The sequence below is a fragment of the Streptomyces sp. NPDC041968 genome, from assembly GCF_055589025.1.
This window is the reverse complement of sequence record NZ_JBVJCB010000007.1, coordinates 284,198-339,865: the sequence shown is the minus strand read 5'-3', so window position 1 is coordinate 339,865 and position 55,668 is coordinate 284,198. Positions and strand designations below refer to the sequence as shown.

Below are 55,668 nucleotides of genomic sequence, written 5' to 3'. Positions count from 1 at the left end.
CGGGAACGGCCGCCGCACCGGCGTAGGATCGCGGGGTTTGTCCCACCCGCCGCGACCACCCGCCGCCGGCACCGGCCGAGACCCCGGCGGCCGCGGCCGAAGAACGTACGGAGTTCCCCGCGATGCACAGCCCCCACGACCCGTACGTTCGGGTCCGCGACGCCCGTGAGCACAACCTCAAGGGCGTGGACGTGGACGTCCCCCGGGACGTGGTGGCCGTGTTCACCGGCGTGTCGGGCTCCGGGAAGTCGTCGCTGGCGTTCGGGACGGTCTACGCGGAGGCGCAGCGGCGCTACTTCGAGTCGGTCGCGCCGTACGCCCGCCGGCTGATCCAGCAGGTCGGTGCTCCGAAGGTCGGCGAGATCACCGGGCTGCCGCCCGCCGTGTCGCTGGAGCAGCGCCGCGCGGCGCCGACGTCCCGTTCCTCGGTCGGCACGGTCACCAACCTGTCCAACTCCCTGCGGATGCTGTTCTCCCGCGTCGGCGACCACCCGCCCGGCGCCGAGCGGCTCGACTCCGACGCCTTCTCGCCCAACACGGCGGCGGGGGCGTGCCCGGAGTGCCACGGACTCGGCCGGGTGCACCGGACCACCGAGGAGCTGCTGGTCCCGGACCCGTCGCTGTCGATCAGGGAGGGGGCGATCGCCGCGTGGCCGGGCGCCTGGCAGGGCAAGAACCTGCGGGACGTCCTGGAGGCGCTCGGTCACGACGTGGACCGGCCGTGGCGCGAGCTGCCCGCCGAAGAGCGCGAGTGGATCCTGTTCACCGACGAGCAGCCGGTGGTCACCGTGCACCCGGTTCGGGACGCGAACCGCATCCAGCGGCCGTACCAGGGCACGTACATGAGCGCCCGACGGTACGTGATGAAGACCTTCTCCGACTCCAGGAGCGCCACCCTGCGGGCGAAGGCGGAGCGCTTCCTGACCAGCGCGCCCTGTCCCCTCTGCGGCGGCGGCAGGCTGCGGCCCGAGGCCCTCGCGGTCACGGTCGCCGGGCGCTCCATCGCCGAGCTGGCCGCGCTGCCGCTCAAGGACCTCGCCGGGCTGCTGCCGACGGACGGCGAGACGGCGAAGGTGCTCACCGCGGACCTCACCGCGCGGATCGCGCCCGTCGTCGAGCTGGGTCTCGGGTATCTCAGCCTCGACCGCCCCACACCGACGCTGTCGGCGGGCGAGCTGCAGCGCCTGCGGCTGGCGACGCAGCTGCGCTCGGGGCTGTTCGGGGTGGTGTACGTGCTGGACGAGCCGTCCGCGGGGCTGCACCCGGCGGACACGGAGGCGCTGCTGACGGTGCTGGGGCGGCTGAAGGCGGCGGGCAACTCTGTCTTCGTGGTGGAGCACCACCTGGCCGTGATGCGGGGTGCCGACTGGATCGTGGACGTCGGCCCGCGGGCGGGCGAACACGGCGGACGGGTGCTGTACAGCGGTCCGGTCGACGGGCTGGCCGGCGCCGCGGAGTCCGCCACGGCCCGGTATCTCTTCGGCCGCTCGCCCGCACCCGTCCGCGAGCCGCGAATGCCGCGGGGCACGGTGACGGTCGGGCCGGTCACCCGGCACAACCTGCGCGGGGTGACCGCCGGGTTCCCGCTCGGCGCGCTGACCGCGGTCACGGGCGTCTCCGGCTCCGGCAAGTCGACGCTCATCGGCGAGATCTCGCAGGAACTGCCCGGCGTGGGCCGACTGGTCTCCGTCGACCAGCGCCCGATCGGCCGCACCCCGCGCTCCAACCTGGCCACGTACACGGGGCTGTTCGACGTCGTACGCAAGGTCTTCGCCGGCACCGACCAGGCGCGGGAGCGGGGCTACGGGGTGGGCCGGTTCTCCTTCAACGTGCCCGAGGGGCGCTGCGAGACCTGTCAGGGCGAGGGCTTCGTCAGCGTGGAGCTGCTGTTCCTGCCCAGCACGTACGCGCCGTGCCCCGACTGCGGCGGGGCGCGGTACAACCCGGGGACGCTCGAAGTGGCGTACCGGGGGCGGAACATCGCCGAGGTGCTCGACCTGACGGCGGAGGGCGCCGCGGAGTTCTTCGCGGACACGCCGGCGGCGGCACGCAGCCTGGCCGCGCTGCTCGACGTGGGACTGGGCTATCTGCGGCTGGGCCAGCCGGCCACCGAGCTGTCCGGCGGGGAGGCGCAGCGCATCAAGCTGGCGAGCGAGTTGCAGCGGGGACGGCGCGGGCACACCCTGTATCTCCTCGACGAGCCGACGACCGGTCTGCATCCGGCCGACGTCGAGGTGCTGATGCGGCAGTTGCACGGTCTCGTGGACGCCGGGCACACCGTGGTGGTCGTCGAACACGACATGACGGTGGTGGCGGGCGCGGACCACGTGATCGACCTGGGTCCGGGCGGCGGTGAGGAGGGGGGCCGGATCGTCGCCGCGGGGCGGCCGGCCGAGGTGGCGCGGGCGGGTGGCAGTGCGACGGCACCGTATCTGGCCCGGGTCCTGGAGGGGGTCGGGGAGCGCCGGTGAGGGCCGGTCACCGGCGCTCACGCCCGCGGCGTGGCCGGGGCGGTTACTCGCGGCCCCGACGGGGTTCGTCGTCGGGGAAGGACTCGGTCTCGGCCTCGATCCGCTCCTTGCGGACCTGCCCGCGTACCGTCTGGTCCTCGACGTGCTCCTCCGTGGTCATCCGGACGCGTTCCACCGGCACCGTCTCGGTCTCCACCACGGGCCGCTCCTCGTGCAGCGTGACCTCGTGCTCGGCCTCGCCGATCTCCGGCCCGGAGAGCGCCTCGTCACGGTTGGCGTCCGTGATGGGCTCGCGTTCCACCCGCACTTCCTCGTGGCTCACCGGAACGGTCTGCTGGACCTCCTCGGTGACCACGTACTTGCGCAGCCTGGCGCGGCCGGACTCGCGCCGTTCGACGCCGACGTGCATCCGCTCCTCGGAGCGGGTCATCGCGTCGTCGCGCATGCCCGCGCGGTCGGTGTCCTCCTCGTACTCGGTCGTGCCGCCCGCCGTGCCGGCCAGGCCGGCCGCTCCCATGCCGGTGCCGAGGTGGGTGCCGGCGGTGCCCATGTCCGTGCCGGTGCCGGTGCCGGTGCCCATGTCCGCGTTCTGGCCCGGGCCCGCGGCCCAGCGGCCGTCGTCGGTGCGCTCGGCCTCGGACAGGACGCTGTCCCAGTTGATGCCGTAGTAGTCGTAGAGCCGGTGCTCCTCGGTCTCCGACAGATGCCCGCCCGCGTCGACGTCGACATTGGGCGCGCCCTTGACCTGGTCCTTGGCGTACGGGACCTCGAGGTGGTCCTGCACCAGCGCGGCGTCGCGGATGGGCACGAAGGACTCGTTGGAGCCGAACATGCCCGTCTTGACGCTCACCCACTCGGGGCGGCCGGTCATGTCGTCGAAGAAGACGTGCTTGGCCTCGCCGATCTTGTTGCCGTCCCCGTCGTAGACCGGGTGGTCCAGGACGTTGGCGATCTCTTCACGGGTGATCATCTGGCATCACCCTCCTTCCGGAGTGCCTGTCTTCCGGATGTCCGGATCAGCCATACGAAAACGGTACACAGGTAACAAAGGGCGCATACTTTTCGAAGGTGCTTTCCGTGGGTGACCGTGCCGGCCCGTCGACGGCCGGCAGTACGGCGGCTGGGCGGCGTCGGCCAGGGCGCGGCGATCGTGGTGGCGGCCCGGTGGCACGACGGGACGGACCTCCACTTCGGCGGTGATGGCCCCGCGCGCCGACGCCACCCGCCACAGGGAGGCGAGCAGGGTGTCGTCGCCGACGAACGCGGGCGCCGTGCTCACCGCCCGCCCCCCGGTCCGGTACCGGATGCGGACCGGCTGGACCGGGACCCGGGCGTCCAGGGCGGCCTGGAAGACGGCCCGGCGGAAGCGGCCGTGCGCACGTCCGCACCAGGTGCTGCCCTCGGGGAAGGCGGCGACGGCCCCGCCCGTGCGCAGGGTCCGCGCGATCGCGGCGACCGTGTCGGGCAGGGCCCGCAACCGGTCCCGTTCGATGAAGAGCACGCCCGCACGGGCGGCGACCGCGCCCGCCACCGGCCAGCGCCGGACCTCGCTCTTGGCCAGCATCCTGGCCGGGCGTACCGCCGCGAGCAGGGGGATGTCGAGCCAGGAGACGTGGTTGGCGACGAGGAGCAGCCCGCCGGAGGGCACGGCGGCGCCCGAGACCCGCACCCGCACACCGGCGGCCCGTACGATCCCCCGGCACCAGCACCGCACCACGGCGGCGGGCACCAGCCTGCCGAGCGGCGTGAGCACGGTCGCGATCCCGGCGAGGAGCAGCACGGCGACCACGGTGAGCCGCAGCACGGCCCGCGGCACGGCGGTCGCGGGCCGGGACGGCTCCACGCACCCCGCGGGGGTGCAGGGCGCGGCGGGCAGCCAGGCGCTCATCAGGCGGGAACGAGCGAGAGGAAGTGCCGCAGGTAGCGGGGGTCGACCCGGCTCATCGGCAGCAGTACGTAGAGGTCGGCGACGCCGAAGTCCACGTCGTGCGCGGGCTCCCCGCAGACCCAGGCGCCGAGGCGGAGGTAGCCGCGCAGCAGGGCCGGCAGTTCGGTGCGGCCGGCGGGCGCGGGGGTGCGCGGGACCCACGGGAGCAGCGGCCGGACCCGGTACTCCTCCGGCGCCAGGTGCTTGGCCCGCACCCGGTTCCAGGTGCCGGCGGCGAGGGCTCCGCCGTCGGCGAGGGGGAGGGAGCAGCAGCCCGCCAGCCACGCGTGGCCCCGGTCGGTCATGTAGCGGGCTATGCCGGCCCAGATCAGCCCGATGACGGCGCCGTCACGGTGGTCGGGGTGCACACAGGAGCGGCCGACCTCGACCAGCCCGGGACGGATCGCGTCCAGGGCCGCGAGGTCGAACTCGCTCTCCGCGTACAGCCGTCCGGCGACCGCCGCGCGCTCCGGGGGCAGCAGCCGGTACGTCCCGACCACCTGCCCGGTCGTCTCCTCGCGCACCAGCAGGTGGTCGCAGTACGCGTCGAAGGGATCGATGTCGTGGCCCGGCTGGGGGCTCGCGAGCAGTGCGCCCATCTCGCCGGCGAAGACCTCGTGCCGCAGGCGTTGCGCGGCCCGCACGTCCGCCTCGTCGCGGGCGAGGGTCACGGTGTAGCGGTGGGGCGCGGCGGGCTTGGGCGGACGGTCTGCGGTCAGTACGCCGGTCATGGCACTCTCCTGGTCACGGGCCGGGGCGGCGACGGCGGACCGAGGGTGTGCGGTCCGCCGCACCTGTTCTTCCGCTCCCGGTTGGCCGGTGCGTGACCTGGGCCGGGAGAGTGGATGTGCGGCTGCTGAATGCCAGGAGCGCGTGGAGACGGGGCCGGGAGGAGCACCTCTCCCGGCCCCGTCCGTCCGCACCTGTCGGCGAACGTTCTCGGGGCTAGCGCCTCGCCGCCTTGCGCGTGGCGCGCAGCCACTCCTTGTTCATGCTGGTGATGGACATCAGCGGGATGCCCTTGGGGCACGCCGTCGCGCACTCGCCGGCGAGAGTGCAGCCACCGAAGCCCTCGTCGTCCATCTGCGCCACCATGTCCAGCACCCGGGTCTCCCGCTCGGGCGCGCCCTGCGGCAGGACGTTCAGATGGTTCACCTTCGCGGAGGTGAAGAGCATCGCCGCTCCGTTGGGGCAGGCCGCGACGCACGCCCCGCAGCCGATGCACTCGGCGTGCTCGAAGGCGAAGTCGGCGTCCGGCTTCGGGACCGGTGCGGCGTGGGCCTCCGGCGCGGCGCCGGTCGGAGCGGTGATGTAGCCGCCGGCCTGGATGATGCGGTCGAAGGCCGAGCGGTCGACGACCAGATCCTTCACGACCGGGAAGGCCGCGGCCCGCCAGGGCTCGATGTCGATGGTGTCGCCGTCCTGGAAGGACCGCATGTGCAGCTGGCAGGTCGTGGTGCGCTCGGGGCCGTGGGCGTCGCCGTTGATGACCAGCGAGCAGGCGCCGCAGATGCCCTCGCGGCAGTCGTGGTCGAAGGCGACGGGGTCCTCGCCCCTGAGGATGAGTTCCTCGTTGAGGGTGTCGAGCATCTCCAGGAAGGACATGTCCCGGCTGATGCCGTCCACCTCGTACGTGGACATCGCGCCGTCGGCGTCGGCGTTCTTCTGCCGCCAGACGCGCAGGGTGAGCTTCATGCGTAGCTCCGCTGGGTGGGGTGGACGTACTCGAAGACCAGGTCTTCCTTGTGCAGGGTGGGAGCCTCGCCGGTGCCGGTGAACTCCCAGGCGGCGGCGTAACCGAACTCGTCGTCCCTGCGGGCGGCCTCGCCGTCGGGGGTCTGGGACTCCTCGCGGAAGTGGCCGCCGCAGGACTCGGCGCGGTGCAGCGCGTCGAGGCACATCAGCTCGGCGAGTTCCAGGTAGTCGACGATGCGGTTGGCCTTCTCCAGCGACTGGTTGAACTCCTCGCCGGTGCCGGGGACCTTGATGCGCCGCCAGAACTCCTCGCGGATCTGCGGGATGCGCTCCAGGGCCTTGCGCAGGCCGGAGTCGGTGCGGGCCATGCCGCAGAACTCCCACATCAGCTCGCCGAGTTCGCGGTGGAAGGAGTCCGGGGTGCGGTCGCCGTCGACGGAGAGCAGCAGGTGCAGCCGGTCCTCGGTCTCGGCCAGCACCTCCTGGACCACGGGATGGGTGTCGTCGACCTCGTCCCGGTGCGGGTTGCGGGCGAGGTAGTCGTTGATGGTGGCCGGCAGGACGAAGTAGCCGTCGGCCAGGCCCTGCATCAGCGCGGAGGCGCCGAGCCGGTTGGCCCCGTGGTCGGAGAAGTTCGCCTCCCCGACGGCGAACAGGCCGGGGACGGTGGTCTGGAGGTCGTAGTCGACCCACAGTCCGCCCATCGTGTAGTGCACGGCGGGGTAGATCCGCATCGGCACCCGGTACGGGTCCTCGTCGGTGATCCGCTGGTACATGTCGAAGAGGTTGCCGTACTTGGCCTCGACCGCCTCACGGCCCATCCGCGCGATGGCGTCGGCGAAGTCCAGGTACACGCCCTGGCCGCCGGGCCCCACTCCCCTGCCCTCGTCGCAGACGTTCTTCGCGGCGCGGGAGGCGATGTCGCGGGGCACCAGGTTGCCGAAGGACGGGTAGATGCGCTCCAGGTAGTAGTCGCGCTCGTCCTCGGGGATCTCGTTCGGCGGCCGGTCGTCGCCCTTGGCCTGGGGTACCCAGATCCGGCCGTCGTTGCGCAGCGACTCGCTCATCAGGGTCAGCTTGGACTGGTGGTCGCCGGTGCGCGGGATGCAGGTCGGGTGGATCTGCGTGAAGCAGGGGTTGGCGAAGTACGCGCCGCGCCGGTGCGCCCGCCACACGGCGGTCGCGTTGGAGTTCATGGCGTTGGTGGAGAGGTAGAAGACGTTGCCGTAGCCGCCGCTCGCCAGGACCACCGCGTCCGCGTAGTACGTGTCGATCTTCCCGGTGATCAGGTCCCGGGCGACGATGCCGCGCGCCCGCCCGTCCACGACGATCAGGTCGAGCATCTCGGTGCGCGGGTGCATCTCGACGTTGCCGGCCGCGATCTGCCGGCTGAGCGCCTGGTAGGCGCCGAGCAGCAGCTGCTGGCCCGTCTGCCCGCGGGCGTAGAAGGTGCGGGAGACCTGGACGCCGCCGAAGGAGCGGGTGTCGAGGAGGCCGCCGTACTCGCGGGCGAAGGGCACGCCCTGCGCCACGCACTGGTCGATGATCTCCACGGAGATCTGCGCGAGGCGGTGCACGTTGGACTCGCGGGAGCGGAAGTCGCCGCCCTTGACGGTGTCGTAGAACAGCCGGTGGACCGAGTCGCCGTCGTTGCGGTAGTTCTTCGCGGCGTTGATGCCGCCCTGCGCGGCGATGGAGTGGGCGCGGCGCGGCGAGTCCTGGTAGCAGAACTGGACGACGCGGTAGCCCTGTTCGGCGAGGGTCGCGCCGGCCGAGCCGCCCGCAAGGCCGGTGCCGACGACGATGACCGTCTGCTTGCGCCGGTTGGCGGGGTTGACCAGCTTGGCCTCGAAGCGGCGGGTGTCCCAGCGCTCGTTGACGGGTCCGGCCGGGGCCTTGGTGTCGGCGACCGGCTCACCGGTCGTGTAGTCGGCGTAGGTCGTCATTTCAGCTCACCACTCCGGTCATGACGCCCACGGGGACGGCGACGAAGCCGACCGTGAGCAGCAGCGCGAGGACGTTCGCGGTCGTCTTCAGGACCCGGTCGCGGGTGCGGCTGCCGGCGCCGAGGGTCTGGGCGGCGCTCCAGAAGCCGTGCCGGACGTGCAGACCGACGGCGAGCACCGCGACGATGTAGATGAGGTTGCCGTACCAGGTGGAGAAGGTGTCCACGACGTTCTGGTAGGGCTTGCCGGTCTCGAAGCCGCCGGAGTGCACGGTGCCGGTGGTCAGGTCGAGGATGTGCCAGACGATGAACAGGGCGAGGATGATCCCGCCCCAGCGCATGGTGCGCGTGGCGTAGCTCGCCCGCTTCTTCCTGTGCACGTACTTGCTGGGCCGCGCCTTGATGTCGCGGCGGCTGAGCTGGTAGGCGGAGACGGCGTGGGCGACGACGGCGACGACCAGCACGACGCGGACCAGCCAGAGCGTCCACTCGTAGTGCATGAACGGCTCGCCGACCGTGCGCAGCCAGTGGGCGTAGTGGTTGAACTCCTCGGTCCCGAAGAAGATCTTCAGGTTTCCGATCATGTGGACGACCAGGTAGAGCAGCATGACGAGACCGCTGACCGCCATCACTGTCTTCTTGCCGACGGTCGAGTCCCACACGGTGCGCGCCATGGACGGCCGTCGGTCCGTCCGCGTTGCCAGAGCCATGTCACAGGACGCTACGGGGCCGAGGGCCCATCGGTCCAAGACATGGTCCGCCTCGTTTCCATAGGCTTTCTCTATGAGTGTCGTACGCTCGCGGTATGCAGCTGCACCAGCTCCGGTACTTCGTGGCGGTCGCCGAGACCCGGCACTTCACCCGGGCCGCGGAGGTCGTCCACGTGGCCCAGCCCTCACTGTCCCAGCAGATCAAGGCGCTGGAGCGGGAGCTGGGCGCCGACCTGTTCCTGCGGGCGCGGGGCAATATCACGCTGACCGACGCCGGGGAGGCGCTGCTGCCGCTGGCCCGGCGCATCCTGGCCGACGCGGACACCGCGCGGCACGAGGTCCTGGAACTCGTGCAGCTGCGGCGCGGCCGGGTGCGGCTGGGCGCCACCCCGAGCCTGTGCACCGGGCTGCTGCCGGACGTGCTGCGCGCTTTCCACGACCGGTACCCCGGCATCCAGCTGATGATCGAGGAGGGCGGCTCGCACGACCTGGTCCGGCAGCTCGCGCGCGGCGCGCTCGACCTGGCCCTGGTGGTGCTCCCGCTGCCCACCGCGTCGCCTTCGCTGACCACGGTGGAACTGCTCCGGGAGGACCTGGTGGTGGTGTCCTCGCCGGAGTCGCCCCGACCGGGCGGCGGGCGGCGGGCGGTGCGCGTCGCCGACCTGGAGGGCGAGCGCCTGGTGATGTTCCGGCACGGCTACGACCTGCGGGAGCTGACCGTGGCGGCGTGCCGCGCGGAGGGCTTCGAGCCGGACTTCGCGGTCGAGGGCGGGGAGATGGACGCGGTGCTGGGGTTCGTACGGGCGGGCCTCGGGATGGCGGTCGTCCCGCGGATGGTGGCGGCGCGGTCCGGGCGAGGGCTGCGGGTGACCCCGCTGGTCCGGCCCGGTCTGCACCGGACCATCGCCCTGGCCCACCGCAGCGACGTGGCTCCGCCGAGGGCGGCGCGGGAGCTGCAGCGGATGCTGCTGGAGCGGTGAGCCGCGTTCCGCGGACCGGCCGGGCGCGGCCGGCGGAGTCCCGCTCCGCGTCGACCGCGGCCCTGGTCCGCACGGCCGCGGCGGCCGGGGCGGCCGCCCGGGACGGAGCGGGGGCCGTCCCGGAGCCGGACTCCCGTCAGCCCGTGGCGTCCACCAGGGCCAGTTCGTGCAGGCGCTCCGGGGGGCCCGGACGGGCGTAGTACCAGCCCTGGGCCGTGTCGCAGCCGAGTATGCGCAGCTGCTCCGCCTGGGCGCCGGTCTCCACGCCCTCCACGGTGACCGCGAGGTCCAGGCTGTGGGCCAGGGCGACGATGCCCTCGACGATCTTGAGGTCGACGGGGTCGGCCGGGAAACGCTGCATGCTCTGGGTGAAGGAGCGGTCCAGCTTGAGCACGCTCACCGGCAGCCGGCGCAGGTTGGCGAGGTTGGAGTAGCCGGTACCGAAGTCGTCCAGGGCGATGTCCACGCCCATCTCGGCCAGTCGGCGCAGCGGCTTGAGCAGGTCGTCGTCCGCGCCGATCAGCGCCGACTCGGTCACCTCCAGGCAGAGCGCGTCGGGCGCGACCCCGGCCCGCTCCAGGATGTCCACGGTGTCCTGCACCAGCCGGGGGTGGGTGAGCTGGCAGGGCGAGAGGTTGACGTTGATGCGCAGCGGGCCGGCGGCGGTGCTCTCGCCGTACCGCTCCCGCCATACGCGGGCCTGCCGCACGGACTGCTCCAGCACCCAGCGGCCCAGCGGCACGATCAGCCCGGTGTGCTCGGCGAGCGGGATGAAGCGGTCCGGGCCGAGGACACCGTGCTGCGGGTGCAGCCACCGCACCAGCGCCTCGGCGCCGTGCACACTGCCGTCGCCGAGGTGCACCAGGGGCTGGTACTCGATGAAGAACTCGCTCCGCTCCAGGGCCGCCGGCAGGGCGGTCGTCAGGCCGTGCCGGGTGATGACGCGGGCGTCGGCCTCCGGGTCGGCCAGCTCGTAGCGGTTGCCGCCCGCCGACTTGGCCCGGTACATGGTGATGTCGGCGCTGCGCAGCACCTCGGCCGGACTGCGTTCCCCCGCCGGGCCCTCGACGATGCCGATGCTGCCGCGGACCGTGAGTTCGCGGCCGTCGACGCTGATCGGGGCGAGCAGCGCGTTCATGATCCGGCCGGCCAGTTCGTCGACCTCGCGCGGGGTGTCCGGGCCGGTGGTCAGCGCCACGAACTCGTCGCCGCCGAGCCGGGCGACCATCTCGCCGGGTGCGGTGGCACAGGACTGCAGGCGGTCGGCGACCTCCACGAGGAGCCGGTCGCCGGCCGCGTGGCCGAGACTGTCGTTGACCGTCTTGAAGCCGTCGAGGTCCAGGTAGCACAGACCGTACCGCTGGCCCGGTCCCGCGTTCAGGGCCTTCTCCAGGCGTTCGAAGAAGAAGCTGCGGTTGGGCAGGCCGGTGAGCGCGTCGTGGGTGGCCTCGTAGCGCAGCCGCAGATTGAGCAGCCGGCGCTCGGTGGTGTCCTCCATCAGCGCCAGCTGGTACTGCGGGCTGCCGTCGGCGTCACGCAGCAGCGAGACGGTGAGGTTGGTCCACAGGACGGTGCCGTCGGGCCGGTAGAAGGCCTTCTCCAGGTGGTAGGCCTCGCGTTCGCCGCGCACCAGCTCGTCGTAGAGCCGCCAGGTCTGGGGCGCGTCGTCGGGGTGCGACCACTCCCGGACGTTGCGGCCGCGCAGCGTCGGGCCGGCTACGCCGAACATGCGCATCAACGCCCCGTTGACCTGGAGGACGTTGCCGTCGAGGTCGGCGATGCAGATGCCTATGGCGGCACCTTCGAAGACCGCGCGGAAGCGGGCCTCGCTGGCGTGCAGCGCCTCCGCCACCACGCCCTGCGCCCTGAGGGCGGCCTGCGCGATGGCCTCCTGCTCGGCCAGGGTCCTGGCGCGCAGCGACCCGGCGAACCCGGCCGCCATGGCGTGCTGGAGCCGGGCCGAACGGGCCCGCAGGTGCTCGGGGTCGCCGTCCTCGCCGCAGTAGAGCACGAGGTAGGCGTCGATGCAGTCCAGCGTCCGGGCGAGCGCCTCCGGGTCGGTGCAGTGCGCGTCGACGAGCGCGGCGCCGACCGCTCTGGCGTCCTCCGCCTCGAAGCTCCGCGCCCGCAGCACCTCGCTCAGCCGGCGGGCCAGCGGCAGCAGTTGCTCCTCGAACTCGGGGCGGGTCGACGACGTCGAGGTCACCGGGAAGACGGCGCGGCTCCAGATCGTCGCGAACCGGCGCAGTCTGTCCTCCGCCCCGTCCGGCTCCGCGCTCACGCCGTACGTCCCACGCCGGCGAAACCGGAGAACGCGTACGGGTCCTCGTCCTCCGGCGCCCCCTCGGGCCGCCAGCGCGGCATCGGAACCAGTCCGGGTTCCACCATGTCGTACCCCTCGAAGAACCGCGCGATCTCCTCGCGCGAACGCATGATCAGCGGATTGCGGATGTCCTTGTACACGCCCACCGCACCCCCGGCCCGCTCGGCGGGCAGCGGGATCCCCTCGTACGAGGCGTGCGTGAGGACGAGCAGGCTGCCCGGCGCGAGCGCCCGGCTCAGTTCGGCCACCGCCGCACAGGGGTCGTCCGCGTCTTCCACGAAATGCAGTATGGCAAGCAGCAGCAGGGCCACCGGCCGATTCAGGTCGATCAGCCGCTCCACCCGGGGGTCGGTGAGGATGTCCCGGGGCTTGAGGAGGTCGCCGCCCACGACGTCCGCCCGGTCGTCGCCCGCCAGGACGGCCTCGCTGTGCGCGACCGCCACCGGGTCGTGGTCGACGTACACCACGCGCGCCCCGGGCCGGGCGGCCCGCGCCACCTCGTGGACGGTGCCGAAGGTGGGGATGCCGGAGCCGATGTCCAGGAACTGGTCGATGCCCTCGCCGGCGGCGAAGCGCACGGCCCGGCGCATGAACGCCCGGTTCGCCTGCGTGATCTTGGGCAGTCCCGGCATGAACTCCATGGCCTTGCGCGCCGCTTCCCGGTCGACCTCGAAGTTGTGCGAACCGCCCAGGTAGAAGTCGTGGATGCGGGACACGCTGGGCACCGTGATGTCGATGCTGCGAGGGGCCCAGGCGGGACGCTCCATCTAGCTCTCCAAGGCATTGGCGGTCCGGTGTTCGAGCAGAGGCTACTGATCGCCCGCCGACTGGGCGAGCCCAACCGGAAATTGACCATCCGTTACCGGTCACTGCCTGCGGCACGTGCCGTGCGCCGCCGGCGTCGCGGCGGGCGGCGCCGCGCCGGAGCGCACGAGCAGGACGGCGCACGACGGGACAGCGCACAAACGGGACGGCGCACGAACAGGACCGTCCCCTCCGCCTGGGTGCGGAGGGGACGGCCCGCTGTCGCGCGCCGGAGGCCGGCGGACGCGAGGTCGCTACTTCTTGGGCGCGCCGACCGGCTTTCCGTCGGGCGAGACGGCGTACCACGTTCCGCCGACGCCCTGACCGTTGGTGTCGCCGGCCTTCTTGTCGCCGGCGAACGTGTAGATGGGCCAGCAGTCGACCGTCTGCTGCTCGGCACCGTCGGGCCGGGTGAAGGTCATCAGGTCCTTCTTCACGACGCCCTCCGTGTCGTTGGGCTCCACGGGCGCCACGACCGGCCACTTCTCCAGGCAGGCGCCGGTGCACGCCGAGACCGGCTTCGGCCAGGCCTCGTCCTTCATGAAGCGGTAGACGGTCATGCCGTTCTTGTCGACGACGATCTCGCCGAGCTTCGGGTCCTCACGCGTCGACAGGGCCGCCGACTCGGCCGCCTGGGCCTTCTTGCCGTCGGCGGCGAGCGCGTACCACTTGCCGCCCACGCCCTGGCCCTTGACGTCGCCGGCGGCGGTGTCCTTGGCGTAGCGGTACGCCGGCCAGCCGCCGATGGTCAGCTGCTTGGTGCCGTCGGCCCGGGTGACCTCGCCGAGCAGCGCCTCGTCGATGCCCTCGCCGGCGAGGGCGTCGTCGGCGGCCACGGGCGGCCAGGCGGTGGCGCAGTCGTTCTCGCAGGTCGTCTTGGGCGGCTTCGCGGTGTCCGCGTCGAAGCGGTAGAGGGTGCGTCCCGCGCCGTCGGTCACCAGCTCGCCGATCTCGGCGTTGGTGGAGACGGACAGCTTGCCCGCGGGCTCCGCCGCGCTCGCCGACGCCTGCGCGCCGTTCGCGCCGGTGCCCAGTCCCTCGCCGGCGCCGGCCCCGATGTCGCCGACGTCGCCGGGCGCCGCGGTGGCGCCCACGTTCTGGCTGCCGGTGGTGGTGCCGCCGTCCTGGCCGCACGCCGTCGTCAGCGCCAGCACCGCCGCGGCGCTCACCACGAGTGAGGCGCTCCGCCAGGAGGTCTTCATCGTCAATCCCCGATCGTCACGAAGGTGTTGGGACGGCAGCCGCGCCGCCGCACGACACTGGGTACGCACGGGAGAGCCGGTTGTGTTCAACGCGGGCGCGCCTTTTTCTTCTCGGCGGTGGACGCTCCCGCGCTCCGGACCCCTGCCCGTACGCGAGTTCGAGTCCGGCCGCGGGCGGGTGTGCGCCGGTCAAACCCGCGACCGCTCCATGTCCCTCCTTCGGACCAATCATCCGGTGATCGGGTGTGGCGGGGCCCGCCAGGCTTCATGATCTGCGTCGTGTATGGACCCGAACCGTCCCGATCCGTCCCTTCCGGACGGGTGTTGGCCCTGGTGACGCTGACGTTCACACTCGTCGGCGCACCGATCGGCCCGGCGCAGGCGGACGCCTGCGCGTATGCGTCCACCGGACCGGGTGGCACGCACGCGGTGGCAGTCGCCGGGAACGACACCTGGCCCGACTTCCCGCCGTGCCCCGAGCCGACTCCGACACCCACACCCACGCCCACGCCCACGCCTACGCCCACGCCCACACCGACACCTCCGCCGCCGCCGAAGCCCCCTCCCCCACCGCCTCCCGCCCCGGAGCCTCCCAGGAAGCCGCCGGCCCCGAAGCCCGAGGCGCCTCCCGCACCCCCTCCGCGACCGGCACCGAAGCCGCCCGCGTCCACGCCCACGCCGACTCCGACACCCAGCCCCACACCGGCGCCGGCCCGTCCCGCGGCTCCCGCGCCCGCCCCGTCGGCGACGCCCGCGCCCCGACCGTCACTGAGCCCGGTGCACTACCCGCGCTACCGCGCCGCCCGGCCCCAGCAGCGGACCTCCCGCGGGACCACGTCACCGCTCGTCTTCGTCCTGCTCATCACGGTGCCCGCGGTGGTCGCCGTCGCCGCGCTCCGAGCGCGCTGATCCCTGGAGCCCCCTTTGCCGGAATGGCTTGTTCTCACCCTCGCGATGCTGGCCGCCTGTGTCGTGGTGGTCATCATCACCCTCGTACGGCACCGCCGGGCCTCCGACGACGAGGACATCACCGAGACCCCGGACGTCATCGAGTACATGACGATGTGGATCGGTGTGGTGTACGCCATCGTCCTGGGTCTGGCCATCGCGGGCGTCTGGGAGGCGCGCAGCGCGGCCCAGGACCACGTGCAGACGGAGGCGGTGGCGCTGCACGAGATCTCGGAACGCGTCCGGGTCTATCCGCCCGACGTCCGTGACCGCATCCGGGAGGATGTCAACGCCTATGTCGGACACGTCGTGTCCACCGAGTGGAAGGTCATGGCCGACCGCGGCGAGATGACCCAACGGGGCGCCGAACTGCTCGACCGCGTCCGCGCCGACGTCACGGACTACGAGCCGAAGTCGGACTTCGAGGCGCAGGCGTACCAGCCGCTCGTCGACCAGGTGACCGCCGCGGACCAGGCCCGCATCGCCCGGGCGGAGTCGATGGGGGCGACCATGCCGGGCGTGGTGTGGTTCGGGCTCATCACGGGCGGCGTCGTCACGGTCGGGATGGTCTTCGCCCTCCAGATCCGGCGTACGCCCCGCGAGTTGATCCTCGCCGGGCTGTTCTCGGCGCTGATCGCGTTCCTGCTCTTCCTGATCTGGGACTTCGACGCACCGTTCAGCCGCGGCGTCGCGGCGTCCACGGACCCCTTCGTCAATCTCTTCCCCGGGGCCGGGGACTGAGGGGCGCCCCCCTCGGCGTCCCCTCGGCGCCCGCACGCGTCCGCGCCCCTCGGCGGCCCCGGCACGGGGTTCCGCCGGGGGGCGTCCGACGCTCCGGCCCCGTCCCCCGACCGGCCCACACGCTTACCCCGTTCGCCCTACAGAGATCGCGCCGGGGTGTCCGCCTTCCTAGCGTTCCGACCATCGAGGTGCACTCCAGGCACGTGCGGAACAGGTCCGCCGCCGCTCCTCGGGGACCGGAGGATTCACCATGCGCGCGATACCCGTCGCCTCGGTCGCACTGCTGGGCGCCGCCGCCCTCTCGGGCTGCGTACCGGCCGGGGCGGCCGCGGGCGGCAGTTCGACGTTCGGCTTCACCGTCAGTCCCGCCACCGTGGCACCGGGCGGCGAGGTCACGGTGGGGGTGGGCCGGGGTGCCGGCGGGTGCCACGGACGCGTCACGGTCGAGTCGCCGGTGTTCGACACGGTCACCGTCCCGCGGCACGAGTCGTCGGCGACCGCACGGGTCGACCGGGACGCCCGACGCGGAGCGGTCTACCAGGTGACGTTCGCGTGTGACGGCAGGACCGGCACCGTGGACCTGACCATCGCGGGCGGCCACTCCCACCACCCCTCCGGAGAGTCCGGCCACCCCGACAAGGGCGTGCACGCCGGCGAGGGGGGCAGCGCCGCCGGGTTCGACGTGCGGGAGATCGGGCTCGGCCTCGCCCTCGTCGCCGGTTCGGCCGGCGCCGCGTACCACCTCTGGCGGCGCCGTGCCGGCGAGGACGGCGTCTGACCCTCGCCTCGCCTGTGCGCGGCGCACCCGCACGGCTTCGCCCCGGACCCGCGACGGTCCGGGGCGAAGCCGTGTGCGTGCGCCGCGCGAGCGTGCACCGCGCGATACGGAAGGCGGGACACCGGCGCGGTCCGCAGGGACCGGACGGGACCGCCCCCCGAAGGCGGAGCCCGTCCGTCACGGCCGGGACCCGGTCAGATCCGCCGCTCGGCCCTGCGACGCATCCAGAACAGGCCACCGCCGGCGACGGCCGCGGCCACCAGCCCGCCGCCGATCGCGATGTCGGTCGGCGTCGCCCCGCTGGAGCTGCTGCCGCCGATGCCACCGCGGACACCGCCGATGACGGTGAAGGCGGCCGGCCGTGTGAGCCGCCGCCCCGAGCAGTTGACGGTGATGTCGTACGAACCCGGCCGGGCGTCCTGCTTGATGGTGGCGGTGCCCCTGGACGTCTCGTTGGCACCCCGGACCGGCGTCAGGTGGGTCGTGCGGAACGCGTCCGAGGTCATGGTGCCGCCCTGCGGGCAGCCGTCGACCGTCACGGTCATCTGGCCGCCGCGGGCGATCACGCTGGGCAGGGCGACGATGTTGCTCGGCTGGTGGTGGTCGCCGCCGGCGGTGGCCGTGGGGGCGGCCAGCCCGAGGACAGCGACCGCGGCGCCGGCTGCCGCGAGGGCACGAGTGTTGCGCATGTGATCCTCCGCGGAAGACGCCCCGGGACCCGTCCCCGGTCGATCGGCGAGAAAGCGCCTCCCAGAAAGACCCTCAGTTGCCGTGCGCGGGGCCGCATTTCGGGAATGGTCCGTCCTGGTGAGGGACGTGCCGGGCCGGAGCCGCGCGACCGGATATCGCCGCAGGTCACGGACCGTCAGAAATTTCCTGCCGGACCGTCCCGGATGGCTCACGCGAGGGCGGGGCACCACCCGTTCGCCGCCGCCCCGTCGCCGGTCGGACGCGCTGCGCTTAGCGTGCTCGTATGCGCGGACGACCGGGCGACGGCCGGGTCGAGAGGGGATGGCCAATGGATGCGTCCGAGTGGGCCGAAGAGGAGGAGCGGCGGAGGAAACGCGCTCCCTGGGGCGTGATAGCGCTGGTCCTGCTGACCGGGCTCGCGCTCATCCGCAACGGTTCCGGGGAGTTCGACCAGGGCCCGCCGCAGCCGGCCTCGGCCGCGGCCTCGGACAGCCGCGTCGCGCCGGGTGAGGGCGCCGCCCCTGGCGTCGCCCCGCTGCCCTACGCGGTACCGGAACAGGTCACCATCGGCGCCATCCAGGTGGACGCGCCGATCATGCCGGTCGGTCTCGACGCGGACGGCTGGGTCGACGCGCCGCCGGCCGAGGACCCGAACCTGGCCGGCTGGTTCACCGGCGCGGTCTCCCCCGGCGAGAAGGGCACCGCGGTGGTGGTCGGCCATGTCGACAACCAGCAGGGGCCCGCCGTCTTCTACGGGCTCGGTGCGCTCAAGAAGGGCAACACGGTGGAGGTGCGCCGTCAGGACGGGAAGACGGCGGTCTTCGAGATCTACGGCATCGAGGTCTTCGAGAAGGACGACTTCCCCGGCGACCGGGTCTACGCCTCCAAGGGCGGCCCGGAACTGCGGGTCATCACCTGCGGCGGCGGTTTCTCGAAGCAGAACGGATACGAGGGGAACGTCGTCGCCTTCGCCCGCATGACCGGGGTCCGCTGAGCGGGCCCCGGCCGGGCGGGCGCGACGGGCGTCAGGCGTACCGGCGCCGGGGGACGGTGAGGCGGTAGCCGGAGTCCAGCAGCTCGGGCAGATAGGAGCGCAGGGCCCGGACGGTCTGCGAGCGGTCGCCCCCGGCGTCGTGCGAGAGCACCACGACGCCGGGGGCGGCGCCGTCCTCCACCCGTTCGACGATGGTGCCGGTGCCGGGGGTGGTCCAGTCGAGGGTGTCCACGGTCCAGGCGAGCGGTTCCATGCCGAGTTCGGCACCGAGCTGGAAGGCGGCGCGGTTCCACGCCCCGTACGGCGCCCGGAACCAACGGGGCGGCTCGCCGAAGGCCCGTTCGACGACCTCGCTCGTGCGTTCCATCTCGGAGCGGATGCGCCGCCGGGTGAGGCGGGTCAGCAGGGGGTGGGACCAGGTGTGGTTGCCGACGACGTGTCCCTCGTCGGCCATCCGGGAGAGCAGGCCCCGGTTGTGGTCCGCCATCTCCCCGCACACGAAGAACGTCGCGCGCACGTCGTACTTGGCCAGGGTGTCGAGGATGTCCGGGGTGAAGCGGGGGTCGGGCCCGTCGTCGAAGGTGAGCATCATGGTGCGGCCGAGGCCCGAGACCCGCAGGATCGGCTCGCTGCGCACCGGTGGCCGCCGCGGCGCGGCGCGGGGCGCGCCGTATCCGGTCAGGGGCTGCAGGCGGTAGGCGGAGGAGTGGAGCGGGCGGCGGACCGCGGGGCCCGGGGCGGGGGCGACCGGCCGGGCCGGTCCGCCCCCCGTGCCCACCGCGAGCGCGCCGGCGGTGCCGGCCGCCCCCACGGCCGCGGCGCCAGCGAGCAGTGCGCGGCGTCGTGTGAGCAAGTGATCCTTCTTCATGACTCATCAGTCGCCCGGCCGCGGACCGGCGCACCGGAGAAACACCGGCGTGGCGGCACGAGACCACCCGCACGGCCGAGGACCACGGGTGACTCCGATAGCCTCACCGCGTGACGGAACAGCACTCCCACCAGTTCGAACGAGGCACGGACGGGCCGAAGGTCATCGTCGCCGGCGTGGACGGCTCCGACTCCTCGCTCCGGGCCGCCGCCTACGCCGGCGGTATGGCCCGGCGGCAGCGCGCGCTGCTCGCCGTGGTGTACGTGCAGCCGGTGCTGGCGGCGGGCGCCTCGCTCGGGGCTCCGGTGGCGGAGACGACCGACGAGATCGCCGAGGACCTGGTGGCGCAGATCCGGGACGCGACCGAGCGGGTCAAGGGGATATTCGACCTCCGCTGGGAGTTCCACACCTTCCGGGGCGATCCCTACAACGGCCTGGTCAAGGCGGCCGACGAGCTGAAGGCCGACGCCGTCGTCGTGGGCGCCTCCGAGCAGGCGGGGCACCGGATCGTCGGTTCCGTCGCGGTACGGCTGGTGAAGGCGGGGCGCTGGCCCGTGACGGTGGTGCCGTAGCGTCCGTACGGGGCGGTGCGTGCGTCGCGGCTTCCGTCGCGGGCGGGTGTGGGTCATCATGATCCACCGTCAGCCGTTTGCCGTTCACAAAGAGGTGGGGCGCATGGCCGGTTTCCGTATGGGCGAGGGCGTTCTCCGCCGCAAACCCATCGAGCGCATCGAGCGCATCGAGGACACGGAGGGCGGGGAGGGCGGCGGCCTGCAGCGGACGCTGGGGCTGTGGCAGCTGACCGCGATCGGTGTGGGCGGCATCATCGGGGCGGGCATCTTCACCCTGGCCGGTACGGTCGCCAACGGCACGGCGGGGCCGGCGGTCCTCATCTCCTTCCTCATCGCGGGCGCCGCGAGCGCGGCGGCGGCACTGTCGTACGCCGAGTTCGCCGGACTGATCCCGAAGGCGGGCTCCGCCTACACCTACGGATACGCGGTCCTCGGTGAGCTGGTGGGCTGGTTCATCGGCTGGGACCTGCTGCTGGAGTACACGGCCATCGTGGCGGTGGTCGCGATCGGCATCTCCGGCTACTTCAGCTTCCTGGTCGGCGAACTGGGTGCCGACCTGCCGAACTGGATGCTGGGCGCGCCCGGCACCGGCGACGGCCACAAGGTCGACCTCTTCGCGGCGGTGCTCTGCCTGCTGATCGCGTACCTGCTGACGCTCGGCATCAAGAACGCGGCCCGCTTCGAGATGGTCGTGGTCGTCCTGAAGGTGCTGGTGGTGCTGCTGGTGATCGCGGTCGGCGTCTTCCACATCAGCACCGCGAACTACGAACCGTTCTTCCCCTTCGGGGTCGGCGGAGCCTTCACCGGGGCGGCGACGGTCTTCTTCGCGGTCTTCGGCTACGACGCCATGTCGACGGCGGCCGAGGAGTCCAAGGACGCCCAGCGGCACATGCCGAAGGCGATCATCTACTCGCTGGTCATCTCGATGGTGCTGTACGTGGCGGCCTGCCTGGTGCTCACCGGCATGCAGGACTACAAGGACATCGACCCGGAGAGCGGATTCTCCACGGCGTTCAAGTCGGTGGGGCTGAGCGGCCTGGCCGACGTCATCGCGGTGGGCGCCATCATCGGCATCCTCACGGTGATGTTCACCTTCATGCTCGGCGTGACCCGGGTGTGGTTCTCCATGTCCCGGGACGGGCTGCTGCCCAAGTGGTTCGCGAAGACGCACCCGACGCGGCACGTGCCGACCCGGGTCACCTGGATCGTCGGGGTGGCGTCGGCCGCGATCGCCGGGTTCCTGCCGATCGGCGAGGCGGCCGAGCTGACCAACATCGGCATCCTGCTGGCGTTCGTGGTGGTGTGCGCGGCGGTGATCGTGCTGCGCTACCGGCAGCCGGACCTGCCGCGCACGTTCCGGACGCCGTGGATGCCGGTGGTGCCGGCCCTGGGGATCGTCTTCTCGATCTGGCTGATCACCTTCCTGCAGTGGCAGACCTGGGCGCGGTTCGCGGTGTGGCTGCTGCTCGGACTGGTCATCTACTTCGGCTACTCGTACCGCAAGTCGGAGCTGGCGCGCCGTTAGCCACCGACGGGCGGCAGTCCGCCGAGGAAGTCGAGGAGGATCTCGTCGAAGGCCTCGGGCCGCTCCATGTTGGGGTAGTGCGCGGCGCCCTCGACGGTGGCGGAGCGGCCCTCCGGGACCGTGCGGGCGAGCCGTTCCGCCTCGGCGATCAGGTCGGCGGCGTCCAGGGAGCCGTTGACGGTGAGCACGGGGACGTCGATCTTCGGGACTCGGGCCCAGGTGCCGGTCAGGGGCACGTGGTGGTTCTCCTCGTCCGGGGTGTGTTTGGCGAGGGTGCCGGAGGCCATCTCCCGCAGCCGGCGCAGGACGGCCGGGTCCACGTCGTCGAGGTCGCGGTGCTCACCGGGGACGAAGCGCAGGAACGCCGTGAGCCAGCCCTCGACGTCACCCGCTGCCAGTGCGCGGGCCTGGTCGGCCTGAACCCGCCGCACCCACGGGTCGGTGTACTCGAACTCGCTGGTGGCCGCGCCGCATGCCACCACCGCGCGGACCAGCTCCGGGTACTCCAGCACCGTGTCGGTGGCGATGGCCCCGCCCATCGACACACCGACGAGCACCGCGGGGCCCGCGTCGAGGTGGCGCAGCAGGGCGGCGAGGTCGTCGGCCCAGCGGAACGGCCGGGTCGCGTTGGCCGAGGAGCCGTGACCGCGGACGTCGGGTGCGACGACCCGGTGGCCGGCCGCCAGGACCGGGATCTGGGCGTCGAAGACACGGTGGTCGGCGAAGCCGGAGTGGAGCAGGACGACGAGGTCGCCGGCCCCGGTGTCGCGGTAGGCCAGGTCACCGTCGGCGGAGGCGAGGAAGCGCAGGTCCGAAGCAGCCATCATGACAACCAAGGTGTCATGATGCCGCGAGATTGGCAACCCGGGTGTCATGATGGAGGCGTGAAGGACATCGACGCGCCCCTCTCTCCGGACGCCCTCGCCCGGCGCCTCACCGAGGTGTACGACCTGGTCGGCCCCCTCTACCGGCGCGCGCAGCGCAGCGTCGAGCAGGGCCTGGCGGCGGACGGCCTGTCGGTCGGCGTCCGCGCCGTCCTGACCCTGTTGCACCGGGGCGGGCCGATGACCGTGCCGCAGATGGCCCGGGCCCAGGCGATCAGCCGTCAGTTCGTGCAGCGGATGGTCAACGAGGCCGCGGCGCAGGACCTGGTGGAGAGCGTCCCCAACCCCGCGCACCGGCGGTCCTCACTGATCCGGCCCACCGACCGGGGGCGGCAGACCATCACCGCCGTCCTGGACCGGGAGCACCGGATACTGCGCCAGGTCGGCGGTGGTCTCACCGACGCGGACGTCGGAACGTGCCTGCGGGTGCTCGGGGCGATGGTGACCGCCCTGGACCATGTGGACGAGGACTGACCTACTCCCCCATCACCAGCCCGTCCTCCGCCGCGCCCCGGCTGAGCACGACGTCGCGGATGCGGTCGCGCACGGCCCGTACCTCGGCGCCCTTCTCCAGCGCGCGGTTGAGGTTCACCACCCGGCCGGCGTCGACGTCGAAGAGCTGCGGGACGAACTCGGCCTTGGTCACCCGCCAGCGTTCACCGGAGCGGGCGGGCGGGGCGAAGGTGAAGCGGCCGATGGTCGACTGGTTGCCGCGCGGGTCGCGCTCTCCGTCGCCGTTGATCATCTCGCCCGCGATCTGGTCGCCCATCCCGTAGATCACCCAGGTGCCGTTGACCTTCTCGTACGCCTGCGGGACATGGGCATGGGTGCCGAGGATCAGGTCGATGTCGGGGCGTTCGCCGCTGCGGGCGGCGGTCAGGTTCTCGGCCAGGGTCAGCTGGTCCTGGTCGGGCTCGTCCTGCCATTCGGTGCCCCAGTGCAGGGACACGGCGACGATGTCCGCGCCCGCCGCACGCGCGGCCCGGGCGTCCGCGACGATCTGCTCCTCGTCGATCATGCCGACCGCCCAGGGCTGTCCGTCGGGCACGGGGTGGCCGTTGGTGTGGAGGGTGTAGGCGAGGTGGGCGACCTCGGCCCGCCCCGCGCGCAGGACCGTCACGGTGCGCGCCTCGGCCTCGGTGCGCGCGGTCCCGGCGTGCCGCACGCCGGCGCGGTCCAGCGCGTCGAGGGTGCGGCGGATGCCGTCGGCGCCGTCGTCGACGCTGTGGTTCGAGGCGGTGGAGCAGCCGTCGTAGCCGGTGGCGGCGAGGGCCTCGGCCACCTCGGGCGGGGACTTGAAGAGGGGGTAGCCGCTGTAGTCGCCGTGCGCGCCGTACACGGTCTCCATGTGGCACAGGGCGAGGCCGGCGCGCGAGACGACGGGCTTGGCGCCCGCGAGCATGGGGCGGAAGTCGTAGCCGGTGCCGCCCGCGTCGAAGCGGGCCCGCTCGATGATCGAGTCGTGGGGCAGTACGTCGCCGGAGGCGACCAGGGTGAAGACGCCGGTGTCCGCCGCGGACGGGGCCGGGGCCGGTCGTCGCGGCGGCTCGTGGTCGCGGGCCTGGCAGGCCGCGCCCACGGTGAGGAGGGCGGTCAGGGCCAGGGCCACCTGCCGACTGCGTGTGATCATCCGTTCGCTCCGCTGGGGTCGCACACACCGATGATTAGTCACATTTACCTACGAACAGGAAATGAGGTGCGCGCCGCCCCGTGCGGCTCCGACACGCTCATTAGCCCGTCCGGTGTGCGCGAACGGGGTGCCCCGACCGTTCGTCGAACCGTTCGTCGACGCGATCGACCGTCCGTCGCACATCCGTGCGCGCGCCCTGTCCCCCGACGACGCCCTGCGATGCCATACGGCCATGACGGCCGGAATCACCCTGAGGGACAGGACGCACGGGACGACCGCCGAGCACGAGCTCGCCGCACTGCAGCGCGAGCACGGCCGGCCCCTGTTCGCGCTGCTGCTGCGGCTCAGTGACGGCGACCGGCAGCGCGCGGAGGACCTGGTGCAGGAGACCCTGGTCCGCGCCTGGCAGCACCCCGAGGCGCTGCGCGCCGACGACTTCGACTCCGTACGGCCCTGGCTGCTCACGGTGGCGCGGCGCCTGGCCATCGACGCGCGCCGGGCCCGGCAGGCGCGGCCCGCGGAGGTCGGCGACGCCGTGCTGGAGAACGCGCGGGTCTGCGCCGACCACGCCGAACGGGCCGCCGCGGCCCTGGACGTGCGCGAGGCTGTGAAGACACTCACTCCGGAGCACCGTGAAGTCCTGGTGCTGGTGTACTTCCAGGGGGCGAGTGTGGCGGAAGCCGCGGCAGCCCTCGGCATCCCGCCCGGTACCGTGAAGTCCCGCGCGTACTACGCGCTGCGCGCCCTGCGCAGGGTGCTACCGGGTTACGCCGCCGACCTGCGGTGAAACCGACCTTTTGGTCAAGCCTCCGTAAAGCGCCTTGCCGTGGACCCCGGTTGAGTAATCGGCTGTCCTCATCCGTGTTCCGGACGGGGGCCCATGACCCGGGTCGGGCGACGCGCACGCACCGGAGGAAGGCAGGAAGGGATGCCGCACAGAGGCAAAGAGAGCACGGACGGTCCCGCCGGAGGCGAACTGGCCGTCCCCATGGCGTGGTTGTACGCCGAGTACATCGCCGACGAGCTGCTGCGGACCGGCGACCTGATGCCGCCCACGTCCTTCGAGTTCCGCGCCGGGCGCGACGCGCTGGCGCTGACCGTCTTCCTGTCCGACACGGAGGACGAGCTCAGCGGCATCCGCGTCATCACCCGGCTGGAGACCTGGCTCTCGCTGACCGCCTACGACCAGCCCTGGCACGCGTGGGTGCGGGAGCGCCTGGCCGAGCTCACGGCCGACACGGCCGCCGCCGGCCGGCACTCCCCGGACCTGGAACTCGCCCGGGCCGCGTGGCGCTGGCTCCAGGACACCGAGCTGCTCGCCCCCGACCTGAACGCGGTGCCGGGCGGGGCGGCGGCCGGGGAGGACGACGGGCCGAAGGTGTGGACGCCGGCCTGGCAGCTGGGCCTGCCGCTCGGCCACCTCGCCATCCACCTCTTCTAGGCGTCGCGGCCGGTCCACCGATTTCTTTCGGGCGGCGACCAATCCACGGTCCGTTCCGCTCCGAACCCCTTGGTCGCGATTCTGTCCGGGCCTTGAATGAATCGGCGGTGCGGTGCGTACGGGTGGGAGCAAGGAGTAACCCCACCCGCACCCAACGGTACGAGGATTCGGCATGAGGTCCCTGGAGAGGCATCGCGACGTCGGCGCCTACGCGCTCGGCGTGCTGGACGAGGCGGAAGCGTTCCGCTTCGAGGACCACCTCATGGAGTGCCCCCGGTGCGCGACGCAGGTGACCGAGTTCGGCCCGGCCACCCGTCAGCTGATGCTGTACCGGCAGGCGACACCACGGCTCGTCACCCCGGTGACCCGGCCCGGACCGCGGCTGCTGGACCGCCTGCTGTCCGAGGTGGCCGCCCGCCGCCGGACCGTTCGCAGGCGGGTGCTGTACGCCGTGGCCGCGGCGCTGGTGTGCGCCGTGGCCGGTCCCGGGGTGGCGCTCTACGCGAGCCGGGCCGACGCGGCGGTACGGCTCACCGCGACCGACGAGCGGTCCGGGGTGTGGGCGCGGATCACCACCGAGGACGAGGCGTGGGGCACCGGGGTGCGGCTCGAGGTCATGGACGGGGCGGGTCCGCGCTCCTGCCGCCTGATCGCCGTCGGCCGCGACGGTACGGAGCAGACGGTCACCAGCTGGAACGCCACCGGGCACGGCGCCGGGCCGAGCGCCATGCACGGCGGAGCCGCGCTGCACCCGGACCAGATCGCCCGCTACGAGGTGCGCACCGCGGACGGGGAACGCCTCGTGACCCTCGCCGCCGGCTGAGCGGGGACACGACGGCCGCCCTACTTGAGCAGCCGGGACAGCCTCCGGTCCGCCAGCGGCTTGCCGCCGGTCTGGCAGGTCGGGCAGTACTGGAGCGAGGAGTCGCTGAAGGAGACCTCCCGGACGGTGTCGCCGCACACCGGACACGGCTCACCGGTGCGGCCGTGCACCCGCAGCCCGCTCCTCTTCTCGGCCTTCAGTCGGCCGGCCGCGACGCCCCGGGACCGCTCGACCGCCTCGGTGAGCGTGGTGCGCAGCGCCTCGTACAGCTGTGCGGTCTCCGCGTCGGTGAGGGAGGCGGCGAGCTTGAAGGGGGACATCTTCGCGGCGTGCAGGATCTCGTCGCTGTACGCGTTGCCCACCCCCGCGATCAGGCTCTGGTCGCGCAGGGCGCCCTTGAGCTGCCGGCGCTCACCGCCGAGGAGGGCGGCGAAGCGGGCCTCGTCGAAGTCGTCGGCGAGCGGGTCGGGGCCGAGTCGCGCCACCCCCGGCACCTGCTGGGGGTCGGCCACGACGTACACGGCGAGACGCTTCTGGGTGCCCGCCTCCGTCAGGTCGAACCCGGCGCCGGTGTCCAGGGCGACGCGCAGGGCCAGGGGGCCCTTGCCGGGGCGGGGCGGGCCGGTGGGGAGGCTGTCCTTCCACTGCAGCCACCCCGCGCGGGCCAGGTGGGTGACCAGATGCGGGCCGCCGCCGGTCTCGACGTCGAGGAACTTGCCGTACCGGTGCACGGCGGCCACCCGGTGACCCTCCAGAGCGGAGAGCGGAGGGTCGTACGTCTTCAGCACGCTGATCGCCACGGGCAGCACGCGGACGATCTCACGGTCGACGAGGTGCTCGTTCAGGAAGTCCCTGAGCGCCTCGACCTCGGGCAGTTCGGGCATACGTCAAGAGTGCCACCGGGGACCGACAGCGCCAGCGGGACTCAGCCCCGGCGGTGGGAGACGACGAACTCGGACCACACGCACTTGCCGCGCCCGCGGGCCTCCACGCCCCACTGGTCGGCGAGCGTCTCGACCAGGAGCAGCCCTCGTCCGGAGACCCCGGAGTCCCCGGCGTCGCGGCGGCGGGGCAGGGCGCTGGAGGAGTCCTCGACCTCGACCCGCAGCCGGCGGTCCGTCCCGGTGAGCAGCCGCAGGGTGACGATCGCGGAGCCCTCGGTGTGCATGAGGGCGTTGGTGACCAGTTCGTCGGCGACCAGTTCGATCTCGTCACTCTGCTGCCCGGCACCCCAGGCACGGACCGCGGCGCGGATCATGTGCCGGGCCTCGGTGAGGGCCTCGGGGTCGCCCGGAGACACGTGCTGCTGGAGCCGGCCGAAGGTCCGGGGCGTTCCCAGCCCGTGCCGGCGCAGCAGGAGCAGCGCCACGTCGTCGTCGCCGCGGCGCTCCTCGGCCACGTCGATGAGCCGGTCGGCCAGGTCCCCGACGTCCTGCGGACCGGAGGCCACCAGCGCCGTGAGCGCCTGTATCCCCTCGTCCACGTCGGCACCGGGCTCCTCGACCAGGCCGTCGGTGCACAGCAGCAGGGTGTACCCCGGGTCCAGCTCGACGGTGGAGACCGGGTAGGCGAGGCGCCCGAACTCGGCGGACAGGCCGAGCGGCAGGCCACCCTCGACGGGCACCCGGCGGCAGCTGCCGTCGCCCGCGCGCAGCAGCGGGTCGAGGTGCCCTGCGCGGACCACCTGGACCACGCCGGTGGCAAGGTCGGCCTCCGCGTACAGGCAGGTCGCGAAGCGGTCGGTGTCGAGTTCGTGGAGGAAGACCGAGGCCCGCGCCATCACGGTGGCCGGGGGGTGGCCCTCGGCGGCGTAGGCGCGCAGCACGATGCGCAGCTGGCCCATGACGGCGGCGGCGTGCGTGTCGTGGCCCTGGACGTCGCCGATGACGGCGCCCACGCGTCCGCCGGGCAGCGGGATCAGGTCGTACCAGTCGCCTCCGATGTCGCGGCCGAAGGCGCCGCCGATGGTGGCCGCGCGGTAGCGGACGGCGATGTCGCAGCCGGGCACGCTGGGGATGGTGCGCGGCAGCATGGCCTGCTGGAGTCCCTCGGCGAGGTCCATCTCCTGCTCGTAGAGCATGGCCCGCTGCAGGCTCTGCGCGATGCCGCTGCCGAGCGCGACCAGCACGTTGCGGTCCTCCGGGGAGAAGCCGCGCCGGTCGCTGTAGAGGAGCCCGATCGCGCCGATCGGCCGGGCCTGGGCGATCAGCGGCAGGTAGGCGGCCGCGGTGATGTCCAGGTGGGTGATGTGCTGCCACAGGAGGGGGTAGCGCTCCGCGAACTCCTCCGGCGACTCGATGAAGCGGGGGCTGAGGGTCCGTACGGCCTCGCTCATCGGGTACGGCTCGTCGATCCGGGTGACGCGGGTGCCGGGGACGAAGCTGTTGTCGGGGCCGTCGGCGACCAGCCGGATGCGGCCGGCCTCGACCAGGCCCATGACGAGGCTGGTGGCGCCGAGGCGGGTGAGGCCGTGGGTGTCGCGCAGGACCTCGATGACGTCGTCCACCGTGCGGGCGTGCGCGAGGGCGGCCGTGGCGAGCTGGACGACGTTGGTGAGGCGCCGGCGGGCCTCGTCCTGCGCGGCCTGCTCGCGGCGGGCCTCGATGTCGCCGACCTCCTGGGTGGCGTCGCGGACGATGCCGATGATGCGGCGGGGGCGGCCGGTCCCGTCCCGGCGGATGTACCCCTGGGTGCGGGTCCAGCGCAGGGTGCCGTCGCGCGTGCGCAGCCGGAAGTAGGTGCCGTAGTTCTCGCTGCCGTCCTTCATGGCCCGGGCGACGATGGCGTCCAGACGGCTGCCCTCGGCCGCGGGGACGCGGACCGCGAGGGACTCCGGCCGCCCGTCGTACTCGTCCGGGCGCAGATCGAACACCTCGTGGGCCTGGGCGTCCATGTGGAACAGTCCCGTGTCCAGGTCCCAGTCGAAGCTGCCCATGCGGTTGAGCGCCAGGATCGGGTCCGGGTGGGCGGGCCAGTCGTCCGGGAGTGACGAGGCACTCGCTCCCCGATCAACCATGGGCCCCACCTTGCCAGGGTTTGCCCGATTCTTCGACTCCTGTCCGCCGCCCGGGTCGTGGGAGGGGCCAACCGCCCACCGGGGTACACGGAGCGTGATCGTACGAGAGGAGCGCGGCCGTGGAGTGGTTCACCGCCCCCGACTACTGGCTGAGCAGGCTGGTCTTCCAGCGGGCCCTGGCCGTGATGTACCTGGTCGCCTTCCTGACCGCCGCCCTGCAGTTCCGTCCGCTGATCGGCGAGCGCGGCATGCTGCCCGTGCCCCGCTTCGTCGAGCGGGTGCCGTTCAGGCGGGCGCCCAGCCTGTTCCAGCTCCGCTACTCGGACCGCCTCTTCGCGTGCTGCGCCTGGGCGGGCTGCGCGGTGTCGGCGGCGCTGGTGGCGGGGCTGGACTCGCTGCTGCCGCTGTGGGGGGCGATGCTGCTGTGGCTGGTGCCGTGGGCGCTGTACCTGTCGGTCGTCAACGTCGGGCAGACCTGGTACTCCTTCGGCTGGGAGTCGCTGCTGCTGGAGACCGGCTTCCTCGCGGTGTTCCTCGGCAACGACGAGGTGGCGCCGCCGGTGCTGGTCCTGTTCCTGCTTAGCTGGCTGCTCTTCCGCGTGGAGTTCGGGGCGGGGCTGATCAAGATGCGCGGCGACGCGTGCTGGCGGAAGCTGACCTGCCTGGACCACCACCACGAGACCCAGCCTATGCCGGGGCCGCTGAGCTGGTTCTTCCACCGCCTCCCCCGGCCGCTGCACCGGGTGGAGGTGGCCGCGAACCACGTCACGCAGCTCGTGGTGCCCTTCCTGCTCTTCACGCCGCAGCCCGTCGCGACGGCCGCCGCGGCGCTGATGATCGTGACCCAGCTGTGGCTGGTGCTGTCGGGCAACTTCTCCTGGCTGAACTGGATCACCATCGTGCTGGCCCTCTCGGCGGTGCGGTTCCCGGCCGATCCGCCGTCCGTGTCCGCCGCGCCGCTCTGGTACGAGGTCGTGGTCCTCGCGGCCGCGGCCCTGCTGCTCTTCCTCAGCCACCGGCCCGTCCGCAACATGGTCTCCCGCCGCCAGGTGATGAACCGCTCCTTCGACCCGCTGCACCTGGTCAACACCTACGGCGCCTTCGGCACCGTCAGCCGGGTCCGCTACGAGGTGGTGATCGAGGGCACCTCCGACGAGGTGGCCCGGGAGGACGCGGACTGGCGGGAGTACGAGTTCAAGGGCAAGCCCGGGGATCCGCGGCGCTGGCCGCGCCAGTTCGCGCCGTACCATCTGCGGCTGGACTGGCTGATGTGGTTCGCCGCGCTGTCGCCCTCGTACGCCGGCCCCTGGTTCGGCGTCCTGGTGGAACGGCTGCTGGAGAACGACCGCGCGACGCTGAGGCTGCTGCGCCGCTCCCCGTTCCCGGCGGACGCGCCGCCCCGTTTCGTCCGCGCCCGGCTGTTCCGGTACCGGTACACGACGTGGCGCGAGCTGCGGGAGACGGGCGCCTGCTGGGAGCGGACGTACGTGCGGGAGTATCTGCCGCCGACCCGGCTGGCCGGGGCGCCACGGTCGTAGCGGCCCCCGGTCCGGCTCACCGGGGGCCGGTGGGCCGGACCGGCGCGCGCTACGCGCGGGCGATGCGCAGGGTCATCAGCTGGAACGGGCGCAGCCGTACGGTGATCCGCTCGCCGTCGGCCTCGACCGCGGGCGCCTCCTCGGCCCGCGGGCGCTCCAGCAGGTCGGTCACCGCCACCCGCGCGACCGGGAACCCGGCCGTCAGGGTGGCCCTGGCCCGGCCGCCGTGGGCCTCGTGGAAGCGGATCACCACGTCCCCGCTGCCGTCGTCGGCCAGCTTGACGGCGGTGACCACGACCGCCTCGTGGTCGACCGTCACCAGTGGCGCCACCTCGCCCGCGCCGGTCAGCCGCCGTTCGGGCAGGTTGATCCGCCAGCCCTCGCGCACGGCGTCGCCGATGTCCGCGCCCGGCACCAGCGCGTGCCGGAAGCGGTGCACGCCCTGGTCGGTCTCCGGGTCGGGGAAGCGCGGGGCCCGCAGCAGCGACACCCGCACGGTGGTGGTCGTACCCGCGTCGCCACCGGTGCGGACGGTGCGGGTCACGTCGTGGCCGTACGTCGAGTCGTTGACGACCGCCACGCCCCAGCCGGGCTCCTCCAGGTGGACGAAGCGGTGGTTGCACGCCTCGAACCTGGCCGCCTCCCAACTGGTGTTGGTGTGGGTGGGCCGGTGGAAGTGCCCGAACTGGGTCTCCGACGCGTACCGTTCGGCATGCAGGTCGAGCGGGAAGCCGAGCTTGAGGAACTTCTCCGTCTCGTGCCAGTCGACCTCGGTCTCCACCTCCAGTCGCCGCTCCCCGGGCGCGAGCCTCAGTGTCTGGGTGACGCGGGAGGAGCCGAAGCCGCGGACGACCCGTACCGAGGCGCCGTCGTCGCCGGGTGCCAGCTCGTCGGCGTCGGTCAGGTCGGTGACGGTGTTGCGGTAGAACGCGTCGACGTCCCAGGCGTCCCACTTGTTCGGCAGATCGGGGTGCAGCTGGAGGAGGTTGCCCGCCCCGCCCGGCGCGATCGTCTCGCGGTCGGCGGCGAGGTCGTACACCGACACGACCAGGCCGCGGCCGTCGATCCCGACCCGCAGCAGCCCGTTGTCCAGGACGTGGCCGCCCCCGGGGCGCGGGGTGAGGGCGGTGCGGCCCGCGGAAACGGGGGCGGCGGCGGCGCCGGCCGGGACGCCGGTGCGGGGGTGGGGGGCGGCGTTGAAGACGAGCGGGGTGTCGCCCTCACCGGCCAGGGCGCGTTGGGCGGCGTCGATGATGCCGTTCAGCTCCCCGGCGACGCGGTCGTACGTGGCGCGCGCCTCGCGGTGCACCCAGGCGATGGAGGAGCCGGGCAGGATGTCGTGGAACTGGTGGAGCAGGACGGTCTTCCAGATCCGGTCCAGGTCGTCGTGGGGGTAGGCGAATCCGGTGCGCACCGCGGCCGTGGCCGCCCACAGCTCGGCCTCCCGCAGCAGGTGCTCGCTCCGTCGGTTGCCCTGTTTGGTCCGGGCCTGGCTGGTGAGGGTGGCGCGGTGCAGTTCCAGGTACAGCTCGCCGACCCAGACCGGCGGCTCGGGGTTCTCGGCCTCGGCCTTGGCGAAGAAGGCCCGCGGGGTCTCCCAGGTGACGGTCGCCGACCCTTCGAGGTCGCGCAGCCGGGCCGCCCTGGCGACCATCTCGCGGGTGGTGCCGCCGCCGCCGTCGCCCCAGCCGGTGGGGGCGAGGGAGTGCCGGGCCACGCCCTTGTCCCTGAAGTTGCGGGCCGCGTGGGCGATTTCGTCGCCCCGCATGGAGCAGTTGTAGGTGTCGACGGGCGGGAAGTGGGTGAAGATCCGGGTGCCGTCGATGCCCTCCCAACGGAAGGTGTGGTGCGGGAACCGGTTCGTCTGCGACCAGGAGATCTTCTGCGTCAGCAGGTACTTGGCGCCGGCCTCCCTGATGATCTGCGGCAGGCCGGCGGCGAAGCCGAAGGTGTCGGGCAGCCAGGCCTCGTCGTTCTCGACGCCGAACTCGTCGAGGAAGAAGCGCTTGCCGTGCACGAACTGCCGGGCCATCGCCTCGGAGCCCGGCATGTTGGTGTCCGACTCCACCCACATGCCGCCGGCCGGCACGAACCGGCCGTCGGCCACGGCCTTCTTCACCCGCGCCCACACCTCGGGCCGGTGGTCGCGCACCCACGCCCACTGCTGGGCCTGCGACATGGCGAAGACGAAGTCCGGCTCGTCCTCCAGCAGGGCGGTCATGTTGGACGTCGTGCGCGCGACCTTGCGGACGGTCTCGCGCAGCGGCCACAGCCACGCCGAGTCGATGTGGGCGTGACCGACGGCGCTGATGCGGTGCGCGGACGCGGCGGCGGGGGCGGAGAGGACGCCGGTGAGGCGGGAACGGGCCGCCTCCGCCGTGCCGTTGACGTCCTGGAGGTCGACCGCGTCCAGCGCCCCGTCCAGGGCGCGGAGGATCTCCCAGCGGCGGGGCGAGTCCACCGGCAACTCGGCCATCAGCTCGCCCAGCACCTCCAGGTCGAGCACCAGGTTCCACACCGTCTCGTCGAGGACGGCGAGGTCCATGCGGGCGAGGGTGTACAGCGGTGCGTCACCGGCGGTCTCCTTGTCCCCGAGCGGCGTGGGCACGAAGGGGCGGGGGCCGAAGATGACGGGGTTGGACGCCGCCTCGACGTGCAGGCGGACTTCCTCGCCGCCCTGGGCGGGGGCGGCGACGCGCACCCACTGGTTGCGCGGGTTGAGGCCCTTCACCGGGGTGCCGTCGGGCCGGTAGACCAGGCCCTCGCACTGGAAGCCGGGCATGCTCTCGTCGAAGCCGAGGTCGAGGATCGCCTCGACGGTCCGGCCGGCCCACTCCTCGGGCACGGTCCCGGTGACGCGGAACCAGCTGGTGCCCCAGGGGGCGCCCCAGCGGGCGCCCACCTCGACGGGTTCGGGGTCGGCCGCGAGTCCCTCGGCGACCGGCACGGGCTCGCCGGGCGCGTGCCACACGGCGACGTCGAGCGGCACGGACTCGGGGTACACGGCGGGGCGGATGCGCTCGTCGAGGACGCGCTCGAGGCGGGCTTCGACCAGGCTGCGGTCGTCATGCATGCGGGGTCCTCCGTGGTCGGGGGCGGGTGTCGGGGCGGCCCGCGGCGGGCGGGGCGGCTCGGAAGTCGGCGGGGCGGCTCGGGAGTCGGCGGTTCAGCGTCGGTGGGTCGCGGTCACTGGGGCGGACGTGGTGTACAGCTCCCCCACCGCGCGTCCCGCGAACCGTGCGCGTCCGCCTCTCGACGCGGCGGCGTCCGGGCGGGCAGAGTGCTCACGTACTCGTCAGTAGTCCCGTTTCCGGTGAGTGCCCTCTCCGGTAAGCCACCTTTCCGCACCCCGAGGAGCCCCTTCCGTGACCAGTTGGGCCGGCCGGACCGCCGCCGACATCGCCGCCGCCGTCCGCGAGGGGCGCGTCACGCCCCGCGAGGTGGTGGCGGCGCACCTCGCCCGGATCGAGCGGCTGGACGGCCGCGTCGGTGCCTTCCGCACGGTCCGGGCCGAAGCGGCGCTCGACGAGGCCGACGAGGTGGGCGCCCGGAGCGGCCTGGCCGAACTCCCGCTGGCCGGCGTGCCGGTGGCGGTCAAGGACAATCTCGCGGTGCGCGGCGAGTCGAAGCGCGTCGGTTCCGCCGCGACGCCGGACACGCCCGCCGGGGCGGACCACGTCACCGTGGCCCGGTTGCGGGCGGCCGGCGCGGTGGTGGTGGGCCTCACCAACGTGCCCGAACTGTGCGTGTTCGGCACCACCGAGGGCGTGCACGGCACGTCCCGCAACCCGTGGGACCCGGTCCGCTCCGCAGGAGGTTCCTCGGGCGGCAGTGCCGCCGCGGTCGCCGCGGGTCTGGTGCCGCTGGCGCTCGGCAACGACGGCATGGGTTCGCTGCGCATCCCGGCGGCCAACTGCGGCCTGGTCACCGTCAAGCCGGGCCACGGGGTGGTACCGGCCGGCATCGGCGAGGGCGACTGGTTCGGCATGTCTGAGAACGGACCGCTGGCCACGACGGTCGAGGACGCACGCCTGATGCTGGCGGTCCTCGCGGGCGACCGCGCGGACGGCGGGCCGGCGCGGCGCGCGGACTCCGGCTCCCTCCGCATCGCGGTCTCCCCGCGCAGTCCCCTGGCCGGCGTCCCCGTCTCCCGCCCGTACGCGAACGCCGTCCGCGAGGCGGCCGAACTGCTCATGAAGGCGGGTCACCAGGTGCGCCGGGCCGACCCGCCCTACCCCGCCTCGCTGGGCCTGACCGCCCTGGTCCACTGGACGGCGGGCACGGCGGTGGACGCACGCGGCCTGGACCGGCGCCGGCTGGCCCGGCGGACCCGGGTGCACGCGGCCGTCGGGCGGGCCTTCGTGCACACGGCCGCCACCGGCCGGGGGCGCGAGGCGCTCCGCGCCCGCCTGGAGCCGTTCTTCGACGCGCACGACGTCCTGCTCACCCCGGCACTGGCCCGCCGCTCCCCCGCGGCCGCGCCCTGGCACGAGCGGGGCTGGCTGCGCAACATCGTGGCCGACACGGCCTACTCGCCCTTCACTCCGCCGTGGAACCTGACCGGCTGGCCCGCGATGGCGCTACCGGTCGGCACCCTGCCCTCGGGCGCCCCCTGCGCCGTGCAGTTGGTGGGGCGACCGGGTTCGGAGGCGGCGCTGCTGGAGCTGGCGGAGCGGATCGAGGCACTGCGCCCCTGGCGTCGCACGGCGCCGCTGGACTGAGCGCCCCGCCCGGCGCGGTCGGCGGGTTGCCCGTCAGAGGGCGCGGTACATGATGTGCAGGCCGACGCGCCCGTGCCGCGGGTGGTCGAAGGCGTCCGGCACCGTACCCAGGACGGTGAAGCCGAGGGAGGTCCACAGGCGTACGGCGGGGTTGGTCTCGACGACGGCGTTGAAGACCATGCCCCGGTACCCCTGGTCGGCGGCGGCGGCCAGGACGTGTTCGGCGAGGGCCCGTCCGGTGCCGCGGCCGGCCCGGTCGGGGTCGACCATGAAGCCGGCGTTGGCGATGCCCGCGGCGGGCCCGCCGTAGTTGGGGGTCACGTAGGCGGAGGCGACGACGGTGCCCTCGTCCTCGACGACGTAGACGCGTTTGGCGGGGTGGGTCCACAGGGCCCGGGCGTCCTCCTCGGACGTGTCCGGGTCCCAGGCGTAGGTCTCGCCGGCCGCGACGATGCGGTGCCAGATGGGCCAGATGTGCGGCCAGTCACCGGCCGTCGCTTCCCTGATCAGCATGGGCGCGAGTCTCGCACGCCCCTGCCTGCGGCGAATCCCGCGGGTCGCGCGTGGTCAGTCCACGCTGGGCAGGATGTGCGGCTCGGCGAGGTCCTCCTCGTAGCCCGCGAGGCGGATGGGGGCGGACCGGGCCCACACGTCGAGGCTGCCGATCTCTCCTGGCCGGCGGCCCCCGCGCTCGATGCGTTCCTTGGGGCGTTGCTCTGGATTCGTCGTCTCCGGTGTCACCGCGCACTCCTTATGTGTCGGGTCACCCTAGGGGCCTGTCGGCCGAGTCTGCTGTCCGGCACCAGACGCCCGCTGGGGTTTCAGTCGCATGCAGTTCGGACGCGGTGGCGCCGGTAACTCGGGCGAGAGCAGGCCGTTGTGAACCGGCTTGTCCCAAGACGGACATCGGGTGGGGGTGGAGCCCTGTGCTGTCGTCCGTCCGCTTTAGATTAACCAAATGAGCGGGGGCGCGCTCTATGGGGCCCAAAACATGGGGGAACCATTGCCCTTCACATCCTGCCCAGTTGGCCCGAGTATGCCGGTATGGACCCGTTTGCGCACCACAGGTGACTCACCCGTTCGGCCGATGCGGCCGACCGCTTCTTCGATTGCCGCCGACGGCCGGGGCGCACAGTTAAGTCGCCGTTGGCTGCGGCGCAAGACGGCCATGGTCTGCTGTCGGTCGGCAACGGCTGTCTCGTGGGAGGACCGAGGCATGGAACCGCGCAGCGTCGAGGAGCTGATGGACCTGCTGTACGCCTGCCGCGGCGAGGGGACCCTCGCGGAACGCGGCGGCGGGCGGGTGGACCCGCACGAGCACGCGCTGCGCACCGCCGCGCTGCTGCGCCGGCGGCGCCCCGCCGACAAGGAACTCCAGGTGGCCGGTCTGGTGGCACCCGTGGGCCGGCTGCTGTGGTCCGGCGACCCCGCCGGCCGGACCGCCGACGCGGTACGGCCGCTGCTCGGCGCGCGCGTCGCCCGGCTGCTGCGCCGTCACGCCCAGGCCGACGCCTGGGCCCACGACGACGATGCGGTCAGCCTGCGGCAGGCAGCCGAGGAGGCCCGCACCAGCGTGTTCGACGCCGGGGTGCTGGAGGACTGGCGCACGGTGCTGGAGCTGACGGCGGCACGGCACGCGCGGCTGGGGGCCGTCGACTGACCCGGACCTTCCGGATCAGGACGGCGCCCCGCCGACCGGCCGACGGGGCACGGCTGTTGGTCCGCCGGGACCGTCACCACTTGCCGGGCGCGTAGTCCTTGAGGAAGACGCCGTACAGGTCCTCGCCCGCCTCGCCGCGCACGATCGGGTCGTAGACGCGGGCGGCGCCGTCCACCAGGTCGAGCGGGGCGTGGAAGCCGGCCTCGGCCAGGCGCAGCTTGTCGAAGTGCGGACGCTCGTCGGTGATCCAGCCGGTGTCGACCGAGGTCATCAGGATGCCGTCGGTGTCGAACATCTCCTGGGCGCTGGTCCGCGTGACCATGTTCATGGCCGCCTTGGCCGCGTTGGTGTTCGGGTGGCCCGCCCCCTTGTAGCCGCGGGCGAAGACGCCCTCCATCGCGGAGACGTTGACGACGTAGGCACGCTTGGCGGTCGCCCGGCGCGCGGCCTCGGCCATCGCGGGACGCAGGGCGCTGATGAGGATGAACGGCGAGGTGTAGTTGCACAGCTGGGTCTCCAGCAGCTCCACCGGGGAGATCTGCTCGATGGTCTGGACCCAGGTGTTGGTGTCGACGACGTCGGGGACCAGGCCGCCCGCGTCGATGGCGGTGCCGTCGCGGTGCCGGACCACGCTGGCGTTGCCGGCGACCAGGGCGAGGTCGGCCACCTTCTGCGCGTCGAGCCCCGAGACGCCGACGGGCAGCGCCGTCAGCCCGTCCACCGCTCCGGAGTTGAAGGCGCCGATGACGTGGTGGGAGGGCAGCTCACCGGCGGGCAGCGGGGCGCTCTCGCCCTCGACGAGCGCGGCGTACGCGGAGGGCAGGCGGCGTACGGTCTGGGTGGCGTTGTTGATCAGGATGTCGAGCGGACCCTGCTCGGTGACCTGGTCGGCCAGCGCCACGGCCTGGGCGGGGTCGCGCAGGTCGATGCCGACGACCTCCAGGCGGTGGATCCAGTCCGCGGAGTCGTCCATGGCCTTGAAGCGGCGGATGGCGTCCTTGGGGAAGCGTGTCGTGATCGTGGTGTGCGCCCCGTCGCGCAGCAGCCTGAGCGCGATGTACATGCCGATCTTGGCCCGGCCGCCGGTGAGCAGCGCCCGCTTGCCGGTGAGATCGGCGCGGGCGTCGCGGCGGGCCCGGTTCTCGGCGGCGCAGCTCTGGCAGAGCTGGTGGTAGAAGTAGTCGACCTCGATGTAGCGCTGCTTGCAGATGTAGCAGGAGCGGGGGCGCTGGAGTATCCCCGCGATCCTGCCCTCCTCGGTGCGGGAGGAGGGCAGGATGCCTTCGGTCTCGTCGTCGATGCGTTCGGCGGAGCCGGTGGCGGTGGCCTCGGTGACGGCCTTGTCGTGGGCGGTCTTGGCGGCGCGGCGCTCCTGGCGGCGGCGCTGCTTGACCATCCGGTAGATGTGCGAGGTCGCCCGGCGGACCCGGACGGCGTCCGGGTGGTCGACGTCGAGTCCGTCGAGCTCCTCCAGCACGCTCAGGCAGACGGCGAGCCGCTCCGGGTCGATGCCCGGGCCGTACACCACCTCGTCCGTGGTCGCCGTGCCGTCCTGTGTCACCGTCATCGCCGCTGCCGTTCCTGATCACCGTCGCGGCGCTCCGACTCGCGCCCGCTTTCGAACGGCGGATTTTACTTCAGCGGCGGGCCGGGACGCCAAACGCGCCGGGTCAGGGACCGCAGGCCGTGAGCAGCGTCTCCACCTCCCGGGAGAGGGCCAGGGCGAAGCGGTCCAGGTCCGGCACGGCCTTCGCGTCGGCGACCAGGCCGTAGTGCACCTGCCCGCGGTACGTGGAGACGGCCACCGCCAGGGAGTGGCCCCGGGCCAGCGGCGCCAGCGGGTAGACCTCGGTGAGCGGATGGCCGCCGAGCCGCAGGCCCAGGCTGGGCAGGGGCACGCTGGTGACCAGGATGTCGAACCAGAGCCGGGCCGCCTGGCCGACCAGGGGCCCGCCGAGCCGGTGTCCGAGCGCGGGCACGTGGTCGGCGAGCAGGGCGACGGCACCGGCTCCGCGGCCCGGCCCGGCGTCCTTGTTGCGGCCCATGGCGGTGCGCACCGCGGCGAGCCGGGAGAGCGGGTCCGGATCGCCGACCGGCAGCCGGGTCAGGTATCCGGAGAGCCGGTTGCCCTGCGGATGGGCGGTACGCGGCCGGCGTTTGGAGACGGGGATCAGGGCGCGGGGCGCGACGCCCTCGCTGCCGTCGCCGCGCTCGTCCAGCCAGCTGCGCAGGGCGCCCGCGACGACCGCGATCAGAACGTCGTTGACCGTGCCGCCGGCGGTCTTGCGCACCCGGTGCACGTCGTCGAGGTCGACGGCGACACCCGCGGTGCGGCGGGTTCCGGAGGACGCGGCGGTGAGCGCGGCCGAGGAGCGCACGTCGAGGGTGGACAGGGCGGCGGCGGCGCCGATGTCGAGGGCCCGGCCGGCGTCGGACAGGGCGTCGCGCACCCGCTCCGGCAGTCGGCGCACGTCCGGCAGGAGTCTTCGGGCGGGCTCCTCGGGGCGCGGGCGCGGCGCGGGCAGGTCCATCGGGTCGAGGACCCCCGCGGCGAGGGTCAGCGCCCGCAGGCCGTCGGCCAGGGCGTGGTGGAACTTGAAGAGCACGGCGAAGGAGTCGCCGTCCGCACCCGGCAGCACATGCGCCTCCCACGGCGGCCGGCCGCGCTCCAGGGGGCGCTCCATGAGGCGGCCGGCCCGGGCGTGGAAGTCCGTCGTCGGGGGGTGCAGCCGCACGTGGTCGAGCGGGTCGAAGCCGGGGGCGGGCTCCCGGGTCGCGCCGCCGAACGAGAAGGGCGTCCCCAGGGCCGGCGGCTGCCAGGTGTCCCGGATGCGCATCCGCAGGCCGGGCACGCCGGGGGCGCGGGCCGCGAGCAGGTCCGCCGCGTGGGCGCCCGCGGTCGGCGAACCGGCCGCGAAGACGCCGAGCGCGCCGAGGTGCATGGGGTGCTCGGCGGAATCGATGTTCCAGAACGCCAGGTCGAGAGGAGCGAGCGGATCGGAAGTCAAGGGTGGGCCTCGCAGGGACGACGGATGGACAAGCAGTCAAACGCCCCGCGTCGATTACGGTCAAGTACGATCAAGCTACGCACAGTTAACATCAGGTTAAAGTCCCGCCCCCGTGACCGGGCCACGAGTGCGGTGCCCCATGGGGCCGCGGCGCCCGGAGCGGTGGGGACGGCGCCGCACGCCCCGGCGCGCGCCACCCGGACGGGTGCGGGCCGACCGTGCGGGCCGACGGCCGCCGGCCCCCGGACGGTGCCTCGTCCGCCCGCCGGCCGCGCTCCCGGCCGTCACGGCACCCGCTGCCCCTTGCCGAGCGCGATCACGCCGCCCTTGGAGACCGTGTACAGCTCCGAGTCCCGCTCCGGGTTGACGCCGATCGTCGCGCCCGGCGGCACTTCGACGTTCTTGTCCAGCACCGCCCCGCGCACCACCGCGCCCCGGCCGATGTGCACGTTGTCGTGCAGCACGGAACCCTGTACGACGGCCCCCGGGTCGATCACCACGCCCGGTGACAGCACGGACCGGGTGACCTGCCCGCGGATCAGGCACCCCGCGCTGATGATCGACTCACTGGCCATGCCGCCGGCGTTGAACCGGGCCGGGGAGAGCTGGGTGGAGTGGGTGTAGACCGGCCAGTCGCGGTTGTAGAGGTTGAAAGCGGGGCGCTCCGCGATCAGGTCCATGTGGGCGTCGTAGTAGGCGTCGAGCGTGCCGACGTCCCGCCAGTACCCCTGGTCGCGGGAGGTCTCCCCCGGTACGTGGTTGTCGCTGAAGTCGTACAGGGCGGCCTCACCGCGGTCGGTGAGCTGGGGCAGGATCGAGCCGCCCATGTCGTGCACGGAGTTCTCGTCCTCGGCGTCCCGGTGCAGGGCCTCGATGAGCGCCTTGGTGGTGAAGACGTAGTTGCCCATCGAGGCGAAGACGCACCCGGGGTCGTCGGGCAGCCCCGGCGGGTCGGCGGGCTTCTCCAGGAACCCGGTGACGGTCCGGCCGTCGGAGCCCGGCGTGATCACTCCGAACGAGGACGACTCGCCGCGCGGCACCCGGATGCCGGCCACGGTCACGCCCGCGCCGGACTCGATGTGCTGGGTCAGCATCTGGCGCGGGTCCATCCGGTACACGTGGTCGGCGCCGAAGACGGCCACGTAGTCGGGCTGTTCGTCGTGCACCAGGTTCAGGGACTGGAGGATCGCGTCGGCGCTGCCCAGGTACCAGCGCGGGCCCAGCCGCTGCTGGGCCGGGACGGGGGTGACGTAGTTGCCGAGCAGGCTGGACATCCGCCAGGTGGTGGTGATGTGCCGGTCCAGCGAGTGCGACTTGTACTGGGTGAGGACGCAGATCCGCAGGATGTCGCCGTTGACCAGGTTGGACAGCACGAAGTCGACCAGCCGGTACGTGCCGCCGAACGTGACCGCGGGTTTGGCGCGGTCCGCGGTCAGGGGCATCAGTCGTTTGCCCTCTCCGCCCGCCAGCACGATGCCGAGCACCGAAGGACCTCCACGACGCATGGCCGCTCCCCTCACCCTCGTTCACCCTCGGCTGCCCCGGCCGGGGCGGCCTAAGCCTGTTTGAGGATCTCCTCGTAGAGCCGCACGGTGCGACGGGCGACCGCGTCCCAGCCGAACTCGTCCACCGCGCGCCGCCGACCCGCCTCGCCCATCCGCCGGGCGCTCTCGGGGTCGCCGAGGACGGAGTCCAGCGCCCGCGCGAGGCCCGCCTCGAAGTCGGCGTCCCGGTCCCCGCTCACGCCGCCGTCCTTGGGGACGAGCAGCCCCGTCTCGCCGTCCGCCACGACCTCGGGGATGCCGCCGACCCGGGAGGCCACGACGGGCGTTCCGCAGGCCATCGCCTCCAGGTTGACGATGCCGAGCGGCTCGTACACGGAGGGGCAGACGAAGACGGCGGCATGGGTCAGCAGCTGGATCACCTCACGGCGCGGCAGCATGCTCGGGATCCAGTACACGCCCTCGCGGGCGCGGCTCAGCCCGGCGAAGAGGTCCCGGAACTCCCGGTCGATCTCGGGGGTGTCCGGGGCGCCGGCGCAGAGCACGACCTGAGCGGCCGGGTCGATGTCCCGCACGGCGCGCAGCAGGTGGGGCACGCCCTTCTGGCGGGTGATGCGGCCGACGAACAGGACGTACGGGCGGGAGCGGTCCAGGCCCGTCCGGTCCAGGGCGTCGGTGCCGGGGTCGGGGCGGTACAGGGCGGTGTCGATGCCGTTGTGCACGACGTGGACGCGGCCGGGATCGAGCGCCGGGTAGCAGGCCAGGATGTCCTCGCGCATCGCTCCGGACACGGCCACGACCGCGTCGGCCGCCTCGACCGCGGTGCGCTCGGCCCAGCCGGACAGGGCGTAGCCACCGCCGAGCTGCTCGGCCTTCCAGGGGCGCAGGGGCTCCAGGGAATGGGCGGTCACCACGTGCGGGATGCCGTACAGCAGCTTGGCGAGGTGGCCGCCGAGATTGGCGTACCAGGTGTGGGAGTGGACCAGTTCGCGGCCTTCGAGGGCGGCGGCCATGGCGAGGTCCACGGAGAAGGTGCGCAGCGCGTCGTTGGCTCCGTCGAGCGCGGACCAGGGACGGTGGCGCAGCACCCCGTCGGCACGGCCCTCACCCCAGCAGTGCACGTCCAGGTCGACGAGGCGCGCGAGCTCCCGCGCGAGGAACTCCACATGGACGCCCGCGCCGCCGTACACGTCCGGCGGGTACTCGCGGGTCAGCAGTCCCACACGCACCCGGAACCTCCCGTGCTCGTCGGCTGGTCCCTTCATGGTCACTCAGACGGGGCGCGTGGGGAAGAGCGCGGGGGCTGCGAAGATCGGGGAGGGCGGGGATCGCGAGGGGGACCGGGATCGCGGGGAGAGGGTGCGGCGCGGGCGGGCCGGGACGGGCCGGGGGTCGGTGGTACAGACAGCAGCCGGCCGCCGAGCGGGCGCAGTACCGTCAGGGCCCCTAGGGGGCGTTGGTCAGGGGCCGGACCGCGAGTCGCCCACCCTGGGGAGGACGGCACCGCCCTCGTACTCCATCGGCAGTAGGACTCAATGAGTGCTCAGGGACGACGACGGGAAGCTCCTGGGACGGCATCGTGTTGTGCATGGAAGACGACCGTTCGCCGCGTCGGGCCGAGAGCCCCCGCCTCACGCAGAGGAGCAGCCGATGAGCGCCCTCGCGTTGTCCGTGCTGCTGTCGCTCGTCTCCGCCGTGGCGTACGCGGGTGGAGCGATCGTGCAGGAGCAGGTCGCGGTCTCCTCCCCCGGTGCTCAGTACGCTCCCCTGCGCCGCCCCGCCTGGTGGGCGGCGGTCGCGCTCAACGGCCTCGGTGGCCTCCTGCACGTCGTGGCCCTCGCGCTCGGTCCGCTGAGCCTGGTGCAGCCGCTGGGCGCGCTCACCATCGTGTTCGCCCTGCCCATGGCGGCGCTCTTCGTCGGCCGCAGGGCCGGGGCGACGGCCTGGCGGGGCGCGCTCATGGCGACGGTCGGTCTCGCCGGTCTGCTCTCCCTGGTCGGCGCCGCCGACGCGCAGTCCCTGGACACCGCGCAGCGGGTGGGCGCGGCGGTCGTGACCGGCGGTGTGATCGTGGCCCTGATGATCGCCGGCCGGGCCGCGCACCGGCACCCGGCGGTGCGCAGCATCCTGCTGGCCGTCGCCTCCGGCATCGCGTTCGGCATGTCGTCGGTCTTCACCAAGACGGTGGCGGTCGACTGGACCGGCGGTGTCACGGGCGCCGACGTGCCGTCCCTGGCCGTGATCGGTGTGCTCGCCACGGCCGGCATGCTGCTGTCCCAGGCTTCCTACCGCGGTGCCGGTCTCGCGGCCCCGCTCGCGACGCTGACGGTCGTCAACCCGGTGGTGGCCGCGGTGGTCGGCATCACGATGTTCGGCGAAACCTTCCGCTACGGCACGACCGGCACCCTGCTCGCCCTGGGCTGCGGTGTGGTGGCCGCCGGCGGCCTGATCCTCCTGACGACGGAGCGGATCGCGCGGGAGGGCACCGGGGACTCCGCCGTGCCTCTTCCTGCCGCTGCTCCCCCGGCGACAGCTCTTCCGCCGGCGGTCCTCCCGGCCGTGAGTGAGCCGAGTGCCGTGCCGTCGGGGACCGCCCCGGCGGCCGAGGGCGCCCCGGTGACCGGGCCGCGGGTCGGCGGCCCGCCCGAGAAGGTCCTCGTGCCCTCCCCCGCGGCACCGCCGGTCCCGGACACCGCCCCCTCCGAGGAGCCGCTCCGGCTTCGGGAACTCTCGGAGAGGGTCGATCCGCCGGCGTTCTTCGGCCCGTTCCACAACGGCCCGTTCGTCCCGACGCCGGTACTGGACCGGCACCGGGTGCGGATCAGATCCTGACCCCGCCGGCCCGCAGATACGCCAGCGGGTCGACATCGGAACCGAACCCGGGCCCCGTCCGCACCTCGAAGTGCAGATGCGGGCCCGAGCTGTTGCCCGTGGAGCCCGAGCGGCCGATGCGCTGGCCGGCGCCCACCGACTGACCGTCCTTGACGGAGATCGCCGAGAGGTGCGCGTACTGCGAGTAGCGTCCGTCCTCGTGCCGGACGACCACCTGGTACCCGTAGGAACCGCCCCAGCCCGCACTGACGACCCGGCCCGCGGCGACCGACTTGACCGAGGTGCCGGTGGCGACGGGGAAGTCGACGCCGGTGTGGTAGCCCTTCGACCAGGAGGAGCCCGCCTGGTGGTACGGCGTGCCGGTGGGGGCGTCGACGGGGGCGACGACCGCGTGGCGCACGGGGGCCTTGTCGGTCTTGGCCGCCGTCTCCGTCCTGGCCTTGTTCTCCGTCTTGGCCTTGCCGCTGTCCGGGGACGACTTCTTCGGCTGCTTCCGCTGCTTCTGCTGGGGCTCGGCCGTCTTCGCCCTGGGCTTCTCGGCCGTCTTCCGCTCGGGGCGGGGTGCGGTGGTGGTCCCCTCGCCGCGCACCGCGAGGCGCTGCCCCGGCAGGATCAGGTCGGGGTCCGTTCCGATGGCGGCACGGTTGGACTCGTACAGCCGCTGCCAGCCGCCCCGGACCCGCTGGGTGTCGGCGATGCCCGAGAGGGTGTCCCCGGTGACCACCGTGTACATGCGTCCCTTGCCGGCCCGGGACTGCGGCGTGGTCTGGGGCTTGACGTCCTTCACGGAGTCCGGCTTCGCGCCGGACCGTCCGGTGCGCTCGCCCGACGACTTCTCGGTGGACTTCTCGGCGGACCCTCCGGTGCCCTTGGTGGGTCTCGCGTCCCCGGCCGGCCGGATGTCGGGCGTGTCGCCGCCCCGGGTGAGTCCGGCCCGCTGCGAGCAGACGGGCCAGGCACCGGGCCCCTGACCGTCCAGCACCTTCTCGGCGACGGCGATCTGCTGGTCCTTGGTGGCCAGGTCCGCACGCGGGGCGTACTCCGTGCCGCCGAACGCCTCCCAGGTGGACTGGGAGAACTGCAATCCGCCGTAGTACCCGTTGCCGCTGTTGATGTCCCAGTCGTTGGTGGACTCGCAGGCGGCGACCTTGTCCCAGGTCTCCACGTCGGCCGCGTCCGCCGTGCCGGTCCCCATCAGCGGGAGCGCCAGTCCCGCGCCGCCCGCGGTGACGGTCAGTGAGGCACGGTTGATCCTGTTCGGCTGATACCGGCGGTGCCGGCCGCGTACGGCCATGGAGGTCCCCCTCGACATTGCGTCAGGAGGGGCAAAAATATGTGCTGCTAACAGGCCATGACAAGACGGCAATCGGCCGGTTCGTCACCCCAAGTGGCGGAGAAGGGATGGCGGTTGCCGGGGAAAGAAGTCCGTCCGCTGAGGCGGCGGGGCCCTCTCCCGCGTATGGGAGTCAGCCGGACCACGAGGTGCGACCGGCGTACCGCCACGTCAGGATGGTCGAGCGCGACGATACTGGCGACATCGAGGATACCGAGGACACCGCCGCACCCCGGCCGCTACGGACGGCAGGCATCACGGACACCATAAGCACCACGGGCATCACGGGCACCACACATATCAGGGCACCAACGACACCAAGGTCACTAGGAGCCAAGCCAATGAGCACGACAGCGCAGATCGGCGTCACGGGGCTCGCGGTCATGGGCCGCAACCTCGCCCGCAACTTCGCTCGCAACGGCTACACGGTCGCGGTGCACAACCGGACCGCGTCGCGCACGCACGCGCTGGTGGAGGAGTTCGGGAACGAGGGCGCCTTTGTCGCGACCGAGACCGCCAAGGAGTTCGTGGCGGCGCTGGAGCGGCCGCGCCGCCTGGTGATCATGGTGAAGGCCGGTGACCCGACCGACGCGGTGATCCAGGAGTTCGCCCCGCTCCTGGAGCCCGGCGACATGATCATCGACGGCGGCAACGCCCACTTCGCCGACACCCGCCGACGGGAACGCGAACTGCGCGAGCGGGGCATCCACTTCGTCGGCACCGGCATCTCGGGCGGCGAGGAGGGCGCTCTCAACGGGCCGAGCATCATGCCGGGCGGCTCGAAGGAGTCGTACGACTCGCTCGGTCCGATGCTGGAGAAGATCTCCGCGAAGGCGGCGGACGGGGCGCCCTGTGTGACACACGTGGGCCCGGACGGCGCCGGGCACTTCGTCAAGATGGTGCACAACGGCATCGAGTACGCCGACATGCAGCTGATCGGCGAGGCCTACCAGCTGCTGCGTGACGTCGCCGGGTACGAGCCGGCCCGGATCGCGGAGATCTTCCGCACCTGGAACACCGGCCGCCTGGACTCCTACCTGATCGAGATCACCGCCGAGGTGCTCTCCCACGTGGACGCGGCGACCGGGAAGCCGTTCGTGGACGTGGTGGCCGACCGGGCGGAGCAGAAGGGCACCGGCCGTTGGACCGTGCAGATCGCGCTGGACCTGGGCGTGCCGGTGTCCGGCATCGCGGAGGCCGTCTTCGCCCGTTCCCTGTCCGGGCACGTCGCGCTGCGGGAGGCCTCGCGAGGGCTGGCGGGCCCGAAGGCGTCGCCGCTCGGCGAGTCGGAGGCGGCCGCGTTCGCCGACCGGGTGGAGCAGGCGCTGTACGCGTCGAAGATCGTGTCGTACACGCAGGGCTTCCACGAGGTCGCGGCGGGCAGCGAGGAGTACGGCTGGGACATCGACCTGGGCGCGGTCTCGGCGATCTGGCGCGGCGGCTGCATCATCCGCGCGGCCTTCCTGGACCGCATCCGGGCCGCGTACGACGCCCGCGCGGACCTGCCGAGCCTGCTGTCGGACGAGACCTTCGCGAGCGAGATCGCCCAGGCGCAGGACGACTGGCGGGAGGTGCTGGTCGCCGCGACCCGGCAGGGCGTGCCGACCCCGGGCTTCTCCGCCGCCCTCGCCTACTACGACGCCCTGCGCGCCGAGCGCCTGCCGGCCGCGCTGACGCAGGGCCAGCGGGACTTCTTCGGCGCGCACACCTACCGGCGCACCGACCGGGACGGCGCGTTCCACACGCTGTGGGGCGGGGACCGGGCCGAGGTCACCGCGTAGCGGTCGCGGGCGGCGGAGGGCCGTACGGTCATCCGCCGCCCGCCGCTCCCTTTGTCCCTACGGCCTGTTCCTACGGCGGTTCCGCGCGGCTCAGCTCAGCGGCGGCCCGGGCTCCGGGCTGGGGACGGGCTCCGGTCCCGGCGGGATCGGTGACGGGGAGGGGTCGGGGGGACCCGGGTGCGGGGGTGGCGGTGTCGGCCCCGGGGGCTGGGGTGTCGGCTCCGGACCGGGGCCCGGCGGCGGGGGCGTCGGTTGCGGACCGGGGCCCGGCGTGGGCACCGGGTCGGGGTGCGGCTGTGGCTCCGGGTCCGGACCGGGGGTGGGTCCTGGCGTGGGCCCGGGGGGAACGGGATCCGGATACGGGTTGGTCATGGCGCTGCCCTCCGGCCAGTCGGTCGACGTCGGCTCTGGATCTGTCCCCCGCCTACCCGAGGGCAGTCCGCCCACTCACTCCCCCGCACGAACGGCGGGTCCCGGGTGGCCGAGGCGGACCCTCACCGGGCCGCGACCGCAGCGGAGCCTACGGTGGCGGCGCTCAAGGTCACCGCGTGCCAGGCAACGGGCAACGCTGCCCGCGGGCCGTCGCCGCCTCCGCCGCCGCGGCCAGTCCCGGCGCGGGGCTGGCCAGCACCGGGACAGCGGTCCGGGCCCGCTCCCGGGCCGGCGCCATGGAAGCCTGGGCCAGGACGATCACGTCGGCATCGGTGACGGCGTCGGCGGCCTCGGCCACCATCCGCGCGAAGCCCTCGGTGTCACCGGCCTCGAACCGGGACCAGGCGCCGTCGACCAGGAGAGTCCGCACTTCTACGGGACGTCCGGCGCGCCGGGCCTCCTCCGCGATCAGCGCCGCGGTCGGTTCGAGGGTGCTCCGCAGGGCGCCGAGGACGACGACGCGCGGGCCGGCGGCCACGGCCGCGGCGGCCATCGGCCGGTCGACCCGCAGCACCGGCACGCCCGCGTCACCGGCGGCGGACTCGGCGACGGCGCCGATGGTCGAGCAGGTGCACAGAACGGCCCTCGCGCCCTCGGCGGCAGCCTTGCGCAGCACCGTCCGGACGGCGTCCGTCACCGCCTGGGGCCCTTCCCGGCGCGCCCGGTCCAACAGCTCGGCGTCGACGTGGTGCCGCAGCACCAGACCCGGGTGCGCCGCGTCACGCAGGGCGTCGAAGACCGGGACGTGGACGGGTGAGGTGTGCAGCAGCGCCAGCACGAGCGCCCTCCGATCGTGGTTGTGTCCGCGGGACGAGCCCCGGGCGGGCGCGCGCGGCCGGGTCGGTCCGCCGCCCCTCCTGGCGCGGGCCTCGGATCAGAACCGCTCCGGATGCGCCTCGAGCCACGCCTTCGCCGCGCGCAGCAGCTCGGCGTCGACCGCGGGCGCTTCGTCCGGGTGTCGTTCGGCCCACTTGACGACGTACGAGCACAGCGGCGCGACGGCCACACCCTCGCGTCGCGCGGCGGCGAACAGCTCACGGGTGAGCGCACCGGCGATGCCCTGGCCCTCGTGGGCCGGCTCGACGACGGTGTGCACGGGGACGAGGGCGCGCCCGGGGGCGTCCAGCACGAAGTACTCGATGCGGCCGACGACCTCGCCGGCACCGACCGCCTCCAGCAGGCCCGCCGCCCGGTCGTCCCGGATCTCGATGTCGCTCACCGCCACGCTCCTCGTCCCCGGCCCGGCATGTCAGGCCGACACGGCCTGCGGGCTGCGCTCCTGGTCCGATCCCGGTACCGGCTCGGACGGGTCGGCACCCAGGGCGACGATACGGTTGTCGCCGTCCACGTGGACGACGCTGGGCCGCAGCGACCGCGCCTCGGCATCGGTGACCTGAGCGTAACTGATGATGATCACGAGATCGCCGGGGTGCACGAGGTGAGCCGCGGCCCCGTTGATCCCGACCACACCGGACCCGCGCTCGCCCTCGATGACGTAGGTCTCCAGCCGGGCCCCGTTGGTGATGTCCACGATGTGCACGAGCTCACCGGGCAGCAGGTCGGCGGCATCCAGCAGATCGGCGTCGATGGTCACGGAACCGACGTAGTGCAGGTCGGCCTGGGTGACGGTGGCACGGTGGATCTTGGACTTGAACATGGTGCGCAGCATGTCTAACTCCTGGGTGACGGCTCCCCGCCGGCTTCTGCAGGTCAGGGGCGTCGCTCACTGTACATCGGCGGTATGGGGAGTGTCCCGGTCCCACGGTGAATCGGGCGGGAGCCGTGGGGCAAGGGACCTGGCCGAGAGTCGGGCGTAATGAAATCCATTTTCATGTAGGGTCGGCATCGTCACCCATCGCACCCGGAGGTCCTCATGGCCGTACCCAAACGCAAGATGTCGCGCAGCAACACCCGGCACCGGCGCGCGCAGTGGAAGGCCGTGACGCCTCGGCTGGTGACGGTCACGGTGGACGGTGTGCCGTACCGCGTCCCCCAGCGGCTGGCCAAGGCGTACGAGCGCGGCCTGCTGCGCCCGGAAGGCTGACGGCGGCGTGGGCTGATCGTCCACGACCGGCTCGTCGAGCCGCCTCCGCGACGGCCCCGCGTCCAGCTGGACGCGGGGCCGTCGGACCTTCCTGAGTGCTTGCCTCGTGCGGGACGGCGAGACCGTGTCCGCCGTCCGGTCCCTACCCCCGCCTGGGCCGGGTACGGCGTCGACGAGGGCTGGGCTCACGAGCCCCGGCCCTCTCCCCGGTCACCCTGGCGGGTTATCCGACGACCGCCCCTTCGGGGGCCGGTGACCCGTTCCACTCCATCCGCGACCAGGGGAGGGCCAGTTCGTCCCCACTGCGTACCGGACGGGGTGCCAGGTCGTCGATCCGGGCGGCCTCCCGGTGCCGGGCGAACACGGTGTCGACGTAGCGGTGGCCGGTGTCGGCGGCGATGAACAGGACCGTCCGGCCGGGCTCCTCCCGGCGTTCCCACCGGGCGGCGAGGTAGGCGGCTCCGGTGGACAGGCCCGCGAACACGGCGTGCCGGCGCAGCAGGTCGACGCTGCCGGCGAGGGCGGCGTCGAAGGCGAGCCAGTGCAGGACGTCGTAGAGGTCGTGGCGGACGTTGCCGAAGGGGATGGAGCTGCCGATCCCAGCGATGATGATCTCCGGGTCGGCGACGTGTTCGCTGCCGAAGGTGACGCTTCCGTACGGCTGGACGCCCGCGAGCCGTACGTCGACGGAGCGTTTCCTCAGGTAGTGGGCGAGGGCGCCGGTGGAGGCCCCGGAGCCCACTCCGCCGACCAGGGTCAGGGAGCCCCCGGCGGTCCGGGCGTGGATCTGTTCGGCGACGGCCTCGTAGCCGAGGTAGTGGATGTCGTCGTGGTACTGGCGCATCCAGTGGTAGTCCGGGTGATCCCGCAGGATCTCGCGGACGCGGGCGACGCGGCGGCTCTGGTCGAGCTTGAGGCTGCTGCTGGGCGGCATCTGCTCCAGGTGCGCGCCGAGGATGTCGAGCTGGGTGCGCAGGGTGTGGTCGACGGTGGTGGAGCCGACGATGTGGCAGCGCATGCCGTGCCGGTGGCAGGCCAGGGCGAGGGCGTAGGCGTAGATGCCGCTGGAGCTGTCGATGAGGGTGTCGCCGCGCCGTACGACTCCGGTGTCGAGCAGGTGGCGTACGGCTGCCAGGGCGGAGACGACCTTCATGGTCTCGAAACGCAGGCAGAGGAAGCCGTCGTCGAGGCGTATCAGGTCCGGGCGGCCGACGGCTTCCGAGATGTGTTCGTCCACGGGAACTCCTCGCTGATGGGGGACGCGAAGGTGGTGAAGGTGCGGGTCGGTGTGATGCCCTCGCGGTCCAGGGCGCGGGTGCAGCGGCGCAGTCGGTGGCGCAGGCCGGGCGTACGGGGGTCGAAGAGGATGCCGGCGACGTTGCCGCTGTGGGCGATCTGCACGCCGACGGCGCCCGTGCCGTCGGCGATGCCGGTGAGTGCGGGGAACTCCTCGTGGCGCAGGACGCGTTGGCGCAGGCGGGCGCTGGCGGTGCTGACCCGGCCGAGCAGACCCGTGTCGGTGGAGGTCACCGCGCGGCGGAGCATGCGGCGCAGGTGACCGTAGGCGGCGAGGTCGCCGTCGTGGTGGAGGGCGGGGAGGGAGAGGGTGTCGACCGGTGCTCCCTGGGCGAGCACGCACCCGACCACCACGGCGGGCGGCAGCGTGGAACCCAGGACCTCGAGGACGCGGCCCTCGCGCTGCGCGAAGAGCAGGGGGCGTGAGCCGTGCATCAGGGGGTCGCTGGCGCCTTCGGCGCGCACCGCGATCCGGGCGATCGTCTCCGACGGCAGCGCCATGCCCCAGGAGTCGGCGACCGCCCGTACCGTGGCGATGACGTCGCTGGTGGAGGAGCCCATGCCGAGGCCCACGGGGAGGTCTCCGGTGAGGGTCAGCTCCCCGCCGCAGGGTTCCGCGGCGCGACGTGCGGCGCACTCCCGTACCGCGAGGACGGCCGCCGCCCGCGCCTTGGTCCGGCCGGTCGGTGTCACCGTGACCTCGTCGGGCGCGCTGCCGGGGCGGGGCGTGAACCGGGCGGTACTGCCCGGTCCGTTCATCGGCAGGGTCACCAGGGCGTGGACGGGGCGACGCCGCTCGTCGAGGAAGACGCCCTGCAGGATCTCGCCGTGGTGGCAGGCGGCACGTCCGGTGCCCTCCGTGTCACGGGAGGGGGCCACCGGTCGGCGGGTGGCGGCCGTCATGCGTCGGCCGCCACCCGGTAGCGGTACAGGGTGGTGGGTTCGGCGCTGAACTGGGAGAAGGGGAAGGGTTCCGCGGACAGCGCGGTCACGCCCTGTCCGAGGAAGGCCCGCGCCACGGCGCTGCCGGTCTGGGCGTAGACCACCAGCGGCACGCCGCGTTCGCGGCAACGGCCCAGGACGGTGTCGAAGCTGCCGTTGCTGAGGGTCATGCCGGTGGCCACGACGGCGTCGGCGGCGTCGAGGACCTCGTGCATGTCGTCGGTGACCGGGTCGCCCCACTGGGTGGTGCGCAGGTTGAAGTCGCAGAGCAGGGGCGTGCCGCCGCGTTCGCGGATCGCGGCGACCAGGGGGTTGACCACGCCGATGAGGCCGACCTGGGCCCCGGCGTCGATGTCGAGGAGCCCGGCGACGGCCGCGTCCCGGGCCAGCGCCCGGGTCTCGGGGGTCCCGGCGGGCAGGGTGACCGGTTCCGCCTCGACCGCCTCCCGGTGCGGGCGGACGGAGCTGAGGTAGGCGTCGAGCGCGGCGATCCGCAGCGGCCTCGGCCCCTCGCGCAGCAGCGTGTCGACGGGGGTGCCGGAGGCTTCGCGGCACAGGGACGGGTCGACCTCACCCGCCTCGAAGGCGCAGCCACCGAAGGAGTCGCCCAGGCGGACGAGGATGTACTGGTTGAGGTAGGTGGTGTCGCCGCCTGCCAGCCGGGTGCCGTGGTGCGCCCAGAAGACGCTGGTGGCGACGAGGTCGGCGGGCCGGGGACCGTGCTCGCCCGCCAGGACGGCGGCCAGGAGTTCGTCGGTGTTCTTCATCGCTGTCCTCCGGTGCGGGGCGTGTCGTGGGTGATGCGGAAGAGGAAGGTCAGCACGCCGTCCTGCCAGTCGTGGAGATGGTCGACGCGCGGGCAGAGCCCGTGGTCCAGCGCGTGCTGGACCAGGGCGCGCAGGTCCGCGGTGTTGGAGGCGATGACGTGGATCTCGCCACCGGGGGCGAGCAGGTCCCTCTCCGTGATCTGGGCGAAGAACTTCGCCAGCAGGGGCGCGCCCACGCAGACGTTGCGTACGACGTCGGGGTCGTCGCTGACGGTCTGGCTGACGGCGGGCGGGTTGAAGGTGACGACGTCCAGCCGGACGTCGTCGGCCAGAGCGTCGAAGACGTCACTCACCGCGGGGAGGAACGCGGTGTCCGGGCGCTCGCCGACCAGGCGCCGGTAGTGGCCGGTCGCGGCGGCCACGCTCTCCGGGTGCACGTCGAGCGCGTGGATCTCCCGAGCGCCGCGGAGGCCGGCCGTCACGGCTTCGACGCCCAGGCCGACGCCCATGGCGGCGTACCGCAGGCCACGGGTCTCGATACGGCCGTCGAGCAGCCGCTCGTGGATCAGGCGGCTGGTCCAGCCGGGTATGAAGACGCCGGGCGGGACGTCGAACGTCCAGCCGTTCCACTCGTAGGAGCGAGTGCTGTGCAGGTCGGCCTTGGGCTGGTTGAGGGCGATGATCCGGTCGGCGGGCAGCGGCGGGGGCAACTGCTCCAGGAGAGCCTGTCCGATCGCGTGGCGGTCCATGGGGTCCTTTCCTTGTGTCGTACGACGGGGCGGTGCGCGCCGGTACGTCGGAGTCCGGTCCGGCGGACGGGGGTGCGCGCGGGCACGTCGAAGGCCGGTCCGGCGGGCGGGGGTGCACACCGTTTCGCCGGACCGTGGTGCGCGGTGGCTCAGCCCTGGAGTTCGCGCAGGTAGGTGGCGAACTTCTCCAGGCCGTCGATGTTGCGGGGCCCGCTGATGCCCTCGTTGTAGTCGAGGACGAAGAAGTTGTTCTTCCGCACGGCCGGGAGTTCCCGGGTGTGCGGGGACTTCTTCAGGAAGTCGATCTTCTTCTGGGCGGGCAGGTCGCCGTAGTCGAGGATGGCGATGACCTCGGGTTCGGCCTCGGCCACGGATTCCCAGTTGACCTGGGTCCAGCGCTCGTCGAGGCCGTCGAAGACGTTCCGGCCGCCCGCCGTCTTGATGATGTCGTTGGGCGGCACCTGGTTGCCCGCGGTGAACGGCTGGTCGGTGCCGGAGTCGTAGAGGAAGACGGGTACCGGGTCGCCCTGCGGAGCCTTGGCCTCGACCTCCTCGACGCGCTTCCTCAACCCGTCGACGACGTCCGCGGCCTTCTTCTCGACCCGGAAGATCTTCCCCAGTCGTTCGAGGTCGGTGTAGAGGGCGTCGAAGGGGGTCATCCTCTCCGGGTGGCCCGGGTAGTTGAAGCAGCTCTCGGTGTGCATGAAGCTCTGGATGCCGAGCTGGTCCAGGATCTCGGGCGTGATGCCCCGCTCCTGCTTGAAGCCGGAGTTCCAGCCGGCCACGACGAAGTCGGACTTGGCCTCGACCACGACCTCCTTGTTGAGGAGGTCGTCGCTGAGCATCTTCACCTTCGCGTACTCGGACGCCCACGGGGACTCGCTCACCGGCGGGTTCGCGGGAGGCATGACGTAGCCGTGCACGTGCTCGGTCAGGCCGAGGGCGAACAGCTTGTCCGCGCTGCCGCCCTCGTAGGCCACGGCGCGCTGGGGAACCGTGTACTCCACCGGTTCACCGCAGCGCTTGACGGTGACCTTGCCGGACTCCTTGGCGGCCGTTTCGACCTCGGCGCCGCATCCGCCGAGCACCAGGACGGCCGCCAGGGCGGAACCGAGTGCGGCAGGCCGGCGGGCCGGGGCGGGGGTTCGGGTTGTACGCATGCGTGAGCAGCCTTTCAGCGGGTGGAGTCGAGCGAATACAGGAGCTGGGGATCACCGGTCAGCGGGTGGGGTACGACGCTGGCCCTGACCCCGAAGACGTCACCGACGAGCCGGGTGGTGAGCACCTCCGCGGGCGGGCCGGAGGCGACCAGGCGGCCTCGGGAGAGCACGCCGAGCCGGTCGCAGGCCGCCGCGGCGAGGTTGAGGTCGTGCAGGACGACGAGGACGGTCAGCCCGGACTCGCGCAGGAGCGAGAGCAGTTCGACCTGGTGGCGGACGTCGAGGTGGTTGGTCGGCTCGTCCAGGACGAGGATCTCCGGCTCCTGCACGAGCGCGCGGGCCAGCAGGACGCGCTGTCGCTCACCGCCCGACAGGGTCAGCACGCCCCGGTGGGCGAGGTGTCCGATGTCGAGCCGGTCCATCGCCCGCTCGCACAACTCGCGTTCCCGGACGCTGAGCACCTGGTTGCCGCGGAGGTGGGGGGCGCGTCCGAGCGCGACGACCTCCTCGACCGTGAAGTCGAAGTCGACGCCGCCGTCCTGGGTCATGGCCGCGACGGTCCGCGCGCTGTCGCGCATCGGGAGCCGGGTGAGGTCCTGTTCGCCCACCCGGACGGTGCCGGAGCTGGGGCGCAGCGCCCGGTACACGCACCGCAGAGCGGTGGACTTGCCGCTTCCGTTGGGGCCCACGAGGCCCACGACCTGACCGTCCGGCACGTCCAGGGAGAGTCCCCGTACGAGACTCCTGCCGTCCGTCACCACGGAGAGTTCATCGAGTTTCAGGTCCACGTCAGCGCGCTCCGAAGGTGTAGCCCCGGCGACGCATCAGGGCGATGAAGACGGGGACCCCCACCAGCGCGGTGATGACCCCGAGCGGCAGCTCGCGCGGGGCGACCAGCGTCCGGGCCGCGAGGTCGACCCACACCATGAAGATCGC

52 protein-coding genes (2 of these 52 only partly in view) are annotated in these 55,668 nt (G+C 73.0%); 19 read left to right on the top strand and 33 right to left on the bottom strand.

The window, feature by feature from the left end; all coding sequences use genetic code 11:
- Nucleotides 1–26, top strand: partial view of an LLM class flavin-dependent oxidoreductase gene (locus tag ACZ6EG_RS19530; RefSeq protein WP_469606027.1) — the end only. Its footprint begins 994 nt before the window's first position; 26 of the gene's 1,020 nt are visible here — the last part of the coding sequence; its start codon lies off the left edge, out of view; it ends in the stop codon at nt 24–26.
- Between the two features lie 96 nt (nt 27–122).
- A complete protein-coding gene (locus ACZ6EG_RS19525; protein WP_469606024.1) occupies nt 123–2,471 on the top strand; it encodes an ATP-binding cassette domain-containing protein in 2,349 nt (782 codons plus the stop codon).
- Between the two features lie 43 nt (nt 2,472–2,514).
- On the opposite strand, the gene ACZ6EG_RS19520 is transcribed toward ACZ6EG_RS19525, so the two are convergent.
- The 6 genes from ACZ6EG_RS19520 to ACZ6EG_RS19495 all read right to left on the bottom strand — a co-directional run bounded on the left by ACZ6EG_RS19520 (nt 2,515) and on the right by ACZ6EG_RS19495 (nt 8,712).
- Nucleotides 2,515–3,441, bottom strand: coding sequence for a DUF2382 domain-containing protein (locus ACZ6EG_RS19520; RefSeq protein WP_391972298.1), 927 nt, complete (start codon nt 3,439–3,441; stop codon nt 2,515–2,517).
- Nucleotides 3,442–3,447: 6 nt separating this feature from the next.
- On the bottom strand, nt 3,448–4,359 hold the full coding sequence (locus tag ACZ6EG_RS19515) for a lysophospholipid acyltransferase family protein (protein WP_391972299.1): 912 nt from the start codon (nt 4,357–4,359) through the stop codon (nt 3,448–3,450).
- Nucleotides 4,359–5,129, bottom strand: a complete 771-nt coding sequence (locus ACZ6EG_RS19510) for a GNAT family N-acetyltransferase (RefSeq protein ID WP_391972300.1) — start codon at nt 5,127–5,129, stop codon at nt 4,359–4,361. Before ACZ6EG_RS19510 ends, ACZ6EG_RS19515 begins: the two co-directional genes overlap by 1 nt.
- 214 nt (nt 5,130–5,343) lie before the next feature.
- A complete protein-coding gene (locus ACZ6EG_RS19505) occupies nt 5,344–6,093 on the bottom strand; it encodes a succinate dehydrogenase/fumarate reductase iron-sulfur subunit (RefSeq protein ID WP_391972301.1) in 750 nt (249 codons plus the stop codon).
- Nucleotides 6,090–8,039 (bottom strand): fumarate reductase/succinate dehydrogenase flavoprotein subunit, encoded by a 1,950-nt coding sequence (locus tag ACZ6EG_RS19500; RefSeq protein ID WP_391972302.1) that lies wholly within the window; start codon nt 8,037–8,039, stop codon nt 6,090–6,092. The genes ACZ6EG_RS19505 and ACZ6EG_RS19500 overlap by 4 nt, the downstream gene beginning before the upstream one ends.
- A gap of 1 nt (nt 8,040) precedes the next feature.
- On the bottom strand, nt 8,041–8,712 hold the full coding sequence (locus ACZ6EG_RS19495) for a succinate dehydrogenase (RefSeq protein WP_356605503.1): 672 nt from the start codon (nt 8,710–8,712) through the stop codon (nt 8,041–8,043).
- Between the two features lie 131 nt (nt 8,713–8,843).
- Between ACZ6EG_RS19495 and ACZ6EG_RS19490 the strand changes: the two genes are divergently transcribed.
- Nucleotides 8,844–9,728, top strand: coding sequence for a LysR family transcriptional regulator (locus tag ACZ6EG_RS19490; protein ID WP_356605307.1), 885 nt, complete (start codon nt 8,844–8,846; stop codon nt 9,726–9,728).
- A 136-nt stretch (nt 9,729–9,864) separates the two neighbouring features.
- On the opposite strand, the gene rmdA is transcribed toward ACZ6EG_RS19490, so the two are convergent.
- The 3 genes from rmdA to ACZ6EG_RS19475 form a co-directional block, all read right to left on the bottom strand.
- On the bottom strand, nt 9,865–12,009 hold the full coding sequence (gene rmdA / locus ACZ6EG_RS19485) for a cyclic Di-GMP phosphodiesterase RmdA (RefSeq protein WP_391972303.1): 2,145 nt from the start codon (nt 12,007–12,009) through the stop codon (nt 9,865–9,867).
- Nucleotides 12,006–12,818, bottom strand: coding sequence for an SAM-dependent methyltransferase (locus tag ACZ6EG_RS19480; protein ID WP_391972304.1), 813 nt, complete (start codon nt 12,816–12,818; stop codon nt 12,006–12,008). Before ACZ6EG_RS19480 ends, rmdA begins: the two co-directional genes overlap by 4 nt.
- A 291-nt stretch (nt 12,819–13,109) precedes the next feature.
- The gene (locus tag ACZ6EG_RS19475; RefSeq protein WP_391972363.1) at nt 13,110–14,057 is read right to left on the bottom strand and encodes an SCO0930 family lipoprotein; all 948 of its coding nucleotides are present in this window, start codon (nt 14,055–14,057) and stop codon (nt 13,110–13,112) included.
- 777 nt (nt 14,058–14,834) lie between these two features.
- Between ACZ6EG_RS19475 and ACZ6EG_RS19470 the strand changes: the two genes are divergently transcribed.
- The 3 genes from ACZ6EG_RS19470 (at nt 14,835) to ACZ6EG_RS19460 (ending at nt 16,524) form a co-directional block, all read left to right on the top strand.
- A complete protein-coding gene (locus tag ACZ6EG_RS19470) occupies nt 14,835–14,966 on the top strand; it encodes a hypothetical protein (protein ID WP_356605313.1) in 132 nt (43 codons plus the stop codon).
- A 15-nt stretch (nt 14,967–14,981) separates the two neighbouring features.
- Nucleotides 14,982–15,746 carry a bestrophin-like domain gene (locus ACZ6EG_RS19465; RefSeq protein ID WP_391972305.1) on the top strand — a complete coding sequence of 255 codons (765 nt, stop codon included), beginning with the start codon at nt 14,982–14,984 and terminating at the stop codon, nt 15,744–15,746.
- Nucleotides 15,747–15,996: 250 nt separating this feature from the next.
- On the top strand, nt 15,997–16,524 hold the full coding sequence (locus ACZ6EG_RS19460; RefSeq protein WP_469606014.1) for a hypothetical protein: 528 nt from the start codon (nt 15,997–15,999) through the stop codon (nt 16,522–16,524).
- Between the two features lie 194 nt (nt 16,525–16,718).
- Here ACZ6EG_RS19460 and ACZ6EG_RS19455 read toward each other — a convergent pair whose 3' ends face one another.
- On the bottom strand, nt 16,719–17,213 hold the full coding sequence (locus ACZ6EG_RS19455; RefSeq protein WP_384699940.1) for a hypothetical protein: 495 nt from the start codon (nt 17,211–17,213) through the stop codon (nt 16,719–16,721).
- Between the two features lie 329 nt (nt 17,214–17,542).
- Here ACZ6EG_RS19455 and ACZ6EG_RS19450 point away from each other — a divergent pair, with 329 nt between their 5' ends.
- Nucleotides 17,543–18,208 carry a class F sortase gene (locus ACZ6EG_RS19450; protein WP_391972307.1) on the top strand — a complete coding sequence of 222 codons (666 nt, stop codon included), beginning with the start codon at nt 17,543–17,545 and terminating at the stop codon, nt 18,206–18,208.
- A 31-nt stretch (nt 18,209–18,239) separates the two neighbouring features.
- Here the strand turns inward: ACZ6EG_RS19450 and ACZ6EG_RS19445 are convergent, their stop codons facing one another.
- Entirely contained in the window at nt 18,240–19,076 is an 837-nt protein-coding gene (locus ACZ6EG_RS19445) for a polysaccharide deacetylase family protein (RefSeq protein WP_469606009.1), read from the bottom strand.
- A 110-nt stretch (nt 19,077–19,186) separates the two neighbouring features.
- Here ACZ6EG_RS19445 and ACZ6EG_RS19440 point away from each other — a divergent pair, with 110 nt between their 5' ends.
- Both ACZ6EG_RS19440 and ACZ6EG_RS19435 read left to right on the top strand, forming a co-directional pair.
- Entirely contained in the window at nt 19,187–19,648 is a 462-nt protein-coding gene (locus tag ACZ6EG_RS19440; protein WP_391972309.1) for a universal stress protein, read from the top strand.
- A 103-nt stretch (nt 19,649–19,751) separates the two neighbouring features.
- The gene (locus tag ACZ6EG_RS19435; RefSeq protein ID WP_469606005.1) at nt 19,752–21,173 is read left to right on the top strand and encodes an amino acid permease; all 1,422 of its coding nucleotides are present in this window, start codon (nt 19,752–19,754) and stop codon (nt 21,171–21,173) included.
- Here ACZ6EG_RS19435 and ACZ6EG_RS19430 read toward each other — a convergent pair.
- A complete protein-coding gene (locus tag ACZ6EG_RS19430) occupies nt 21,170–22,000 on the bottom strand; it encodes an alpha/beta fold hydrolase (protein ID WP_469606002.1) in 831 nt (276 codons plus the stop codon). The two genes, ACZ6EG_RS19435 and ACZ6EG_RS19430, sit on opposite strands and share 4 nt — an antisense overlap.
- 57 nt (nt 22,001–22,057) lie before the next feature.
- On the opposite strand from ACZ6EG_RS19430, the gene ACZ6EG_RS19425 reads away from it, so the two are divergent.
- Nucleotides 22,058–22,531, top strand: a complete 474-nt coding sequence (locus ACZ6EG_RS19425; RefSeq protein ID WP_391972312.1) for a MarR family winged helix-turn-helix transcriptional regulator — start codon at nt 22,058–22,060, stop codon at nt 22,529–22,531.
- Nucleotide 22,532: 1 nt separating this feature from the next.
- Here ACZ6EG_RS19425 and ACZ6EG_RS19420 read toward each other — a convergent pair whose 3' ends face one another.
- Nucleotides 22,533–23,687, bottom strand: a complete 1,155-nt coding sequence (locus ACZ6EG_RS19420) for a CapA family protein (RefSeq protein WP_356605331.1) — start codon at nt 23,685–23,687, stop codon at nt 22,533–22,535.
- 232 nt (nt 23,688–23,919) lie between these two features.
- Between ACZ6EG_RS19420 and ACZ6EG_RS19415 the strand changes: the two genes are divergently transcribed.
- From ACZ6EG_RS19415 to ACZ6EG_RS19405, 3 genes are all read left to right on the top strand, one after another.
- A complete protein-coding gene (locus ACZ6EG_RS19415; protein WP_391972313.1) occupies nt 23,920–24,474 on the top strand; it encodes a sigma-70 family RNA polymerase sigma factor in 555 nt (184 codons plus the stop codon).
- A gap of 141 nt (nt 24,475–24,615) precedes the next feature.
- A complete protein-coding gene (locus ACZ6EG_RS19410; RefSeq protein WP_391972314.1) occupies nt 24,616–25,128 on the top strand; it encodes a hypothetical protein in 513 nt (170 codons plus the stop codon).
- Nucleotides 25,129–25,300: 172 nt separating this feature from the next.
- On the top strand, nt 25,301–25,951 hold the full coding sequence (locus tag ACZ6EG_RS19405) for a zf-HC2 domain-containing protein (RefSeq protein ID WP_469605995.1): 651 nt from the start codon (nt 25,301–25,303) through the stop codon (nt 25,949–25,951).
- Between the two features lie 20 nt (nt 25,952–25,971).
- Here the strand turns inward: ACZ6EG_RS19405 and ACZ6EG_RS19400 are convergent, their stop codons facing one another.
- Together ACZ6EG_RS19400 and ACZ6EG_RS19395 are read right to left on the bottom strand one after the other, a co-directional pair.
- Nucleotides 25,972–26,835, bottom strand: coding sequence for an Fpg/Nei family DNA glycosylase (locus tag ACZ6EG_RS19400; RefSeq protein WP_391972316.1), 864 nt, complete (start codon nt 26,833–26,835; stop codon nt 25,972–25,974).
- A 41-nt stretch (nt 26,836–26,876) separates the two neighbouring features.
- Nucleotides 26,877–28,967: a SpoIIE family protein phosphatase gene (locus ACZ6EG_RS19395; RefSeq protein WP_391972317.1), complete on the bottom strand. Its 2,091-nt coding sequence runs from the start codon at nt 28,965–28,967 to the stop codon at nt 26,877–26,879.
- Between the two features lie 119 nt (nt 28,968–29,086).
- On the opposite strand from ACZ6EG_RS19395, the gene ACZ6EG_RS19390 reads away from it, so the two are divergent.
- Nucleotides 29,087–30,505 carry a lipase maturation factor family protein gene (locus tag ACZ6EG_RS19390; protein WP_391972318.1) on the top strand — a complete coding sequence of 473 codons (1,419 nt, stop codon included), beginning with the start codon at nt 29,087–29,089 and terminating at the stop codon, nt 30,503–30,505.
- Between the two features lie 49 nt (nt 30,506–30,554).
- Here ACZ6EG_RS19390 and ACZ6EG_RS19385 read toward each other — a convergent pair whose 3' ends face one another.
- Complete coding sequence (locus ACZ6EG_RS19385; RefSeq protein WP_469605988.1) at nt 30,555–33,578, bottom strand: alpha-mannosidase; 3,024 nt, start codon at nt 33,576–33,578, stop codon at nt 30,555–30,557.
- A 292-nt stretch (nt 33,579–33,870) separates the two neighbouring features.
- Here ACZ6EG_RS19385 and ACZ6EG_RS19380 point away from each other — a divergent pair, with 292 nt between their 5' ends.
- The gene (locus tag ACZ6EG_RS19380; protein ID WP_469605986.1) at nt 33,871–35,226 is read left to right on the top strand and encodes an amidase; all 1,356 of its coding nucleotides are present in this window, start codon (nt 33,871–33,873) and stop codon (nt 35,224–35,226) included.
- A 33-nt stretch (nt 35,227–35,259) separates the two neighbouring features.
- On the opposite strand, the gene ACZ6EG_RS19375 is transcribed toward ACZ6EG_RS19380, so the two are convergent.
- Nucleotides 35,260–35,739, bottom strand: coding sequence for a GNAT family N-acetyltransferase (locus tag ACZ6EG_RS19375; protein WP_391972321.1), 480 nt, complete (start codon nt 35,737–35,739; stop codon nt 35,260–35,262).
- A gap of 54 nt (nt 35,740–35,793) precedes the next feature.
- A complete protein-coding gene (locus ACZ6EG_RS19370; RefSeq protein WP_356605350.1) occupies nt 35,794–35,967 on the bottom strand; it encodes a hypothetical protein in 174 nt (57 codons plus the stop codon).
- A 475-nt stretch (nt 35,968–36,442) separates the two neighbouring features.
- On the opposite strand from ACZ6EG_RS19370, the gene ACZ6EG_RS19365 reads away from it, so the two are divergent.
- Nucleotides 36,443–36,886 carry a hypothetical protein gene (locus ACZ6EG_RS19365; RefSeq protein ID WP_391972322.1) on the top strand — a complete coding sequence of 148 codons (444 nt, stop codon included), beginning with the start codon at nt 36,443–36,445 and terminating at the stop codon, nt 36,884–36,886.
- A 73-nt stretch (nt 36,887–36,959) separates the two neighbouring features.
- Here the strand turns inward: ACZ6EG_RS19365 and ACZ6EG_RS19360 are convergent, their stop codons facing one another.
- The 4 genes from ACZ6EG_RS19360 to glgA all read right to left on the bottom strand — a co-directional run bounded on the left by ACZ6EG_RS19360 (nt 36,960) and on the right by glgA (nt 42,625).
- On the bottom strand, nt 36,960–38,453 hold the full coding sequence (locus tag ACZ6EG_RS19360) for an SDR family NAD(P)-dependent oxidoreductase (RefSeq protein WP_391972323.1): 1,494 nt from the start codon (nt 38,451–38,453) through the stop codon (nt 36,960–36,962).
- A 103-nt stretch (nt 38,454–38,556) separates the two neighbouring features.
- Entirely contained in the window at nt 38,557–39,894 is a 1,338-nt protein-coding gene (locus ACZ6EG_RS19355; RefSeq protein WP_469605980.1) for a wax ester/triacylglycerol synthase family O-acyltransferase, read from the bottom strand.
- 284 nt (nt 39,895–40,178) lie between these two features.
- On the bottom strand, nt 40,179–41,399 hold the full coding sequence (glgC, locus tag ACZ6EG_RS19350; protein WP_356605358.1) for a glucose-1-phosphate adenylyltransferase: 1,221 nt from the start codon (nt 41,397–41,399) through the stop codon (nt 40,179–40,181).
- Nucleotides 41,400–41,449: 50 nt separating this feature from the next.
- On the bottom strand, nt 41,450–42,625 hold the full coding sequence (glgA, locus tag ACZ6EG_RS19345) for a glycogen synthase (protein ID WP_391972364.1): 1,176 nt from the start codon (nt 42,623–42,625) through the stop codon (nt 41,450–41,452).
- A 421-nt stretch (nt 42,626–43,046) separates the two neighbouring features.
- Between glgA and ACZ6EG_RS19340 the strand changes: the two genes are divergently transcribed.
- Nucleotides 43,047–44,228: a DMT family transporter gene (locus ACZ6EG_RS19340; RefSeq protein ID WP_469605976.1), complete on the top strand. Its 1,182-nt coding sequence runs from the start codon at nt 43,047–43,049 to the stop codon at nt 44,226–44,228.
- Here the strand turns inward: ACZ6EG_RS19340 and ACZ6EG_RS19335 are convergent.
- On the bottom strand, nt 44,218–45,522 hold the full coding sequence (locus ACZ6EG_RS19335) for a transglycosylase family protein (RefSeq protein ID WP_391972325.1): 1,305 nt from the start codon (nt 45,520–45,522) through the stop codon (nt 44,218–44,220). The genes ACZ6EG_RS19340 and ACZ6EG_RS19335 overlap by 11 nt on opposite strands.
- 380 nt (nt 45,523–45,902) lie before the next feature.
- On the opposite strand from ACZ6EG_RS19335, the gene gndA reads away from it, so the two are divergent.
- Nucleotides 45,903–47,342 carry an NADP-dependent phosphogluconate dehydrogenase gene (gndA, locus tag ACZ6EG_RS19330; protein WP_469605971.1) on the top strand — a complete coding sequence of 480 codons (1,440 nt, stop codon included), beginning with the start codon at nt 45,903–45,905 and terminating at the stop codon, nt 47,340–47,342.
- 541 nt (nt 47,343–47,883) lie between these two features.
- Here gndA and ACZ6EG_RS19325 read toward each other — a convergent pair.
- The 3 genes from ACZ6EG_RS19325 to panD form a co-directional block, all read right to left on the bottom strand.
- Complete coding sequence (locus ACZ6EG_RS19325; RefSeq protein WP_469605968.1) at nt 47,884–48,552, bottom strand: aspartate/glutamate racemase family protein; 669 nt, start codon at nt 48,550–48,552, stop codon at nt 47,884–47,886.
- Between the two features lie 96 nt (nt 48,553–48,648).
- Complete coding sequence (locus tag ACZ6EG_RS19320; RefSeq protein ID WP_391972328.1) at nt 48,649–48,993, bottom strand: GNAT family N-acetyltransferase; 345 nt, start codon at nt 48,991–48,993, stop codon at nt 48,649–48,651.
- A gap of 30 nt (nt 48,994–49,023) precedes the next feature.
- Nucleotides 49,024–49,443, bottom strand: a complete 420-nt coding sequence (gene panD / locus ACZ6EG_RS19315; protein ID WP_361015862.1) for an aspartate 1-decarboxylase — start codon at nt 49,441–49,443, stop codon at nt 49,024–49,026.
- 204 nt (nt 49,444–49,647) lie between these two features.
- Here panD and rpmF point away from each other — a divergent pair, with 204 nt between their 5' ends.
- Entirely contained in the window at nt 49,648–49,818 is a 171-nt protein-coding gene (gene rpmF, locus ACZ6EG_RS19310) for a 50S ribosomal protein L32 (RefSeq protein ID WP_391972329.1), read from the top strand.
- Between the two features lie 223 nt (nt 49,819–50,041).
- On the opposite strand, the gene ACZ6EG_RS19305 is transcribed toward rpmF, so the two are convergent.
- The 7 genes from ACZ6EG_RS19305 to ACZ6EG_RS19275 form a co-directional block, all read right to left on the bottom strand.
- Entirely contained in the window at nt 50,042–51,055 is a 1,014-nt protein-coding gene (locus ACZ6EG_RS19305; protein ID WP_391972330.1) for a pyridoxal-phosphate dependent enzyme, read from the bottom strand.
- Nucleotides 51,013–52,017 carry a GHMP family kinase ATP-binding protein gene (locus ACZ6EG_RS19300; RefSeq protein WP_469605961.1) on the bottom strand — a complete coding sequence of 335 codons (1,005 nt, stop codon included), beginning with the start codon at nt 52,015–52,017 and terminating at the stop codon, nt 51,013–51,015. Before ACZ6EG_RS19300 ends, ACZ6EG_RS19305 begins: the two co-directional genes overlap by 43 nt.
- Nucleotides 52,014–52,823 (bottom strand): Rossmann-like domain-containing protein, encoded by an 810-nt coding sequence (locus ACZ6EG_RS19295; protein WP_391972332.1) that lies wholly within the window; start codon nt 52,821–52,823, stop codon nt 52,014–52,016. The genes ACZ6EG_RS19300 and ACZ6EG_RS19295 overlap by 4 nt, the downstream gene beginning before the upstream one ends.
- Nucleotides 52,820–53,572, bottom strand: a complete 753-nt coding sequence (locus ACZ6EG_RS19290) for a class I SAM-dependent methyltransferase (protein WP_391972333.1) — start codon at nt 53,570–53,572, stop codon at nt 52,820–52,822. Before ACZ6EG_RS19290 ends, ACZ6EG_RS19295 begins: the two co-directional genes overlap by 4 nt.
- A 149-nt stretch (nt 53,573–53,721) precedes the next feature.
- The gene (locus tag ACZ6EG_RS19285) at nt 53,722–54,732 is read right to left on the bottom strand and encodes an ABC transporter substrate-binding protein (protein WP_391972334.1); all 1,011 of its coding nucleotides are present in this window, start codon (nt 54,730–54,732) and stop codon (nt 53,722–53,724) included.
- A gap of 14 nt (nt 54,733–54,746) precedes the next feature.
- On the bottom strand, nt 54,747–55,520 hold the full coding sequence (locus ACZ6EG_RS19280; protein ID WP_391972335.1) for an ABC transporter ATP-binding protein: 774 nt from the start codon (nt 55,518–55,520) through the stop codon (nt 54,747–54,749).
- Between the two features lies 1 nt (nt 55,521).
- Nucleotides 55,522–55,668 carry the 3' end of a FecCD family ABC transporter permease gene (locus ACZ6EG_RS19275; protein WP_469605955.1) on the bottom strand. It continues 1,011 nt past the right edge of the window, so the window shows 147 of its 1,158 coding nt (coding positions 1,012–1,158); its start codon lies beyond the right edge, outside the window; its stop codon occupies nt 55,522–55,524.

Coding starts and splice junctions, on each gene's coding strand:
- ACZ6EG_RS19475 (WP_391972363.1), bottom strand. CDS start 14,057: ATGAAGACCTCCTGGCGGAGCGCCTCACTCGTGGTGAGCGCCGCGGCG.
- panD (WP_361015862.1), bottom strand. CDS start 49,443: ATGCTGCGCACCATGTTCAAGTCCAAGATCCACCGTGCCACCGTCACC.
- ACZ6EG_RS19340 (WP_469605976.1), top strand. CDS start 43,047: ATGAGCGCCCTCGCGTTGTCCGTGCTGCTGTCGCTCGTCTCCGCCGTG.
- ACZ6EG_RS19510 (WP_391972300.1), bottom strand. CDS start 5,129: ATGACCGGCGTACTGACCGCAGACCGTCCGCCCAAGCCCGCCGCGCCC.
- ACZ6EG_RS19410 (WP_391972314.1), top strand. CDS start 24,616: ATGCCGCACAGAGGCAAAGAGAGCACGGACGGTCCCGCCGGAGGCGAA.
- ACZ6EG_RS19365 (WP_391972322.1), top strand. CDS start 36,443: ATGGAACCGCGCAGCGTCGAGGAGCTGATGGACCTGCTGTACGCCTGC.
- ACZ6EG_RS19520 (WP_391972298.1), bottom strand. CDS start 3,441: ATGATCACCCGTGAAGAGATCGCCAACGTCCTGGACCACCCGGTCTAC.
- ACZ6EG_RS19460 (WP_469606014.1), top strand. CDS start 15,997: ATGCGCGCGATACCCGTCGCCTCGGTCGCACTGCTGGGCGCCGCCGCC.
- ACZ6EG_RS19525 (WP_469606024.1), top strand. CDS start 123: ATGCACAGCCCCCACGACCCGTACGTTCGGGTCCGCGACGCCCGTGAG.
- glgC (WP_356605358.1), bottom strand. CDS start 41,399: ATGCGTCGTGGAGGTCCTTCGGTGCTCGGCATCGTGCTGGCGGGCGGA.
- ACZ6EG_RS19295 (WP_391972332.1), bottom strand. CDS start 52,823: ATGAAGAACACCGACGAACTCCTGGCCGCCGTCCTGGCGGGCGAGCAC.
- ACZ6EG_RS19360 (WP_391972323.1), bottom strand. CDS start 38,453: ATGACGGTGACACAGGACGGCACGGCGACCACGGACGAGGTGGTGTAC.
- ACZ6EG_RS19500 (WP_391972302.1), bottom strand. CDS start 8,039: ATGACGACCTACGCCGACTACACGACCGGTGAGCCGGTCGCCGACACC.
- ACZ6EG_RS19495 (WP_356605503.1), bottom strand. CDS start 8,712: ATGGCGCGCACCGTGTGGGACTCGACCGTCGGCAAGAAGACAGTGATG.
- ACZ6EG_RS19420 (WP_356605331.1), bottom strand. CDS start 23,687: ATGATCACACGCAGTCGGCAGGTGGCCCTGGCCCTGACCGCCCTCCTC.
- ACZ6EG_RS19285 (WP_391972334.1), bottom strand. CDS start 54,732: ATGCGTACAACCCGAACCCCCGCCCCGGCCCGCCGGCCTGCCGCACTC.
- ACZ6EG_RS19335 (WP_391972325.1), bottom strand. CDS start 45,522: ATGGCCGTACGCGGCCGGCACCGCCGGTATCAGCCGAACAGGATCAAC.
- ACZ6EG_RS19375 (WP_391972321.1), bottom strand. CDS start 35,739: ATGCTGATCAGGGAAGCGACGGCCGGTGACTGGCCGCACATCTGGCCC.
- ACZ6EG_RS19415 (WP_391972313.1), top strand. CDS start 23,920: ATGACGGCCGGAATCACCCTGAGGGACAGGACGCACGGGACGACCGCC.
- ACZ6EG_RS19490 (WP_356605307.1), top strand. CDS start 8,844: ATGCAGCTGCACCAGCTCCGGTACTTCGTGGCGGTCGCCGAGACCCGG.
- ACZ6EG_RS19400 (WP_391972316.1), bottom strand. CDS start 26,835: ATGCCCGAACTGCCCGAGGTCGAGGCGCTCAGGGACTTCCTGAACGAG.
- gndA (WP_469605971.1), top strand. CDS start 45,903: ATGAGCACGACAGCGCAGATCGGCGTCACGGGGCTCGCGGTCATGGGC.
- ACZ6EG_RS19300 (WP_469605961.1), bottom strand. CDS start 52,017: ATGACGGCCGCCACCCGCCGACCGGTGGCCCCCTCCCGTGACACGGAG.
- ACZ6EG_RS19290 (WP_391972333.1), bottom strand. CDS start 53,572: ATGGACCGCCACGCGATCGGACAGGCTCTCCTGGAGCAGTTGCCCCCG.
- ACZ6EG_RS19445 (WP_469606009.1), bottom strand. CDS start 19,076: ATGAAGAAGGATCACTTGCTCACACGACGCCGCGCACTGCTCGCTGGC.
- ACZ6EG_RS19455 (WP_384699940.1), bottom strand. CDS start 17,213: ATGCGCAACACTCGTGCCCTCGCGGCAGCCGGCGCCGCGGTCGCTGTC.
- rpmF (WP_391972329.1), top strand. CDS start 49,648: ATGGCCGTACCCAAACGCAAGATGTCGCGCAGCAACACCCGGCACCGG.
- ACZ6EG_RS19405 (WP_469605995.1), top strand. CDS start 25,301: ATGAGGTCCCTGGAGAGGCATCGCGACGTCGGCGCCTACGCGCTCGGC.
- ACZ6EG_RS19435 (WP_469606005.1), top strand. CDS start 19,752: ATGGCCGGTTTCCGTATGGGCGAGGGCGTTCTCCGCCGCAAACCCATC.
- ACZ6EG_RS19395 (WP_391972317.1), bottom strand. CDS start 28,967: ATGGTTGATCGGGGAGCGAGTGCCTCGTCACTCCCGGACGACTGGCCC.
- ACZ6EG_RS19385 (WP_469605988.1), bottom strand. CDS start 33,578: ATGCATGACGACCGCAGCCTGGTCGAAGCCCGCCTCGAGCGCGTCCTC.
- ACZ6EG_RS19505 (WP_391972301.1), bottom strand. CDS start 6,093: ATGAAGCTCACCCTGCGCGTCTGGCGGCAGAAGAACGCCGACGCCGAC.
- ACZ6EG_RS19430 (WP_469606002.1), bottom strand. CDS start 22,000: ATGATGGCTGCTTCGGACCTGCGCTTCCTCGCCTCCGCCGACGGTGAC.
- ACZ6EG_RS19480 (WP_391972304.1), bottom strand. CDS start 12,818: ATGGAGCGTCCCGCCTGGGCCCCTCGCAGCATCGACATCACGGTGCCC.
- ACZ6EG_RS19515 (WP_391972299.1), bottom strand. CDS start 4,359: ATGAGCGCCTGGCTGCCCGCCGCGCCCTGCACCCCCGCGGGGTGCGTG.
- ACZ6EG_RS19450 (WP_391972307.1), top strand. CDS start 17,543: ATGGATGCGTCCGAGTGGGCCGAAGAGGAGGAGCGGCGGAGGAAACGC.